Consider the following 46,297-nt stretch of genomic DNA (forward strand, 5'->3'; position numbering starts at 1 on the left):
ACCTTATCAGGCAAATTATAAGGCATGAATCCTTAAATAATTTGCTTGACAGTTAAGACGGTATCTTTTCATCTCTGAAAAGTGAGGCATCGCCTACACAAAGGTATTTAAACTTTGAACATAAAGTGTCGCATTGCAAGCTTTTTTATAATCAAACAATTTATTTTTCCATGAAATTGATTTAATTATAAATATTAATTTCTTGTGTATGAATTTTTTGACAAGTTAACTATATAAATGTCTAAATTAGAATTCAGTAAGAAGACCTCTTTGATATGCTTTCAATTCCTCAAATAGAAATAAAACCTCTACAATAGTTTAAAACCGATGCTCCAGCTTTAAACTAACAGTATGTTTATCATAAGAATATAGCCACTCTACATTGCTGTTATTTTGATTATATTGATAAGTGAGATTAGGTGTTAAACCATAAAAAACCCAGCGTGGTGCACTTAGAATTAAAGTATAATTTTGTTCAAAATCATGTCGTCTAGCCTCCAACACTGGAGTAAATTTATCAAATTGACGCCAACGAAAAGAACTAAATAAATTTGCGTTAAAACCTGACTCAAAGTTCTTGGAAAGCCCTAAACGTACACCTTGTTGTTGATAAGCCGTAAAATATTGTTCTTGGGTATTATGGTCAACAAAATCCAGTCCGCCAAATAGCGTCCAGTTTTTTGGTAAAATTTTCCAAAAGGTTGAATAGACTGAATATTCCATGCCATCTTGGCCTTTATACTGGGAATAATTTATATCTTTCATTTCGGCTTCTAACTTGACAGCTTTGTCGTTAGAGATAAAACGCATCCACTCACCCCTTAGCCCATAGGCACTATACAGCGAGTCGTGGGCATAGTATTTATGTTCAAATACGGGGGCAATCAAGACTTGATTACGTTCATTGTAATAACTATAACCCGCATTTAAGTTAAAAGTTAATTCATTATAATCAGTCTGCTCTGGATAAACTTGACCATAGAATAATCCACGCAATGCAATGCCATGTTGTCCAGAAAGCGACCATCGTTTAGTTAAGGTGGCTTCATAATCCAAACCTTGCGCACTGATCGCGTCAGGTGTGCCACGCTTTACTTGTTCAATAGGAACGACCTTCTTAGTCTCAGGGTCAATGCCATAATATGTAATGATGTCGTATTTATCGGAAGCATTATTAACATTACTGGCATAACGTGAACCAAAAGCCAATGAACCATGCCATTCATCTCGTTGTTTAAGCCCTTTGATATACATCTCTACGGTTTGACGAACACCTTGGGCAGCGGGATCTGTAGACAGATCCAATTGAGATTGAATCTGCTGAAATAACTGTTGACCTTGCTGATTTTTTTGTTGTTCCGTGTAAACACGAGCCAGTTCAAGTTGAGTCATTAAATTATTAGATTGAATCTCTAAACTGTGTTTTAGTTTACTTTCAGCTAAACTTAAATTTCCCTGCGTGCGTGCCATGACACCCTCAGCAAATTCCGTCAATGCCTGATCATAATTTGGAAAATTTTTATATTTTTCAAGATAACGTAAAGCGACTTGCCATTGTTTTTGCATCACTGCCAAGTAAAGCGCATAAGCAACTTCTGCGGGTTCATCCTTCACCATATATTCCTGACCTTGTATGATCAGATTCGGCAATGCTTGTGTGTTTTTAGGGTCTTCTGATTTGAGTAGTTTCTTATCATTTTGATATTGCTGTTGGCTAATTTCCTGATTTAACCTGATACTGGTATCATCCGCTGCATAAACGCATTGTCCACACTGCAATACGGCACCAAGCAATACTATTTTTTTCATCTATAAACTCACCAAATAGAATAAAAAAGAAAGACTTACCGAAGTAAGCCTTTCTCATTCAAATCATTATTTCTTACCACCAAAAGCTACATCATATGTTCTATTACCAGCAAATGTTGCAATACCTGCTAAGCTGGTTTGACTATTATAGAACTGACCTGAAACATCACCACCAGAAGGACCACCTGTCCAAGATGCATTTGAACCACTAATCGTTGCATCATTATTAATGGTTGCAGTACCTAAATTAAAGGTACGTGAACTATCGCTCAATGAACCCGTTAACTGTTTAGTTGCAAAGTTAGCAGTAAACGTACCTGACAATAAATTAGAGCCATTATAATTATTGACACCTTGAACGCTATAATTTGCAGTACCTGTAGATGGTACGCTGGTATCCGCATCTTTACCGTTGTAATAAACAGTATGTGTCGCTGGATCAGCTGTACCTAGACGCTTACCGCTGGCATCTTTGGCTTCTGCATTCCACTCACCAAACCAAACGTCTTGTGTAGGCACTTGTTTATAGTTGGCATAACCAATTCCAGCATGAGACGCTGGAAGCCCTGGTAAGTACGGACTTAGACGTACCACACCATTGCCATCTGCATAGCCGTTAAACCCTGAAAATGCAACTATTGCACCGTTATAAAGGGTTTTAACACCAAAACCAACACCTGAGTTTGGATGATTTGGCCCAAGTGAACCAGTCGAACCAACCAAAACTTTAGTGCCATCACTCGTCTCACCGACTACGGCCGCTTGTGCAACACCGACTAAACCAACAGATAGTAAAACAGCCAATGAGATAGATTGAAGTTTCATTTTAAGTTCCTCGATATGAGTTTAAGTTTTATCATTAAGAATAAAAATAAAAAACTTAATGATTATCATTTAAAATAAAACATGTGCTGCACTGATTTTAATTTTTCAATTCAAGTGTAAAATCAAGGAGTACAAGTCTTATTCTTACCACACATTTATTGCCCACTAAGTGACAATAAATTCAGTTCATTACCTATAAATTCCTTTAAAACTTATGGCTAATGCTTAGCTTAAATGTTCGACCTGGTGCTGCAATTGCCGAACGAGTTAATGGATCAATATAGAATTCATCAGTGAGATTAGTCCCCACCAATTCAAATAAGGTGTCTTGTTTCAACCGATAATTAATATAAGCATCTAAAATGGTCATTGAATTCCATGCCAAAGGCGTATTCGCGTAATAACTCATCTCTAAATCGTTATAGTTTTTCGTTTCAGGATTTTCATACTTATGGTGATAACTTGCACGCGTTCCGACTTCGAGTTTTTGATCAAAGAATCGCCCACCGAGTGTCAAATTTACTGAATATTTTGGGGTTGCCATACTGACCAAATATCCCCCTACAAATCCATCATCTACACAACGATTTAATAAAAACTGGTGATTCGCTCCTAAAAGCATTGCTGAATTTTCATCACACACTTTATTCTTAAAACGATAATTGGCACTTAAGTCAGTAAAGAAACGCCCATTGTCAAAACGACTTTGCAGTTCCAAGCCTTCTGTAGTAAGACTATCGATATTACTAAATGCTAAAGTTGGACTACGCTCAATCGCATTCTTGGTTTTGTTATAGTAATAAGCCAATTTAATATCTGCATAGCTGCTGTTTTTAAATAACTCTGATAAATTATGAACGTAGGCAAGTTCATAATTCGATGCATGCTCTGGTTCTAACTTATAACCACTTAAGGTTCCAGAAAACCCGAGCGTACTTTCAAACATACTTGGCATTCTATACGCTTCGCTATAGCGCAAATACATTCTACTATTGGGGCTAAAGTTTACCGTTGCTGAAGCTGTCGGTGTCCAACCATGATCTTTGCTTTTTTGCACACCTGTTTTGGTTAAATCAATATCTTCATAACCACTTGGAGTGCCATCCGTATAATATCCATAATCCCTACCCTCCACCAAAGTACCATTTAAAAATGGATTATTGGCAATGGTTAATTTTCCACGACTATCCTTTTTATATTCGATCGTATTCTGTTTAGCGTATAGACTTCTTTTTAATTCCTGTTGCTTATATTCTTCCGTCCACCCCTGAGCCAAAGCTTCTGCATCAAACATTTCTCTTAATTGTTGTTCTCGTGCAGGGGTCATATTTGCTCTTTTTGTATAATAAGTCATGTTTAATGCTGTGGCTTTTTTAATCAGGCTGAATTGAGGATCACCCGCATTGACTCGTTCATTGAGAAAATCATCAAATGCCCAATAATTTTGATATCTTGCACCTGCACTTAAATTCAGCCATGAGATAGGTTGGTAGTCAAAGTTAAAATTAAACTCTTTCTCTTCTCGTTTGCCTGCTCGCGGTAGCATCCTATAGCCCAAATTTGTTCCGTTAATATTCGGATCTTTATAAATATCATCTGAACTGAGTTTTTCTTTTTGAAAACTTCCCCCTACTGTTAAGCCCAGATTAGACAGCAATTTAAACTTATTACTCAAGGTCACTCCTTGGCGGGTGTTGTCTGAGTTTGCAGTAGCACTGTTCACAAAAACACCTAAGTTTGTATTGGTATCATTGGGAAATCCACCTGAACTATAGGTATGACTCTTGGTATCTGTTCGCCAAATATTGCCGTAGAAATCGACTAAATTATTATTTTGAGGTTGATATTTGTATTCCATATTATAGGCTTTGGAGTCGATATGACTTAAAGGCCATTGTGGTACCCCTGCTTTATTTTTGACGACTTCACCCCAAGCAATTCGTGAAGGTAAAATTTCTCCATTGATGATTGAACTGTCCCGATAACCGAACTCTAAACGCTGTTCATCTGTAGGTTTCCACGCCGCTTTTAACAAATAAGATTCTGTTTCAAGGGATGTATTGGGAACTTCTGTACCTCCTGGGTAAACTTTGGCAAGGTATGGAATGTAATTAAATCGTCCTGTGGCAGGTTTATCATAAAAATCACTGCCATTTTTCCCTGCAAAATGATTGCCTTTATTACGATAAGCATAAGCAGCCAAAACTTCAAAATTATCACTACGTCCTGCCAAAGCAATACGTGTTGCAACATCATCGCCTGAATAAATATTATTTTCTTTATTTTGTCGTGCTAATTTAAATAAGGATGGATCATAATAAGGCTCGAAAACTGGATTGCCTTGCCAGTCCGTTCCTGTAGCTGGATAATTTGGATTATCGTAAATGCTTTGACCGGTGAGTAATTGCGGTTCTCGAGGTTTCACCGCATTGCTGCTGGTCTCTATTTTTATTTCCCCACCAAAATTTTTGCCCTCTTTTAAAACATCATCTACAGCTAGAGTATGAATAACGACAGCGCCACCGACACCTGTATTTACATTGCGTGTGATGGAAGGCCCTTTAATCACTTGTAGCCCACCAATTAAATTAGGGTCAATATAGCTACGATTGTTTGCACCGTTATAGCCACGCCATACAGTGAGTGCCTGTTCTGTGCCATCAATAAGGACAGGAACGCGGCCCGGTCCTTGAACACCACGGATACTTGGATCTAAAGCACCACTATTTCGGGCATCACCACTGTATACTCCGACCATTCCCTTAAATAAGTCTGCTGGCTGAGCACCTTTATATCGTTCTATTTGCTCTTTGCTGGCATAGACGCTAGAAATATCTTGATCATAAACATCATTCTGCCCTTTTGTATCGCGACTGACTGTGCCAAAAACAGTCATTGGGCTAAGTTGTACGACATTTTCTTGATCTGATGTCATAGACTGAGATTGTACTGGTATGGGTCTAATTTCAGCTTTATCCACATGCCTCAATATATAGCCATTTCCAACTTTCACCACAGTAAACTCGGTTGCTGCTAAAATATGTTGAAAGCCGTTTTCTAAATTATACTGCCCGCTTAAACCTAGACTACGTTTACCTTTGAGCTGATTTGCATCAATTGCAATCGAGGTACCCGCTTGCTCAGCAAAGGTATTTAAAACACTGGCAAGTGAACCCGCTGGAATATGATATGACTGCGTTTCTGTACTGAGCGCATAAGTGCTTTGTGTCGCGAATGTTGTTGCCACACCAACACAAACGAGATGAACCGCCAATGCCAATGATGTCACTTTGAAAGAATATTTTGGATGCTTTTGACCGCAAACAGCTTCACTCATTTTACGCCCCAGTAAATGTAAATAAGAATCATTCAATATATTAAATTAAATGTATTCCTAATATTTGCTTCTACTTACTATGACGTACAAGAAATGAAAAAGTGGAACCGTTTATTCAAAATAAATTTAAATTATCTATCTTTTATTTTCACAAAATTATTATTTGTCATATTTATCAATCATTTTTAAAAACGATATGAATTTTATCCTAAAATTTTAGGTCTAATTTAAAGCTAAACAACATGATTCAAACCAAGTGCTTAAATCATGCTGTTTATTGCAAAGTCACAACTGTGAAATATGGGGTGATTTGATAGACATTTAACTGAGGGAACACACTGCTTAATAGTTGCAAGGCACTTTCGGTATGATCTAAAGGCAATACAGCATTGACCTTAATTTGCTCTAACTTGGTAGCGTTAAATATAATTTTTTCTTTACTATTTCGATTCAACTCATTTAGCACTTTTGACAAAGACATATTTTCAACAATCAAATGCCGTTGATTCCATTTCTGCTGTTCATTGTATAAATTAAAAGTATGTATAGGTTGTATACCATTTCGATCAAGTATGACTTCTTGCCCTGCTGTCACAATCACAGAAGATGCTTTGGTTTGATCTTCGTCTTGCTTCGAGGACTGCACTTTCACTTTGGAATGTAGCATTTTAAGCCCAGTCGCATCTGGCTGATATTGAACACTAAATGCAGTTCCCAATGCTTCAATTTGACCATGTTGGGTTTTGACAATAAAAGGACGGGTTTTGTCTTTGGCCACATCTACAAATATTTCCCCTTGAACCAACTCCACAACACGCTGATTTGCTGAGAAGTCTAGATTAACCGCACTCTGACCACTGAGTTTAAGTTGCGAACCATCTGCTAAAGTTTGGGTTGCCCATTCTCCCGCATGATTTTTAATATCAGCGGTTATATATGACACTGGATGATAAATAAAATAACTATAAATACCCCCTACACAACACAATATCACCGTTAAAATTCCACCATAGCGCATATTTTTTTGCTTACGGGCACTATGTAAACCTGTTTTTAAGACAGATTGGGTCATTTTCTGTTGTTGTGGATTCTGTACCAATTTTTGAATCGAAGTAATATATTGCTCGATATCTTGAGCAATTTTTTGGCGTTGTGGACTCTTGCTTTTCCAAGCATCAAAATCTGATTGCGCTGTTCTTTTGAGTAAATCATCATCGCTACTCAGCAGCACAATCCATTCCGCTGCTTCTTCGATTAATTTTTGCTTACTCTTCTCTTCTTCAATCATTTACTCAAACAAATCCTTCTCTTGTTTCAGTGCGTAGCATTGCACAAGGCAAGTTGCTAGATATTTTTGAATCATCTTGGTTGAAACACCAATGATTTCTGCAATTTCTTTATGGGTTAAACCTTCAAAATAATGGAGCACAAAAGCTTGTTGTGCTTTTTCAGAGACGCGTATCAAAGCCTGACAAATCTGGTCAATCGCTTGAACAACTTGAAGCTGATCTTCTGGTGAAGGAATTGTATCCAGCATATACTCCATCTGACTTAATTCATTCAGATAGGCTTGCTCTATGCGCTTACGACGCACCTGATCAATCATTAAATTTCTGGCAATAGTCACCAGATATGCACGAGGTTCTATTACTCCAAAAAGTTCATCACGCGTTTGCAGAATTTTAATAAAGGTATCTTGTACCAAATCTGCGGCTTGCTCACTATTGCCTACTTTTTTTCTAAGCCATTGATGCAACCAAGATTGGTGGTTACGGTACAATTGATCTACAAATGCAGGATTTTTGTTCACAATAGGATCAACTCTTTGATGGTCTTTTAAATGATAATAATTATCATTTAAAAGTCAAGACACCCTGAGAGAAAATCCCCGTATATATGATTATTTTTTAGTTTATGTACATCCTTATGTTCTATTTGATCATTTAATATACTTAAAAAATAAAGCTAAATTATCAATCGTTAATACACATTGAACCTCAATATCTTGGTTATCATTCAGTGTAAATTCCGATTTATTATTTAATTTTATGGATATTTTAATCATAAAATAATCTTCCCCTTTGACATGTTGTTTTAATGACTACAATAAGGACAAGAGGGTTTTTCTATAACCAGATGATATGAACTTGCACCATGTTCTAAAATAAGTCCTCGAATTTGCTGCTCTAAAGCCTCATCATTAATTTGTTGCAACTGACTACACTTTTTACAATATATTCTCATATTGGTTTGACTTCCCTTGAATGAATATAATGCTTGTTCACTGCCCAGCTTAAATTTAACCAACAATCCTGCTTTAACAAGCTGTTTCAGGGTTTGATAGACACCAGCAAAAGATAATTTTTTCACTTTTAAATCTGGACTATACAAAATTTCGGCTGCTGTCAGCTCTCGTTGTGCATTTCTTAAAATATTCAGTACAGTTAATCGTGTTGTGGTTACTTTTAAGTTTGCTTGCAACAGCAAGCGTTTAAGTTCTTCAGTATTTTTATAATATTCAAAGATTTCCATCCTGAGATTATCCTCATTTATGCTTTTAACCACATCCACAATTGCACACAAACCATCATCAAAACAATGGTCCCTACTGCCCATGGATGAGGCACAGTCCAAATTAAAATGCCAGCAGCCACACTCATACTGGCCAAAGAAAATAGTTTTACTTTTACGGGCAAAGTTCGTTTGAGTTGCCATTGCTGTAAAATCGGAGCAATGACTTTATTATTAACAATCCACTGATGCATTCGTTGCGAACCCTTTGCAGCAAACAACGTTGCCAAAAAATAAAAATCAAACGTAGGCAAACCAGGAACCACCAAACCGATCGTCCCTAAGACCAGACATAACCCCGCCAGTGCAATACAGATCCAGCGAACCAACCATGACTTCGCAAGTCTCGGCTCCGACATAGAAATACTGGTATTTAGATTGGTCTCTGACCCCGTTTGCTTCATTGCTTGATTTCCTTTATCCATCATCAATTATTTATTTCAGTGTTTTTAATTGTGCTAAAAGTTCACCAAAACGATGAAAGCCTTGCATAGCCCCCTCAATAATCAATTGCTGTTCCTCTAAACTAAAATTTGCATCATCTAGGGTTTGCTTGAAACGCTTCCACACTAAACCACGCCCCTCTGGATATGCTGCTAAGTTACGTGCAGCAAAATCAGCATTAAAGCCAAATCTAGCCTGAGCCTCTTTGAGTAAAAATGCTGCGCCTAAGGTTGAACCTTCTGAAACATAAATCCAGCCCAAAGATTGTGGAAAACTAATTTCATCGGTTGCAATACCCTGCTGCTGAGGCGTTAAACCTAAATCAGCCAAGTCTTGTAAAGCTGCATCGGAACGCCCACGCACATCTAAATCGGGAATCAATTGTTCAACCTGTGAATCTTGATAAAGATGTTCAACATCTTTCTGAAAATAATATTGCGACAGGGTGAATTGCGCATAATTTTCTTTACTCTCAAACGCGCCTGATTGCTGCATCAAGATTTCCATACGTTCATGCTCTGCCAGTGTTTCTTGTTTCAAGCGTTGCATTAAACTACTGCTGATCACTTTTTCTGTTGATGCGTTCATAAAAACTCCTAAATAAACCTTTTCATTGTTTAATGATCCAATCAGCGATTACGACCAAGCTTAAGCTGAATGGGAAAATCCACCACGATTGCCAATGCTTCACCATTGACAATATGTGGTTTAAATTTTGCTTTTTGTGCAGCTTGTATAGCTCTTTCGTCCAAACTACTCATGCCTGAGCTTTGCTTTACTCTGACATCTATCGGCTGCCCTTGTGAATTGATTTTGATGGTGAGAACCAACAAGCGCTGCTGGTTTTGCAATTCGCGATCATCGTAATTAAGCTTGCCAAAGCTGAGTACATCGACCCGACTCACGGGAAGCGGTTGCTGTGGTTGAGAAGTAGAGGCAGCGTTTTGTTCTTTTTTATTGTCTTTGCCTGCTTCACCGCCTGCACGTTTGGCTATCTCATTTGACTGACCTGTAACAGTCTGTTCACTATTCGTAGATGATTTCGTTTCCGTGAATGTTTGCGTTGACTGACGATTTGATTCAGATTTACTTTCCGTCTGTTGATCGGTTGGTTTTTTTTCTTGTGCTTTTGTTGTCTGTTGTGTTGTTTGATCCATCTTCAACTTTTTTGACTCAGTACTGTGTATCACTTTTACCTGTTGTTGATGTTGTACCGCTGTTGCTACTGTAGATTGAGGCTGTGCTTTTGATTGCGTTGCAGCTTGCTCTGATGCCTTCTGCAGCTTGGTACTGCTCTGTTGTACAACATCGGTTTTGTTCAAGCTGATAAAACGAATTTGAATCGCATTTTCAACTGAATGTGATTCAATACGAACATCTGTTTTTAAATAAGACAAATACCATAACAACAATATATGACTGATCACTACCCCACAAAGCGTAGAGTATTTTTGCTTATCATTTGAAGCGAGAATTACAGCAGACATAGGCTTAGATACAGCGCAAATAAATGTAGCGCATTTGCTGAGTGCTGAATAAGACCCTATGCTTTTCTTGTCTGCTCAATCTATTGTATTGCGTTGTACTGTTCATGAGTCCTTCCTGCTTCGTCTATCAGATCAATTGCTGTGAATTAAAAAACACTGCCTTTATCTATATAGACGAATGAGAAGGCAAAAATGCCTAATGAGAAATGTAATTAAATGTAAATAAGAATGGTTTAGAAGAGGCAATTTGACGATAAAACAGTGGGCCACTGAACGTATTTATTTAAATGAAAAAAATAAACTTATATAAATAATGCAGTTAAAACAACTGAACCGTATATCTAAAAAAAACTATAAGAGATAAAAATAATAGGAAGAAAAATTAGGTCATCTAAATAAATGCATATCATAAATGCAATGGATGGCTTAGAAATATTGTAGAGGACAAATACTTCATCCTCTACAAAACACAAAACTACAAGCTTAACGCAGAGCGCTTAAGGCAGTTTTCCTACAGATAAAACTTTACCACGTAATTTCTCAACTGCGCTGAGAATAAACACAAAAAATACTGGGACAAAAAAGATTGCAAGTATCGTCGCACTGACCATACCACCAAAAACCCCTGTACCAATCGCATGCTGAGTTTCAGAACTTGCACCTGTAGCAATCACCAATGGAATCACGCCAGCGGTAAAAGCCAAGGATGTCATCAAGATCGGTCTTAAACGAAGTTTAGCAGCTGCGACAGTGGCTTCGATCAAAGTCATTCCCTCTTCTTTGAGCATTTTGGCAAATTCAACAATCAAAATGGCATTTTTTGCAGATAATCCAATGATGGTAATTAAACCCACTTTAAAGAAAATATCATTGGGAATCCCTCGAATCCATACTGCAACCACTGCACCAATCATACCTAAAGGTACAACCAGCATCACCGACAATGGAATCGACCAGCTTTCATAGAGTGCAGCAAGGACGAGAAAGACCACTAACATTGACAAAGCCAATAAGAAATTGGTTTGCGCTTCTGACTGTTTTTCCTCCAAGGATTGCCCGGTCCACTCATAACCAATGCCTTGTGGTAATTGCTCAATCAGTCGCTCCATTTCCTTCATCACTTCCCCTGAAGAAATCCCTTCTGCGCCTGCCCCTGCAATACTCAATGATGGTCGTCCATTATAGCGATTGTATTGCTGCGGAGACTGTGTCCACACAGGTGTTACAATCTCAGACAGTTTAACCAGTGCTCCAGTTTTATTAATCACATTCAAATTTAAAATATCAGTGACTTTCATCCGTGAATCGGCATCAACTTGAACAATCACTTGCTGCATTCTTCCTTGATTTGGAAAATCATTGACATACATCGAGCCCATTGAAGATGAAATGGTATCTGTCACATCAGCAAAATTCACACCTAAAGCTTCTGCCTTATTGCGATCAATTTTTAAATCGACATTACTACCTGGTGGTAAACCCTCTGGATAAACATAAGCCAGTTTTTTACTGGTTGCTGCAAGACTGATCAACTGCGCTTGTGCCTCATTCAAAGCTTGCATTCCAAGGTTACCGCGATCTTGTAAACGTAAAGTAAAGCCCGAAGTTGTTCCCATTTCTTCAATTGCAGGCGGTAAAACAGACATAATCGTACCTTCTGTACTTTCTGCCATGGCCGCATTTACAGCGTTAACCTCATCTGCAGCGGAGGTATTTCTGTCTTTGAAATCTTTTAAATTTGTAAAGGCTATGGCAGTGTTATTGCCAGAACCACTAAAGCCAAACCCGAGTACAGAGACATTTTCTTTAATACTTTCTCTGCTTTTTAAATGTTCCTCAAACGATTTTACAATGGTCAATGTACGCTCTTGACTGGCATCTGCAGGCAATTGAAATGAGGTAATAAATGAGCCTTGGTCTTCTTCAGGTAAAAAAGCGGTTGGGATCGATTTAAATGCAAATAATAAGAAACCTGTCAGGACAAAAAATACAATCATCACAGTAAAAATGTGTTTCAACAATTTCACTAAAATTGCTTCATACTTTTTATTGACGCGGTCAAAAAAGCGATCAAACCACGCAAAGAAGCCCTTTTTCTGATGATTTACTTCAATCGGTTTTAACAAGGTTGCACAAAGTGCAGGGGTTAAAGTCAGTGCTAAAAATGCTGAGAAAGCAATGGATACCGCCATCGTCACTGTAAATTGTCTATAGATAATCCCGACCGAACCACTGGCAAAGGCCATCGGTAAAAATACCGCCACCAGTACCAAGGTTATCCCGATGATTGGACTGGTTATTTCTTGCATTGCTTTAGAGGTAGCATCAACAGGAGATAAGCCTTCCGTTGCCATGATGCGTTCCACATTTTCAATCACCACAATCGCATCATCGACAATAATACCGATAGCTAAAACCATACCAAACATGGTTAAAACATTGACCGAAAAACCACTGATCAGCATCACCGCAAATGTACCTAAAAGTGCAATCGGTGCAACAATTGAAGGAATCAAGGTGTAACGAATGTTATGTAAAAATAAATACATAACAAGGAAAACTAACACCATTGCTTCTAGCAAAGTCATGATTACTTTTTCAATCGAAATCTTAACAAACGGTGCAGTATCATAAGGAATTGAATATTGCATTCCCTTTGGTAAAACCTTGCTCAACTCCTCAACTTTTGCTTTGACCGCTTCAGATGTCTTGACTGCATTCCCCCCTGGGCTCATTTGAATCGCCAAAGCGGTTGCTGGCTTTCCATTTTCTAAAATAGAAAAACTATAGGTTTGCGCCCCAAGCTCCACCCGTGCAACATCTTTCAGTGTGACTTGTGCGCCACTCTGATTGGCACGCAAAGTAATATTTTGAAATTCTTCGACTGTACTTAATTGTCCTTCAGCCGTTAATGGCAGTGTAATCATCTGTCCTTGGACCGCAGGCAAACTCCCGACACTTCCCGGAGATATCGGCGTATTTTGTGCTTGAATGGCATTTGTGACATCTTTTATCGACAACTGATAAGACACCAGTTTGTTTGGATCTATCCAAATACGCATGGCTTTTTCAGATCCAAAGGATTGGATACGACCGACTCCTTCAACTCGTTTTAATTCTTCAACCACATTTCGAACCAAATAATCACTTAAATCAATTTCTTTAAATTGATCATTTGGTGAGTTGATTCCGACCATCATCAGAAATCCAGAGGATGCCGCTTCAACAATTAGGCCTTGCTGTCTAACAGATTGTGGCAATCTCGGTTCGATAGACTTTAATTTATTTTGCACATCCACCTGAGCCAACTCTGGATCAGTCCCCGGTTTAAATGTGGCAGTGATACTCGCTTGACCACTGGCATCAGAGGTGGCGCTGTAATAAAGTAAATTCTTTACTCCCGATAACTCTCTCTCAATCAAGGTGACAACACTATCATTCAAGGTTTCTGGTGTTGCTCCGGGATAAGTTGCATAGATGCTAATCGAAGGTGGTGCAACTGAAGGAAAACGTGAAATCGGCAACTTTGGAATACTTAAGACACCAAACAGAATAATAAAGAGTGCAATCACCCAAGCAAAGATTGGCCGTTTAATAAAGAACTGCGATATCATAATTTTTCTCCTGTATTCGGAGAAGACTGACCTGCCGTGCTTTGATCACTGCCCTTATTTTGCGTTTGTAAAGTCCCAACATCGGTTGTGTATTGCGACTTCCACTGGGTTATTTTTAAAGGCTGTTCTGGCTGTTGAATTCGATCATGTCCTTCAACAATGACTTTTTCACCTGCTTTAATTCCACTATTCACCACATAGAAACCTTTGTATAACTGTCCTAAACTCACTGGACGTGTTTCTGCAGTCTGATTTGCTTTTACAATCATCAGTTGTGCTTGACCTGAAATATCTCTTTGCACGGCTTGTTCTGGGACAAGTAAGGCATTGGGTTGTGATGCTCTGTTTAAACCAACTCTGACATACATCCCTGGCAATAATTTCCGTTGAGGGTTATTTACTTCAACACGGATGGTGACATCACCCGTATTAGGATCTACGCTGGTATCTGAGAATAAAATCTTTCCAGTCACTGGATATAATTTACCCTGACTATTGGATATGCTGACCTCAGCACCGCCACGTTGTAACAACGAACCATCACTCAAACGATCTTGCAATTGCTCATATTCAGAGATTGATTGTTTAACATCAACATAGACTTTATCTAACTGATGCACCAAAGCCATTGGATTGGTATCGCTGCTGCTGACCAATGCACCTTCGGTTACCAGCAACTTACCAATTTGACCTGAAATCGGGGCGCGTACAGTCGCATAGCGTAAGTTTAAATTTTGTCGTGCCAATGCCGCCTTGGTTTGAGCAACTTCGGCCAAAGCCTGTTGATAAGCAGCTTCCGTATTATTAAATTCCTGTTTACTAATTGCGTTGGAAGGAAGCAGTTGTCGATATCGCTCTTGTTGCATTTTTAGACGCACCACTTCGGCCTGTGCTTTTGCCAATAAAGCCTGATTACTATTGACATCTGCTTGAAGAATTTCCGAATTGATTTTAAATAAGGGTTGTCCAGCCTTAACTTCACTGCCTTGGGTAAACAACACCTTTTCAATAATTCCACCAACTTGTGGGCGAATTTCTGAAATTCGAAAGGCTTGTACACGTGCAGGTAAATTTTCAATCAAATGAATATTTTGCTGTTGAACGGTATAAATACTGACTTTGGCTGGCGCTACCTGCTGTGCTTGTTCTGCTTCAGTATTTCCTGAGCGATTACATCCAGTTAACGCACTCCCACTTAAAACAAACAATAAAATAATAAAAAAATAAGGCTTAGGCATCATCTGCACCCAGAGTTCTAGATATGACGATTATTGGCAATATTTGTGTACTTAGCGTCACTAAAGTGTGGAGATTGTGTGGATATAGCCACTAAAAATAAATTATGATGGTTCTATATCCATTTTAAAGTATCCAGCAATGGGCAATATTTCTTTTGCGTCTGATCCAGCCAGTAAACAAATTTTAGTCGTTGAAGATGATTATGATATCGGTGATATTGTGGAGCATTATCTGAAAAAAAACGGCTTTAATGTGCTTAGAGCGCTTAATGGACAGCAAGCCATCGAAATACATGCGCAGCAGCAGATTGATCTGGTGATTCTTGACGTGAAATTGCCAATCTTAAATGGTTGGGAAGTTTTAAATCATATTCGTCAATCCAAACAAACCCCTGTGATTATGCTGACCGCATTAGATCAAGAAGTGGATAAAGTCACAGCACTTAGAATCGGCGCAGATGACTTTGTGGTAAAACCATTCAATCCAAATGAAATTATTGCCAGAGTTGAAGCAGTATTGAGAAGAAGTGCGATGTCATCTCAGACGAAAGCCCAAATCATTAGCTTTAAATCAATTGAAATTAATACAGAAACACTTTGTGTATACATTATCAACGAACATTCGAAAGCACTGTTAAACCTTACCTTAACGGAATTTAAAATCCTTGCGTTGATGTCGCAAGCACCCTACAAAGTTTTTACCCGATCAGAATTAATGAACCATTGCTTGCCTGATGGTGATGCCTTAGAGCGTACTGTAGACAGTCATATCAGTAAATTACGTAAAAAACTGGAAGATCATCATCAAACCGACTTATTGATCAATGTCCGTGGTGTTGGCTATCGTTTAAGGCAAAATGATGAAACATAACATTGGAATTAGCCGCCAGCTGATTATCACCATGGCCAAAGTGAGCTTATTGACCACATGTTTTTCCTTGATTTTTGGCTATTTGACTTATTTTGTTGCCATCGAGTTTAAATTGGTCTCGCTAGAACAGTTAAATTCTGAAGATTGGTCATTTAATTTGATTGATCTGATCTGGATTTTACTGGTGACTTTATGCGGTTCATTAACCTCTGTTTATTTAGGATTAAAATTAGCGCAACGCTTTATCGCCCCGCTAAATTCTTTAGCCATTGCAGCAAGAGAAATTAGTTTGGGTAATCTTTCTGTAAGAGCGCAATTGGACAATCCCTCTTCTGTCGCTGAAATCACAAAGATGATCAATGATTTTAATCGTATGGCGGAAAAACTGGAAATCTCAGTCAACAATGCATCTATTTGGAATGCCGCAATTGCACATGAATTAAGAACTCCTGTGACTATCTTACAAGGTCGCTTACAAGGCGTGCTTGACGATATATTTACCCCAGATAAGGCCTTATTAAAAAATTTGCTCAATCAAGTTGAGCAGTTGTCATTTTTAATCGAAGATCTAAGAACCCTAAGTCTGGCGGATAATCAACAACTTCGACTTAACCTAGAATCAGTTTGTCTATCTGACGTCATTACACAATCTGTGAACTTACTTCAAGACCGTTTTGATCAAGCAAAATTAATCATTGAAACCAATTTATCGGATCAAGCCTGCTTTTTTGACCGACAACGGCTTGAACAGATCTTAATTGCATTATTTGAAAATGAAATTCGTTATGCACAGGCAGGAATTTTACGGATTAGCACCCAAAAAAAATCAGAAGGATTGGTTTTAACCATTGAAGATCAAGGACCCGGTATCGCAGATCAGCATATTCCCTTTATTTTTGATGCATTTTATCGACTTGAAGAATCCAGAGGCAAAAAGAATGGTGGTAGTGGTTTAGGTCTATCTGTTGTCAATGCAATTATGATCGCGCATGAAGGTCGCATTGAATATTCCAAGTCACAAGCTTTAGGGGGAAGTTGTTTTAGTATTTTATTTAAGCCCGACGATTTAAATAAAATATGAGATCAACATCCAAGTATAAAATCGACTTCATTTAAACAAACATTCAGCTAATCTATTTTAAATTGACAACTATAGACAGATCACATAGTGGCCAAATGCTGATCAAAAAGCAATCTAAGCACATTTCTATGGCTATTGGTCTATAGTTATTGGGAGCAAATTCGATTTTAGCCTAGCGTAATTTTCTTTAAACGGTAATCCAATGTTGCCCGACTAATTCCAAGCATACGTGCAGCTTCTGATACATTCTGCTGGCTTTTATCCATTGCACTACGAATAATATTTTGTTCAAGTTGATCTAAAGAGAAATTCTCGCTAAATAAATCCTCTACATTGATCGCCGATTGTGCAGTTTCACCTACTGCATCTAAATCTTTATGTTGTGGAAACAAACTTTCCAATTTAATTTCCTGTTGATGATCGGTCAGTAATGTGGCTCTTTCCAACAAGTTTTCCAGCTCACGAATATTGCCAGGCCAATCATATTTCATCATAAAATTTTTCGCTTTATCACTGAGCCCTTTTAGGGTTTTGCTATACATATTTTCAAAGCGTGCTAAAAAATGATTAATCAGCAAGGGAATATCTTCTCTTCGCTGACGTAAAGGCGGAATAATCACAGGAAAAATATTTAAGCGATAATATAAATCTGCACGGAATTTACCATCTTTAACGGCTTGCTCTAAATCCTCGTTGGTCGCAGCAACCAGTCTGACATCGACTTGGCGGGTGCGACTATCTCCTACCCGTTCAAATTCACCTTCTTGCAGCATACGTAATAACGCAGCTTGCGCACGTGGTGAAAGCTCGACCACTTCATCTAGAAAAATTGTTCCGCCATCGGCACGTTCAAATTTTCCCATTCGGGATTGCACCGCACCAGTAAATGCGCCTTTTTCCACCCCAAACAGTTCTGACTCAATCAAATCTGGAGGAATACAAGCACAATTCACTGCCACAAATGGCTGCGCTTGGCGCTGACTGCCATTATGAATACCACGTGCAAATGCTTCTTTGCCAACGCCTGTTTCACCCTGTAATAAAACTGCGACTTTACTCCCTGCTGCTTTTTTAAGTAGATCACAGACTTTGCGATAGGCAACCGACTCGCCTACCGCATTAAACATGGTGTAATCACTTTCAGCATCGGTATAAATATTTTTCTTTAATTGATTGAGTTCCGCCTGTAAGGCAATGATTTCGTCCGAGACAGCATCGGGTGACATAAAGCGAATCAACTCATCGGCATTTTCCCATTCACTCAACGGCTTTCCAATGATTCGACAATGTTCATCACCTTGAGCAACGCAATGTGTTTCCTGATAGATAATGGTCTGCCCCATGACAAAGCTGCTATAGCCACAGGCATACCCCAATAACATCCAGCAAGCAGGTTGATCCGAAGCACCAAATTCACTTAAATGCACTTCTGCTTCAAATGAATTAAGCCAATTAAAATCAGCATAAAATTGTTTTAAATCATGGCTCAAATGCAGTTCATTGACTTCAACCTGCACCATGCCACGGATGCCATGCATTTGCGGTCCAGCCATAAAAGCTTCTGCTTCATTTAAATTTGGTCGTAGTTTTGAGGTTACTTCTGCATCGCGCATGCCAGCTTGATAACCACAACGAATAAAAAAGCGTTTGGTGCGTTCAAGCCCCAACATCTGATAAAGATCTTTTCTTAAAAAGCCCAGAATACTGGTATGCATCAACAACATCCGATTTTCATCAAACCAGATTTGTCCGTGTTGAGCATCAAAAACGATTTTATCGAGTAAATCTTGAATATCTTTGTTCTGTTCCAGTATTTTTTTATATACCTTCACATCTTTGGCTGGGGGCATGCTATATCCATCCTTGGCTATATTTCGTTGTAAATACGATCTTGATATTACCTAATTTTGATCCAAAAGCTTCACTACCTATTCTTATATTTTCATACCTTTAAGGTATATTGTTTTAATTTTAATCGATATCAAGTCTTTATTGGTTTTTTATAAGCATTAACTCGACCTTACCTATCAAAATCACTGTTTCATCTTTTGATGAAATCAGCATCTCTTTATGTTCATTATTTGATGAAAATAATGCTGCCATTGTTCATAAAATTATCATCAATAAATATTAAGCATTTGAATTTTAATTAAATTTTAATATTGGCACGACTTTTGAAATATCTAGAGCAAACCTAGCACATGAGCATGAAGCTCTACATCGAAATCTTTTTGATGTTGATAAAAGGATAAGCACATGATTGACGCTAAACAACCTACCGCATTGGTTAAATATATCCGTATTACAGGTGAGCGGAATGCCAAATTTGTAGAGTTCGATTTTGCCATTCAAGACCCGACGCTTTTTGTGGAACTAATTCTCCCCCAACAGGCTTTCCAGCATTTTTGTGAAATTAATCACGTCATTGAAATGACCGCAGAACAACAAGCTTGGAACGATGCGCAGGAAGATAAATGGCGTTATGGCATTGAACCGACTGTTTTAAATCATGTTCGCCAACATTCTGATCAAGAAGATCAGGCTTAATTCTACAAGGAGAAGCTAATGACTTTAGAAATTAAAACATCCAATTTGGAACCGATTCGTCAGACTTATGCGTATATCGAACGCCGATTTGGAGCCAAGCCCGCAACACGCTATCAAGAAGTCAGCTTTGATATTCAAGCTTCAACAAACTTTCACTATCGCCCATTATGGAAGCCAGACAAAACTTTAAATGATAAAACCCATACGGCTTTGCAGATGCAAGATTGGTATGCATTTAAAGACCCTCGCCAGTTTTATTATGGCGCTTATGTACAACATCGTGCACGTCTGCAAGATACAGCTGAAAGTCATTATGCTTTTTTTGAAAAACGTCAGTTGGTCAATAATCTCAGTGATGAAGTAAAACAAAAAATCATCCAGTGTTTACTACCTTTTCGCTATGTCGAACAAACGGCCAACTTACATATGATGTCAGGCAGTGCCTATGGTTATGGCACAGTCATCACCCAGGCATGTATTTTTGCAGCAATGGATCGCCTCGGTATGGCGCAATATATTTCACGTATTGGCTTAATCCTCGATGGCAATACAGGTGAATCCTTACTGCAAGCCAAACACGCTTGGCTAAATAATGAAACTTGGCAACCCTTACGTAAAATTTGTGAACAAAGTCTAACCGAACAAGACTGGTTCAAACTTTATATTCTGCAAAATCTGTTGATTGACAGCATGTTACAAGAGCTGGTTTTTGGACAGCTGGATGAATGGCTGGTTGAAAATGGTGGGCGTGATATTGCCATTCTTACTGAATTTATGAAGGACTGTTTAACTGATTTAGCGAAGTGGTCAGACAGTGTTTTAAAAACTGCGATTTTAGAATCTGAAGACAATAAAACCCTGATTCAATCATGGATCACGGAATTACTACCCCAAGTTAAACAAGCCTTTAGTGCTTGGGCACAAACCGCACTCACGGATTCTGGGATTGATTCCGGTCTAAATAAGATCTCTGAACGTAGCAAAAAAGCCGGCAACATTTTACTCGATTTAGCAGCATAAGGATTTGCCATCATGACCTCTAAAGTTTATTTAGCATTGCAAGACAATGACACCTCACGCTACATCATTGAAGCGATTGAACAGGACAATCCTGAAGCAACAATTCAATATCTTCCCGCCATGATTCGGGTAGAAAGCACTGGCGAACTGGTGGTACGTGCAGAAACAGTATCAGAAAAACTTGGGCAAAACTGGGATATCCAAGAACTACAACTCAACATGATTACCTTGGGTGGCAATGTTGATGAAGATGATGACAGTTTGACCTTGAAGTGGAACTAAGCTGCACTTCCCCTAGATTTAAAGCATAAATAGCAGGCAGCTGCATGTAAGTTAAAGGATGATCAAAATGAATAGCCAAGCCAAAGTAAACAATAAAAAACTCAATGCCAAAGAACGATATCGGATACTCACCCGTGATCTAGATTGGGACTTTTCCTATGCAGATCGTAAAGATGCCTTTCCGTATGAAGAGTTTGAAGGCATCAAAATTACCGACTGGTCGAAATGGGAAGATCCTTTCCGTTTAACCATGGATAACTATTGGAAATACCAAGCAGAAAAAGAAAAGAAGCTATATGCCATTTTTGATGCTTTTGCACAAAACAATGGACAAATGAATGTTTCAAATGAACGTTATGTCAACGCGATTAAACTGTTTTTAACCGCGGTAACCCCGCTTGAGTATCAAGCGTACCAAGGCTATGCCCATGTTGGGCGTCAGTTCAGTGGCATCGGTGCACGTATCGCCTCGCAAATGCAATCGATTGATGAATTACGTCATGTACAAACCCAGATTCATGCCATGAGCCATTACAACAAGTTCTTTGATGGCTTCCAAGACTGGGCGCATATGCATGACCGTGTCTGGTACTTGTCTGTACCTAAATCATTCTTTGAAGATGCACGTTCAGCGGGACCTTTTGAGTTTTTATTGGCAATCAGCTTTGCCTTTGAATATGTCCTCACTAACTTATTGTTCGTTCCATTCATGTCGGGAGCAGCTTACAACGGTGATATGGCAACCGTAACATTTGGCTTTAGTGCACAATCAGACGAAGCACGCCACATGACGCTAGGACTGGAAATTGTAAAATTCTTACTGGAACAGCACGAAGATAATGTGCCAATCGTACAAGAATGGATTGATAAATGGTTCTGGCGAGGAACTCGCCTGCTGTCCATCGTCGGCATGATGATGGATTACATGTTGCCAAATAAAGTCATGTCATGGAAAGAAGCTTGGGAAACTTATTTTGAAGAAGCAGGTGGCGCTTTATTTAAAGACTTAAGTCGCTACGGGATTCGTATGCCGAAATATAGTGAAGTGATTAGCAAAGAGAAAGAACATGTTTCGCATCAAGCATGGTGGATTTTCTATAACTTCGGTCATGCAGCAGGCTTCCATACGTGGATCCCAACAGATGAGGAAATGGATTGGCTCTCAGAAAAATACCCTGACACGTTTGATAAATACTACCGCCCACGTTGGGAACTTGCTCGAAAAATGGAAGCTGAAGGTAAACGCTTCTATAGCGCAGGTTTACCTCAATTGTGCCAAGTGTGCCAAATTCCAATGACCTTTACTGAAATGGATGGTGACCCAACACTATTTAGCTATCGTGATTCAATTTACAAAGATGAGCGTTATCACACTTGCTCTGATGGTTGTCATGACATTTTTGAACGCGAACCTGAGAAATACATCCAAGCGTGGTTGCCTGTACATCAAATTTTGCAGGGTAACTGTGGTGGTCCAGATTTAGAAAGTATTTTAAGGGATTACTACAACTTTAATGTCGGTGCAGACAATCTCGATATTGAAGGTTCACCTGACCAACAGCGCTGGAAAAAGTGGAAAGGCAACGCAGCTTAAACCCTCATCCAAAAATTAAAAAATAAGCAATGGATGTTGTCTAACTCGACAGCATCCGCTCAAGGATTTATTCAAAAGTTTAAGGAAATACACCATGACTGTACAAGCGATTGTTGAAAAATATCAATTTGAACCACTAGATCTACAACAAAATTACGGCGAAAACATGTTGTTGTTTATTGGTTGGGATCATCACACCTTATTTTGTTCGGCACATGCTTTTGTGGTTTCACCAAAACAAAGCTTACAAGCCTTGATTGATGGGCAAATTCAGGCGGGTTTTGAGCAACATCCCGATTTTAAACATATTGATTGGTCTAAAGTTGAATTCCGTTTAAACCGCAATCTTTTACAGGCTGATTTTTCTAAGTCCCTAGAAGATTTGGGTTTTGATCATAAATCTCTCCTGCGCTTTGTAACGCCTGATTTAGCAGGTTACCAAGGCACACATGTTTAAGGAGAACACAGATGAGCTATCAAGTCACGATTGAACCAGCAGGAACCATCATTCAAGTTGAAGAGGATCAAACCATTTTAGATGCAGCATTGCGTCAAGGTGTTTGGTTGCCCTTTGCTTGCGGACATGGCACTTGTGGTACATGTAAAGTTCAAGTCACAGACGGTTTTTATGATGTAGGTGAAGCCTCGCCTTTTGCACTTATGGACATTGAACGTGAAGAAAATAAAGTGTTGGCTTGTTGTTGCAAGCCCGAATCTGACATGGTCATCGAAGCGGACGTGGATGAAGACGAGGATTTCTTAGGCTATTTAGTCCAAGACTACCAAGCCAAGGTCATTGAAATAACGGATTTATCACCAACGATTAAAGGTGTTCGACTTCAACTTGATCGCCCAATGGAATTTCAAGCAGGTCAATACATCAATATCCAACTCCCCAATATTGAAGGAACTCGGGCATTTTCAATCGCCAATACACCAAGTGAAGCAAATCTGATCGAATTACATATTCGTAAAGTACAAGGTGGGGCCGCAACACGCTATGTGCATGAGAAATTGGGTATTGGTGATGAAATGATGCTTTCAGGACCTTATGGACAATTTTTTGTGCGTAAGTCTGATCAGCAAAATGTCATTTTCATTGCCGGTGGTTCAGGTCTTTCAAGCCCTCAATCGATGATTCTGGATCTTTTAGAACAAGCTGACACCCGTATCATTTATTTGTTCCAAGGTGCACGGGATGTTGCTGAATTATATAACCGTGAAAAATTCGAACAGCTTGTCAAAGAATATCCAAATTTCAGATACATCCCTGCCTTAAATGCGCCTAAGCCAGAAGACCAATGGACAGGGTTTACAGGTTATGTACATGAAGCGGTTGCCAATTATTTTGAAAATAAATGCAGTGGGCACAAGGCATATTTATGTGGCCCGCCACCGATGATTGATGCCGCCATCTCCACCTTGATGCAAAGCCGTTTATTTGAAAAAGACATCCATACTGAACGCTTTTTAAGTGCGGCAGATGGTGCAAATGGGCAATCACGTTCGGCACTTTTTAGACACATCTAAAGTTGAGTGGGTGAACCCTTAAATTATCCAATATAGCAACACCAGCGTGAGTGATCTGCACTGATTCCAGATCGCTCTCAAGATACTCATGCCAAATACTCATATCAGTCAAAGGACGCTGATCAAGTCCCCTCTACAGAGGTTGATCGTCGTCGAGTAGCCGCTTAGTCAATAATGTAGTGATGCTTAACCCGTTTAACTACACCTAGCTGCAATAAAAATATCATTGAAAAGGATTTTCTATGAAACAATTGATGTTCAAACTTTCAATTCCATTGATGCTCGGTTTAACCAGTAGCATTGCATGTGCCACAGAAAATGGGGCTGACTCATTTGCCCTCGGTGCAGAAGGTATGATGGCAGGCGCACTACCACCCGCTGGCGTGTATCTATTAAGCTATTATCAAAATTACCATGCTGGAAGTTTTGACAATGGCCCAGCGAATTTTCATTTAGATGTAAATGCCTTTATCCCCCGTTTGGTCTGGATGACAGAACAAAACTATCTCGGCGGTCAACTGGGTTTCTATGCCATACAGCCTATGGTTGATCTCAGATTATCTGCAGCGGGGATGTCAGACCATAACACTGCCTTAGGTGATTTAATGTTGGGGTCAATGTTAGGTTGGCATCAAGGAGATCACCACTGGATTGCTGCGGTAGAAACAGTACTCGCCACAGGTAAGTATGATAAGGCCACAGCACAACAGCCTTTGGTCGCCAATATTGGCAAAAACTACAATACTGTTCGACCGATTTTTGCTTACAGCTATGCGCCAAAAAATGGTTTAGATATTTCAACTAAAATTTCTTATAGCTTTAATACTGAAAATGATGATACCCAATACAAATCTGGGGAATATTTTGCTGGTGATTATAGTCTTGGATATAAACTTACTGATCAGATTAAAGTGGCTGTTGAAGGCTATGCTTTTAAGCAAACCAAGTTAGATAAGCAACAGGGTGAAAATATTGCGATGCGAGGACAAGTTTTGGCAATTGGTCCTGCCATACAATATCAAGATAAAAACTGGTCAATTGAAGCAAAGTATTTAAAAGAAACTCATGTTGAAAATCGCCCTGAAGGCCATACGAGGGTATTAAAATTTGTTTGGGCTTTTTAGTGGCTATGCTTTGCGTTCAACAGTATTTGTTTTTTTGTGCTGATGCTCAAATGTAGATGTTAAATCATACTCTTAACCAGTCATTAACGCCGAATGAAAATCATTCGGCGTTAATTTAGAAACCGTCAATTCAGGTTAAAGTAAAGCTGCAATATATCAACATAAATCACTTCGGTTTACACCAATGATTATTTATAAATCTAATACCAATCTTTTGCCTTTAGCACGAGATACACAGATCATCATCGATTGCTGTGATGCCTTTTCATCATCACTCAAATACTGATCAAAGTGCTCTGCTTCACCCTCTAGAATTGCAGTTTCACAGGTACCACACACCCCTTCACGACATAAACACTCAACATCAATATTCAATGCTTCAATTGCCTGTAAAATAGTCTGGTTGCCTTGAACTTCGACTTGCTGATTGGATTTCGCCAAAACCACAGTAAATGCTTCACCATCTTCAGGTACGGTTGAAGCAAATTGTTCCCAATGAATATATTCATCTCGATAACGATGAAAATTACAACGATCAATCACAGCATCAATCATTGGCTTTGGCCCACAGACATAAACATGTGTGCCCTTTGGCTGTGCAGAAATTAATTGATCGAGGTCAAGGCATTTCCCATCTGAATCGACATAACTAAAAATATGTTCAGCATGTTTTTGTTTGAGCTCTTGCAACAGCGCAGCATGCTCCAGCGAACGATAAGCATAATGCAATTCGTAATCTGCCCCACGTGCTGCCAATTCATCCATTTGCGGCACAAAAGGCGTAATCCCAATCCCACCCGCAATTAAAATATGTTTTGCGCCATTTTCAGCCAGTGGAAATAAATTTTTAGGTTCTGAAATCAGAATTTCACAACCTTCATTGCATTGCTCATGCATATAGACCGAACCACCTTTACCTTCTACATCTTTACGTACGCATACTTGGTAAGCGCTAAGATCCTGAGCACAGCTCATCAGTGAATAGGCATTGGAAAGCTGATCATTCATTTTAACAATGATATGACTGCCCCCATTAAACTGAGGAAAATTTTGTCCATCCTGACGTTTAAATGTAAACCGTTTGATCAATGGTGTAAGTTGCTCTACCCCTGTGACCACTGATGCAAACATTTCATAATGACTTGCCATGTCTAAATCCTCTTTACCACATATTGCTTTGTTAAGTACTTATTCAAGCGCTTTCTCATTGGGGGGCAGCGTGTTGAATGATCATCAATGAATGTCCAACACGCCTTTATCCTATAGCCCTAAACACATATATTTAATGGTCATGAATTCTTCTAAGCCATACTTAGAACCTTCACGGCCTACCCCTGATTGCTTCACGCCACCAAAGGGAACCACTTCATTTGAAATTGCAGTTGAGTTCATCCCCACCATGCCATATTCAAGTTGTTCTGCGACACGCCAGATCCGTGAAATGCTTTCGCTATACACATAGGCGGCCAAACCAAAAATGGTGTCATTGGCCTGAGCAACCACATCTGCTTCATCACTAAATCGAATCAGTGGTGCAACTGGCCCAAAGATTTCTTCTTTGACAATTTCCATGCTTTGATCCACATCTGTAAGCACAGTCGGTTCAAAAAAGGTCTGTCCAAGTGCATGCTGTTTACCACCACAAGCCACTTGTGCACCTTTTTTACGTGCATCATCGATCAACTGTTGTGCTTTAAGGACGGCTTTTTCATTGATTAAAGGGCCTATCTGTACATTTTCCTCAAGACCATTGCCAATCTTAAATTTTTCAACTTCTTGCACAAATTTCTCAGTAAATGCCTGATAAACCTTGTCATGTACATAAATACGGTTGGCACAAACACAGGTTTGCCCTGCATTACGGAATTTGGCAAAAATTGCACCTTGTACTGCTTTATCTAAATCTGCATCATCAAAAATAATCAATGGCGCATTTCCACCGAGTTCGAGCGCAAGTTTTTTAATCGTGTCTGAACATTGCTGCATCAATAAACGACCAACAGGCGTTGAACCAGTAAAAGTTAGTTTTTTGACTTTTTCATGACTGGTAAATACCGCACCGATTTCTTGTGACTGACCTGTTACAACATTGATCACCCCAGCAGGAATCCCTGCCATTTCTGCAAGTTTGGCAATGGCCAAGGCGCAATAAGGCGTTTCATTGGCAGGTTTAATCACAATCGTACAACCCGCAGCTAAAGCTGGCGCAGCTTTACGGGTAATCATAGCGATTGGGAAATTCCAAGGCGTGATCGCTGCAACCACACCTACAGGTTCCTTGGTAATGATAAAACGCTGTTGATTATTGGTGGTAGGAATCACATCACCATAAACTCGCTTGCCCTCTTCTGCGAACCATTGAATAAATGAAGCAGCATATTTCACTTCACCTAAGGCTTCAGCCAAAGGCTTGCCTTGTTCAATGGTCATGATACGAGCCAGTTCGTCAGCATGTGCCAATACCAACTGATACCAAGCCAATAATAAATCTGCGCGTTTTTGTGCAGTTAAGGCTTTCCACGTTGCTAAGGCTTGATATGCAGCATCAACCGCGAGGCTTGCTTCTGCTGCCCCCATATTGGGAATACGCCCAATCTCTTCACCTGTTGCTGGGTTGGTGACGGGTACAGTGGCATTGGATTGTGCATTGATCCATTGACCATCTACCCATCCGCGTTGTTGAAATAGCGGACTACCTTGCAAACTTGACATGTCATGATCCTATGGTTTGAAAGCAAGGTACGGCTTCATTTGCCGTACCTTTAACTTGAGAGCTTCTCTAAAAATCACATGATTGAGCTGTTCGCCCCAGTGATGTTTTGAGAGGCTCCTTTAAATGATTACTTGTGATATTGCGCAACGAGGTTTTGGAAATAAGCAATACCGTGTTCACTAATCCCCGAACGTTGCTTATCCGTCATGATTCGCCCTTGACCGCGATAACCACGTGACTTTAAGCCACGTTGCACACTTTCAACCAGATTTAAATCTTCTGGGCGGAAGACATTACGATACCATTCAATCAAATCTTTTTGGTCTTGAGTCAGTTCTTCATTGGTAAAGTAAATATCATAATGTTGTAATGTCGTTTCAGCATCTACAGGAAATTCATAGATCACAGTCATGAAGTTACCGCCTGGTGGTACATTAAACATAGTGCAAGGCCATGTCCAAAAGCCACTAAAGGTTGGATCTTTCACAGATGGATCAAGCTTGAACGATTTTTCCGAAGAGCGTGCATAACCGTACTGCAAAGTCCAGTTTTGATGTGTGGTATGCCAATATTTATCCACTTGAACAGAATCTGCAAAGCCTGGATGTGCAGGTCCACAGTGATAACACTCCATATAGTTATCTACAATCACTTTCCAATTTGCAGGTGTCTCTGTCACAAAGCGTGCTGCAAGTTTTAAATCTTTGATGACAGCACAAGTTTCATTAAGTTTTTGGGCAAATTCAGGCAATTGATCTTCAACACAAGTGGCATTTTCATCCATGTTAATAAAAATAAAACCTGCGTATTCTTCAACTTTTACCGGTACCATCGTTGAGTTTTGTTTATCAAATGATTCAACATGATCACAGTTACGTGCCAACGCCAAACTCCCGTCTAGCTTGAATGTCCATGCATGATAAGGACAGGTAATTACGTTCTTCGCTTTACCACTTCCGCTTAACAATTCATGACCACGATGTGGACAGACATTATAAAAAGCCCGTAATACACTATCTTTACCTCGAATCACGATAATGTTTTCACCAATCACCTTACGAGTAATATAGTCATTGGCTTGCGCCACCTCACTGCCGTGTGCAACGCAAATCCAGCTTTTTGCAAAAATTGCTTCTTTTTCACGCTCAAAAACCTGAGAAGATGTATAGAAGACTTTTGGAAAGGTCCAAGCTACGTCCGGGTTTGAACAGAAATCTTCTGGTAATTTTTCAACTGCATTCATGTCTTTTACTCCATTAAACTCTTTTTTGTCCTAACGACCTTTTGATTAAAATTGGCTGATGTTCAAATCAATTAAACATTGGCTTTAACGAACTCAGCATGCGCTGATATAAATCTTGCACCACAGGACAGTCACGTACTAAACGCAAACTGCCATGTAGTAATCCTTTACCGAGATAAAATTCGGTTGCAATATTGGCCTGTTTTAACTTGTCAGCAAAAATACGCCCATCATCACTGAGAGGGTCATACTCAGCGACGGCAATAAAACTACGGGGCATATCGGAAAAATCCTGTGCCAACAGTGGTGATAAACGTAAGTCCTGCCAATCGCTTGCATTTGGCGCATAGGCTTTCAAGTAATCATGCATATCTGTTACTGACAGTAACGGTGCATCCGCTTTCTGCTGACAGGATGCCGTATCAAAACGACTACTCAAACATGGATAAACCATTGCAAGACCACAGGCTTGAGCCCCTGTATGTTGTAATTGCACTGCAAGTGCAGCCGCTAAATTACCGCCCGCACTGTCCCCCATCAAAACAATTTTATTTGGGTTTATCTTCCATTGCAGACCATGTTGATAGAGCCAGTGATATACTGTTTCACAGTCTTCATATGCAGCTGGAAAATGATGTTCTGGTGTTAAGCGATAATCCACACTCAACACAGCAACATTTAAATCACGACATAAATAGCGAGTGATAAACTCATGTGAATCAAGATTCCCCACCATCCAACCACCACCATGAAGATATAAAATACATGGCCAACCTGTTGCTGGTGCTTCACCCAGTGGTGAATACAACCGAACATTCACTGGATGATTGAGCTGCGGCACAGTTTTATCTTCAATATTAACCGTACCATCACGCGGTAAGGTGTAATGTAAGCACATCGCATCATACGCAGCCCGAATAGAATCGATATCATCATCCGCAGGCGAATAAATGCTGCTCCAGTACACCAGACTTTGCATTTCTTCACTCAATCTATAGCGCATGCTCGGTTGTTGTGTCATGACAATTCCTTTTGACTGGTTTTATCCGCAGTGGGTTCAATTGCAACATCAATGTGCATATGTTTATTTGCATCTGTTTGATCTAAAGATTCCAACTCGCTAAAACTCATTTGCTCAATCAGATGGGATGGAACCTTTGAATAATCCTCAATCAACCATTTCACCAAGCCATAGGTCTGTATCAAAATAATCACAATGAATGGCAAGGCAGTCACAATGGTCGCAGTTTTCATGGTGTCCAAAGGCGCTTTAGAGAAAATCATCGCAATCGGAACAAGGGTTAGCATCACACACCAGAACAACCGCGCATTTGGTGATGGGTCTTGCCCCTCACGTAAACCGCGGGTACACGTTGCTGACACCGCATAACCCACAGCATCCATATGTGCTGCAAGAAAAATCACCATAATTCCAAGGAAGATCCACATCATCAGTTTGCCAGCAGGCAATAAACCAAGCAGTTGGCTAATCGCAACTTCACCGCCTTGTTGGCTTAAAACTTGTGGCACATTGACCATACCGTGAATAAAGTTATAGACACTGTAGTTTTCAAACACCCCAAAGATGAACCATAAACCAACGCTACCGCCGATGACCATGGCAAGAATCACTTCTTTGATGGTACGTCCCTTTGAAACACGCGTTACAAATAACGCCACACCCGGTGCATAAGAAATCCACCATAACCAATAAAATACGGTCCATTCACGGGTGAACTTTCCATCGCCCATTGGGTCGGTAAATAAACTCATATCGACAAAATTGGTTGCCATTAAGCCAAAGCTCATCAGCGAGTTATTCATAATGAATTGGGTCGGCCCAAAGCACAGCACATAAATCGCAAACAACACCACACCTAAACACACCATATGGCTGAGACGTTGCATGCCCTTATCCATTCCCACATAAGAACTTAGGGCGAATAAAATCGATACTGCAAAAATAATCACCACTTTGGTCATAAAAGTATTGGGAATACCTGTCAACTGCGACAAAATATTGGTAAAGGTCACCGCAGTCAGCACCAAAGAAATCGTTAAAGCACCGAACATACACAACAAGAACATCAGATCGACAAGACGCCCAACAGGTCCGGTTGCCTTAAAGCCAGTGACCGCTTCAATCATTGAAGCCAAACTCAAGCCTTTATTCTTTCTGACATGGTAGCTATAACACAGTGAAATTGAAGCTAGCGCATAGATCGACCAAGCACTCAATCCCGAATGAAAGAATGAGTAAGCAACGCTATATTTCAATGCTTCCGCTGATTCAGGGGTTAAATTTAAACCCGGTGTTTGATAATAATAAGCCCAGTCTAAGAAGCCCCAATATAAGGTCGAAGAACCAATACCCGATAAAATGAACATGAAAATCCATGACATGGTAGTGTATTGCGGCTTACCTTCACCTAACTTGATTTTTCCATATTTACTAAACGCCAAAGCAAAGGTAAAAATAATTGACAAAAATGTAAATAACAGCACGGGTGTGGTAAAAACAGATGTTGTCCACTTCATCCATTGAGCAGCAAGCTGTATAGATTCAGTTGAGTAAATTGCCAAACCAGCCACCGAAATAAACACTACGGCAAGACTGGTTATTGCAAGTGTCTTATCTGTATAAAGTTTTGTATTTTGATTATCCATATCCATTCAATCCATCTTGGATCCTGATTGTTTATTCCCTAAGGGCGATTACTCCATCGCGAATAAGTTCATTTTTTGATGTGTTACAAATGCTGCAATCGCATCTCCAACTTCGCCCGTTTTGGCTGTTCCACCCACATCTGGTGTTTTCGGGCCATGTAACAATACATGTTCAATCGCCTGCATAATCTCTTGGCCTGCTTGAACCACCTGTTCGTCGCCATCTGCCAAGAAATCCAACATCATTGCACCAGACCAGATTGCAGCAATTGGATTGGCAATTTTTTGACCATAAATATCGGGTGCAGAACCATGTACAGGTTCAAATAACGATGGGAAATTACGTTCTGGATTTAAGTTTGCAGAAGCGGCTAAACCAATCGTTCCTGTACATGCAGGTCCCAAATCCGACAAAATATCACCAAATAAGTTTGAAGCAACCACCACATCAAAACGTTCAGGCTGTAATACAAAACGAGCGGCCAAAATATCGACATGCTGTTTGTCTGCCTTGATTTGCGGATACTGTTTTGCCATCGCATCAACACGTTCATCCCAGTACGGCATACTGACTGCAATACCATTTGATTTGGTTGCAGCGGTAACTTTTTTAGCATCGCGTTGATTGGCAAACTCAAAAGCATATTTCAAAATGCGATCTACACCATGACGGGTAAACACAGCTTCTTGTAAAACAAACTCACGCTCAGTACCTTCAAAAGCCTTACCACCAATCGCAGAGTATTCACCTTCGCTATTTTCACGGACCACATAGAAATCAATATCTCCTGGTTTTTTACCTGCAAGTGGGCATTTCACCCCAGGCATTAAACGTACTGGACGTAAATTCACATATTGGTCAAAACGACGACGGAACTGTAGCAAAGACCCCCAAAGAGAAATATGATCTGGTACTTTTTCTGGCCAGCCCACAGCACCAAAGAAAATTGCATCGTATTGCTGTAAAATTTCAAACCAGTTGTCTGGCATCATTTTGCCGTGTTCAAGATAATAATCACAACTTGCCCACTCAAATGCATCGAACTGTAGCGCTATGCCATATTTGTCTGCAGCAGCCTTTACAACCTTAATCCCTTCTGGTAGAACTTCTAACCCGATTCCATCGCCTGCAATCGTCGCAACTTTATACTTTTTTGCCATAACGCTCCCTTACACCTTTGGTTAATATCCTTAGAAGTAAACATGCTATTTTCAGCAAAAATGATCAATAATAAAACTATCACCCCAATGGACACGGATCGTGAACAATCTACCTAACCTATCGGATTTAAAGGTTTTTTGCACAGTAACGAAACGCAAAAGTTTTGTTGCATCTGCGGAAGAACTGGGTGTTTCACCTGCATTTATTAGTAAGCGCATCAATATTTTAGAAAACAATTTAAACTGTAAATTGTTTCATCGCAGTACCCGTCATGTCAGTTTGACTGAAGATGGCAAACTGATTTTGGAGAGAGTTGTTCATATTTTGAATGAGTTCGATGAAATCAGTGAGTTAGTCAATAACCCATTGAGTACCCCTACTGGACATCTGGATATTGTCAGTAGCTTTGGTTTTGGACGCAAACACGTCGCACCGATCCTATCGAAGCTAATGACCATGTATCCAAAATTAGAAATTCAGTTTGATACGATTGATAATACGAAAGATTTAATTCAACACAGTATTGATCTAGATATTCGGATTGGTAATGAAATTGCACCCAATATGATTGCCAAAAAAATGGTTTCAAACTTCCGAATTTTTTGTGCTGCACCAAGCTATTTAGTCAAAAATGGTATGCCTAAAAGCTTAGATGATTTGCGCAATCATGATTGCTTAACCATCAGTGAGCGTGATCAATCCTCGGTGTTGTGGAAATTACGACATGCTTCGGAAGATATGTCCGTACATGTTACTCCTCGCTTTATATCCAATAATGGTGAAATTATTCATCAATTGGCAGTTGAAGGTCATGGCATTATCTTACGTTCAATTTGGGATGTTGCTGATGAGCTGATTAGTGGTCAGTTACAGCATATTTTGCCTGAGTACTGGCAAGATGCCGATGTATGGGCAGTCTATCCTTCACGGCTAAAAAGCTCGTCTAAATTACAGACTTGTATCCTGTTTATACAAAATGAACTGCTCCATCGATTGCAGCATGTTCAGAACCTATCGCGTGGACAACAGGTTCAAGCGGTTGAACTGACTCAACCGAATACAGAAAAAGTATTTCTATAATTACGATAAGCTGCCTGCTTTCTTTTTCCATCAACATCATGCACATTAACCCGATCATGAAAAAGCAGGTAGCATATGAGTACGGCAATATTTGGCCTTATTTTAATCGCAGCGGCATTTCACGCCACTTGGAATGCTATTGTAAAAGCAGGCTCAAATAAATTTTTAACCACTGTATTGGTGACTGCATCAGCAGCAGTTTTAGCAGCGCTACTACTGCCCTTTTTCCCGCTACCACATCGCGCTAGCTGGCCTTATATTTTAGCCTCAACGGGAATACAAATTCTCTATTTTGGCATGGTTGCCAAAATCTATCGTGTCGCTGACATGGGACTAAGCTATCCACTGATGCGCGGTACTGCTCCGCTTATTGTGGCAGTTTTGGGGACATTTTTGCTACATGAAACACTGGAATTCAATGCGTGGGTTGGGATCATTACCATTTCGATTGGCATTTTATCCATGATCTTAGCAAGCTCTCAAACGGGACGAAAAGGGATTGGTTTAGCCTTACTCAATGCGGTCTTGATTGCTGGCTATACCTTGGTGGATGGTCATGGGATTCGTCTCTCAGGATCACCCATTTCTTATATCTTATGGAGCTTTGTGCTCTCAGGTCTGATCTTTTTTATATTTGCCTTGAAAATGCAGTATCGCCAGATGGGTGATTATTTTCGTCATAATTGGCATTTCGGTTTAATCGGTGGGATTGGCTCATTTTTCTCTTATGGACTCGCATTGTGGGCGATGACACTTGCACCAGTTGCGATTGTTGCCGCACTGCGTGAAACCTCAATTTTATTTGCTACGCTAATTTCGATCTTTATTCTCAAAGAGCAAGTTAATACGATACGTATTATCTCGTCATGTATTATTTTAATCGGGGCATTGGTCCTAAGAGTTGCCTAATACTAAAAGCCGTTTATTCCTAAGTACCAACTATTCCTAAGAGTAGCTGGCGTAGGCAGAACCGAAAGAACCAGCCTTTTTAAATAGACTGGTTGATCTTCAATGTTAATTTTAGAAGTAATAACCAAGTGATAAGTAAAATAATTTATTCCACTGATTACTGTCGCCTTGTGCTAGACCATTGGCACTCCCGCCTGTCATTGGATCATTACGACTCCAAATATATTCACCCTGAATTCCTACGGCCTTGTAATTAAAATACACCCCCGCAATTAAACGATCTGAATCTTGATAGCTCTTCTGATCTTTAAAGAAACGGCTATAGGACAGATAAGGTTTAATATTTTCTAACTGATAAAAAGGCTGTGCCAAGGTGTAATTAATTTCATTGGCCATAAATTTACCTTTATTGGCCACTTGGTAGGGATAATCAAATGCCCCGATGGTTGAGCTATTTGGCAGTAGATTATCGGCATTTTTAATGTTCTGTTCACCTGCAAGGAAAAGCCATTGCCATGCTTGATAATTGGTTGTACTAAATACACTCCATGTACTTCGATGACCGTCTTGCTGCGTGCGATTATTTTCCAGATCTGAGTACCAGAATGAACCACCAATCTCAGTTGAAAACTTTTGCGCTGGGTCCAACTCAAATTTTTTAGATAAGCGAGTCACCCACATATTTTTTTCATCGATATCTGTGCCTTGGCTTAAATCATCGGCTTGAACAAAGTTGCCACTATAGCGACTTGCGTCTTTGGATGTCCCTGTATAGTTACCACCATCTGTTGGGTAAAAACCTAAAATAAAATTGTATTGATCATTTTTAAACTGATACTTCGCACCTAGATTTTGAATATCTTCTAAACCAACCGTATTTAACAAGGTTTCATAATAACTGTTACCCCACAGTCGACCAAATCCAAAATCAACTGATTGAAAACCCACGGTAAAGCGTTGTTGGTCTGAAATTTTATATCCAGCCCAAGCATCTTTTAAAAATAATCCATCACATAAACGGCTGTATTGGTAACAGCGTAGATCTAATGAGGCAATCCAATTTGGATTTTCATAACTCAATACTGTTTTAATATCTGCAAGCTGCCAATCCTTGTTTTTAGAACCTTCATTTGCCTCAACGATATAATCTTTGTACATATATCGGGTACGGATTGCGCCAGAAAGTTTAAGTTCACCTGATTCTGTTTTAGGGTCACCTATACTTAAATCTGCTGCAAAACTGGGCATGCTGACCAAAAGTCCCATTGAACCTATAAATAGAAATAACTTCTTCATTGTTGTACATCCTTGTTTAACCTCATATAAAAATGAAGAGTTTATGTACAACAAACAATGGGCAAACTATAAAGTCGGAATTTACAGACTGTGTTTAATGCGGATTGATTAAATGATAGTAAGGGAGTAAAAAATCTGTGATTTTTAGGTTTTATTGAAAAACCAAACTTATGACAACGATTCAAATCAAAGCGTCTTAAAATCAATAAAATCGTTTTAATTTTGATTACATGCAGCTAACTTTAATGTACTTTTATAAACAGAAATCAGCCAGACATTAATGTCATCATAGCTTAATGGAATACCTGCCGGAGTCTTTGCGAATTTTCCTAATGGATATAAAATAATTAGAGAAAAATCTTCTCTAAAAAACCTAACTATAGGTATTTTTTAATTCTATTTGGCACTTTGCTTAAAAGACCTAATTTTTTCATCTCTGCATAATATAGAGCGTAGTTTTTTCTAGCGATCGGTTCATTTTTTTGTGCGACATAAATATCGGCTATATTTAAGTAAGCTACTGCTCTACTTGGATCTAGCTTTATAACATGGTTTAAAATGCTTAAAGATTCATTATAATAACCTAATTTATATAAATAAAATGCAGAATCATTGAGCTCTTGAATATCATTTTTGCTATATACAGGCAATTGACAATTTATACTTTTAATTATTTCATCTATTTCTAATTTCTCAGACTTTTTCAATTTCTTTAAATTTTGGCTTGTTGAATAATTCATATAAACAACTGTGCCTCTTCCCCCACCTACATCAGCCTCCCAAATAGGTAGATCCTTTTGCTTATCCCACTTTCCAGCACACATACCGCTTAACATTGTTGGAATAGCATCCACAATCACTTTATTTTTATTATTGATAATTAAACAGTAGCGTTGATCATGATCTGAAATCGGTAAGGTCAAAAAGTTATATTTTTTAGTGATGTATGAATATTCAGGAAAGACATCTTTCAATGAAAGACTAAAATTTTCATCACTTAAATTTAGCGGACTACAATTTTTATAGCTTAAAAAATCAGGAGTTGCATATACTGTAAAAATTGTACTACTTAACAATATAAAGAACGTTTTCTTTAGCATTATGGTTGTCCTAGTGTTTATAACTTTATTATAAGTTCAGGTTCATTGATTGGCTCATAGAATTTGTTACTTTATAAAGTAATTTAGAGGCTACATGCTGTTTAAATTTTCTTGAGCTTATAAAGTATAGTCATGGGTTTAAATTGAGATATTTTAATTTTGTTTTAAAATAAAAAAAATGATTGTTGAAATTAGCAAACAAAATGATGAAATAGTGATATTTCTTGTAACAGACTTATACCATTTACCATGATCTCTGAATAATAAATTAAGGTTTTTATCATTGAGATTAGGAGATAAAGGCAAGTATCCTTTAGAAAAAACTGAGTTTCTTTTAAGTATTTTTAACTCCCTAAATCTTAAAGCAGCAATAGCTCCTACAGCCATTTCTATTTGTAAGTGATTCGCCCAATCTAATTTTTTATAATATTTGGGATCTCCAAAAAATAGATTAGAGAGAGAATGAAGATTTTTTTTAACATATTTATAGCTTTTAAATACAGCAATTGGATAGCTAACAAACAAAAGTAAGGTTGTGATAGTTAGTATTATTTTTAAAGTATTTTCCAGCATTTTATTTAGTCATCCATTCTATACTTCGATCAGCACCAGATCCAACCATTTCACCTAGCCAATCTCCGGCTATTCCTCCAGTAACAGCGTAAGCACCAATAACGACTAGCTCAATATCATCTCTATAAATGGGCTACGACAAAGTTGAAGTCTTGGTTTTTGATATAAGTTAATTTTCAATATTATTTTGGCACGAAGAGTAATATCGTTAATATTGATAAGCAAATAGACGAAAAAATTATATTTTGTACAACAGACTTATACCAATCTCCATGATTCTGTAATAATAGATTAAGGTTTTTATCATTGAGGCTAGGTGCTAATGGTAATAACCCTTTAGAAAAAACTGTATCTCTTTTTAATACTTTTAGTTCTCTGAATCTAGCTGCCGCAATAATTCCTATTGTTGTCTCGATCAAAAAAAAATTAGTTAAAGCTAACTTTTAAAATATTTAGGATTTTCGAAAAGTAATTTAGATATAGCACTAAGATTTTTTTTAACATATACATAACTTTTGAAACTAGAAATCAATGCACAAGAGATCCAAAGAGACCCAACTACTGCAAAAATTATTTCCAAATACTTTTCTAACATTCTAATTAATCACTCTTTCTATATTTTTATCTACGCCATTTCCCATAATTTAACCAACCTTACCTCCCCCTATTCAAACAGCAACAATGCAGCATCTCTATAACGATTAATCCAATACCACCTGTTCCGACACTTATAACTATTGCGGTGCAAAGCTATTTGGTTCATAAACATAGAGCTTAGTATAATCAGTTTGAACTTTCGATGATTTCACTGATTCCCATACAATCAGATCACCATCCCGACCAAACAAGTTTAGACTGTAGGCTGATTGGTAATTCTAAAATAATCGGCGACCAAACACATCATAACCATAATCAGTAATTATTTACAAAGATCATCACCCCATTTATTGTAAGAATACAAAACACCATCGACATTATTTTTTGGTAATTTTCCACCTTTAAAATCATAAAGTTCCCCATTCCCAACAATTACTACATTGATACGATTATTCAAACCTAAACAATATGTATTAACGCCTACTCCTTTTCCTTTAAGCATCCATCCATCTTTTTCTAATAAATTTGTTATTTCTAATATTTTCTGACTATTATTAGAACCCTTTAGATCAAAATATGAAACTTGTACTTCTGCTCTTCGTAATGAATCAATAACGTCCAAATTTTCACCTAAAACAGTTTTCATTTTTTCATCAAAATGGTATTTATCTGAAGGTTCATTATAAATTTTATTACTACTGCATCCTATTAAAGTGATCATAGAACATATTAAAAAACTTAAACTGCAAAATTTCATATTTAATCCCTAATTTTTTCTGTAAGAGAGCGGCCTTGACCTTCAACACCATATCCAACATTAAAATCAGCACCTGGAGTACCAACCCCAATTTCAAAACCTTTCATCGTTTTAGAGGCAAAATAAGCTTTAACTTTTTCACTAACCGATGTAGAACTTGTATCAATAGGTAATACTAAACCTGCACGTACTCCCCATATACCACCACTTGCACTTCCTGCTAAACCAGTTAAAAATGCATCTGTATTATTTACTTCACAATCCTTTACTGGTTTATTAAAAATATAACCTGCCACAACTAGCCGAAAACTTACCTTTTAATTTTGTAAGATCAGAAGCACCTAGTTTTTTACTTCCATCAAGCACCATCACAGCATTCTTACCTACGCCGAAGTAAACCATTTTTAGCACTTATTAAATTTCCTTGTAAATAATACAAATAACCTAGTGAATAGTGGGCTGGTGAAAAACAATAATTAGCGGATTTATTTAAATAAAACTCAGCAAGCTCATAATTTTTCAATCTATCTTTTCCAATCAAATATGAATATCCATCATAATAATCCACATAATAACTACCTTTCATTTTTTTAATATCTTCATCAATTTTATTTTGATTTCCCTGCAAAGAGTATAAACTCATTATCATTATTTCCTTTTCATTAAAATCATCAACTTTAATACATTTAGCATATAAAATATCAGACCAAGTTAAAAAAACAAAATAACATATAATCTCATAAATCAACTCAGCATTAAAAAAATAAAAAAAACAAAAATTAATAAAAAACAAATCTGTATAAAATATAAAAATTTTAGTCTTTTTGCATAAAAATTATGATTATCAAAATTTTTAAAAACTATTTTATAAAGATATTTAGTATGTTGAAAACTTTTCAAGTTGAAACCCAAATAATCTTTTGCAATATTTTTACTAATAAAATATTTAAACAAATAAAATCGAACTATACAAAATAAAATAACATACAGAAGCAGTGACGATAAAAATAAAAATAAAATAAATCCATCTGACATTTATCTTAATCCCCCAAAATTTAAAGGAGCCCGTGGAAGCATTTGTTGATTTCTTTTTAATTGCTCATGATCGATTACTGTTTTCGGGGCTAAAGGGTCATATGATCTTTTTTCTCCGCTAACTCCACTTAAAGATGCTCCTAACCCAACACCCAAGGCAATATTTCCATAAAAACCACCATTCATTGAGTAACCTCCACATACACTCACTGCCAATCCTGCGCCTGCACTTGCACACGCTTCATAATATTTCCCATCTTTTAAATTACCAGCATTTAATACTTCTCTAGTGGTTGTTGCTTCCAACGCTATCCCATATGTATTCCCACCTTTCACACTATATTTTCCATTTCCATCATATGATGCAGAAGCACTAACTCCAACTAAAGCAGCAGCAGTGACATTTGCATTCATACCAGTTAAAACTCGATCTGTCATTTGAACTGCAGCCGGTTTATTTTTTAATCTACTTGGTACTTGTGAACCAGGTATTCTATCTACAAAAGCCTCTTTCATCGCACTTCCGAGTGATTCATTTAACCCCATCGGATCAATCCATTGATTTGGATCACTTACATAAGTAGAATTGTTTAAACCACCTTTTAATCCAATTGGATCTTTACTCACATACCTTGCACTATACGGTTCATAATAACGATAGCGGTTATAGTGTAACCCTGTTTCCTTATCCTTGCGCTTCAGACCGAGCAGTGCTCGATCTTTGCTCATGCACCCTGAAATCGGATCAACCCACTGATTCGGATCACTTACATAAGCTAAATTATTAAAACCTCCTTCCAATCCAATAGGATCTTTACTCATGTATCTTGCACTATACGGTTCATAATAACGATAACGGTTATAGTATAAGTCTGTTTCCTTATCCTTGCGCTTCAGACCGAGCAGTGCTCGATCTTTGCTCATGCACCCTGAAAACGAATATTACTTTGTTGCAATGGATTGTCTTGGTTTGTTGTATTAATTTCTAAAGCAGTGCCCCATGTATCCTGTTTAATTTCCCAAACACATTCCCCTAACTCATTACTTAAAGTTTGTGGTGTACCGACTTGGTCACAGTGGTAAAAAGCAACACGTTCTAATTCAGCTTTGTTCTTTCTGGTTTCAGTTTTTCATACAGGGTCTTTATAAATCGAATAAGGTACGTTTTGGAATTGGCGATAGTCAGGTGTTTCTATCAGTTGAATAAAACCTCTATAACCAGTCTGTAATAACGGTACAAAGCTATTCGGTTCATAGACATAGTGTTTGGTATAATTTTGCTGTTTTGATTGAGTTTGGTTTGCTTGATATGACTCCCATATCATTAAATCACCATCCCAACCAAATAAGGTTAGGCTGTGGTCTTGATGATTATTCTTAAATAATCGCCTGCCAAAAACATCATAACCATAATCATTAATTATTAATTATTAATTATTAATTATTCACAAAGTTCTTCTCCCCACTTGTTATAGCTATAAGAAATTATGTCCACATCCGTTTTTGTAACTCTAACCTTATTTCCTTTAAAATCTGTCGCATTAAATGATATTGGACTAGCTATATTGATGCTATTTTTTGAACCTAAACAATATGTATCGACACTTATTCCTCGCCCTTTAAGTTTCCAGCCATCTTTTTCCAATAAGTCTATTATTTTCTTAGTTTTTATAGAGTTTGCAGGTAACTCGACATACGCTAACTGAACTTCTGCTCTATTCAATGAATTAACAACTTCTAATTTTTCACCTAAAACAGTTTTCATTTTTTCATCAAACGGGTATTTATCTGATGGTTCATCATAAATCTTATTACTATTGCATCCCATTAAAGCGATCATAGAACATATTAAAAAACTTAAACTGCTAAATTTCATATTTAATCCCTAATTTTCTCTGTAAGTGAACGACCTTGAGCTTCAACACCATATCCAACATTAAAATCAGCTCCTGGTGTACCAACCCCAATTTCAAAACCTTTCATCGTTTTAGAGGTAAAATAAGCTTTAACTTTTTCACTAACCGATGTAGAACTTGTATCAATAGGTAATACTAAACCTGCACGTACTCCCCATATACCACCACTCGCACTTCCTGCTAGCCCTGAAAGGAAACTATCTGTACTTTGATCTTCCCCCCTAGCTACTGGTTTATTAAAAATATAGACTGCCATACAACTAGCCGAAAACTTACCTTTTAATTTTGTAAGATCAGAAGCACCTAGTTTTTTACTTCCATCAAGCACCATCACAGCATTCTTACCTATCGCTTTAGCACCTTTTACATCTGGCCTAGATGATGCACCTACTTGAAATACCTTACCATTATGTAGGTTAGTAATCTCTGCATAAGCAAAGGGGCCTACCCCTCCCGAACAATAAACATAATCGAATAACGGAGGACCTTGCAACCGACAAATATCACCTGTCTTCATCCAACAGTCATAATTTCGATAACCTTCGTATTCTAAATTTGCTGAAGCTTGACGACTTAAACCGATAAATTCTCCACCATAGGTTACTTGCAATCCCAAAGCATCTACCCACAAAGTTGGATTAATTACATAACTGTAGTGATTCAATCCTGCGTATAAATCTATAGGGTCTTTACTCACATACCTTGCACTATACGGTTCGTAATAACGATAACGGTTATAGTGTAAGCCTGTTTCCTTATCCTTGCGCTTCAGACCGAGCAGTGCTCGATCTTTGCTCATGCACCCTGAAAACGGATATTACTTTGTTCCAATGGATTGTCTTGGTTTGTTGTATTAATTTCTAAAGCTGTGCCCCATGTATCCTGTTTGATTTCCCAAACACACTCCCCTAACTCATTACTCAAGGTTTGTGGTGTACCGACTTGGTCGCAGTGATAAAACGCAACACGTTCTAATTCAGCTTTGTTTTTTCTGGTTTCTGTTTTCCATACAGGATCTTTATAAATCGAATAAGGTACATTTTGGAATTGACGATAGTCAGGTGTTTCAATCAGCTGAATAAAGCCTGTATAACCAGTCTGTAATAACGGTACAAAGCTATTCGGTTCATAAACATAGTGTTTGGTATAGTCTTGCTGTTTTGATTGATTTTGGTTTGCTTGATATGACTCCCATATCATTAAATCACCATCCCAACCAAATAATGTCAGACTATTTTCATTCGCATTATTCTTAAATAATCGGCGACCAAACACATCATAACCATAGTCTGTAATTTGACCATTGTTGTCACTTTGAATCAGACGATTTAAGTTATCCCAAGTGAGTTTTAAGGTCTGATCTGCTTGAGTGGTTTCAATCACATTGCCCTGTGCATCATATTTATAATGTTTGCCTTGATACTGGCTAATCAAGTTATTTTTCACTTGCGCAGCTTGTGTAGCAATTGGATCAATTATGCGTAAAATCCTAATTAAAAAAACCTTTGTTTGCCTATCATTCCGATATAATTTTAAAATATAGTTTTTACTTAACTACACCTAATTCCTTTAATTTATCTTGAGCTTCTGTATTCCCCTGTTTCTCAGCTTTTTTTAACCAAAATATAGCTTCTTTTAAATTCTTATTTTTATCTTTATTTAATAATATTAAAGCTAATTGAAGCTGTGCATTCTCATGATCTTGATTAGCGGCTAATCTATAATAATATTCAGATTTATTTAAGTTTTTCTCTCCACCAATTCCTCTCAAATACATAATACCTAAACCATTTTGGGAAGGGGCATCTCCCTTTTTTGCTGCTTTTTCTAACCATTCCTTAGCTACATTTGCATCTTTAGGGAATCCACTATCACCATTTAAAAAATTCATTGCGACATTGTATTGTGCATCAATATTCCCTGATCTAGCTAATTCTAATTCATAACTTTTTTCATATGAGGCGCTATTAGCACATGCACTACAAATAAATAAAATACTCAAAATAACCAAAATTTTCATAACTAATAAACCTATAATCCGTTAATATTAATATTAATAGGGGGTTGCTGTTTTAATGCTTCTGGCGCTACTTCTTTAACCGTTGGCCGATTTAATTGCGCTGGGCTAAATCCAGGTGCAGCAATTGCCCTTTTTTTATCAAAACAACCACCAGGTCCGCAAGCAGGTTTTTCAGAAACTCCACAAAAACTCCATTTTTCTTTGACTCTTACAACTTTACCTAAAAATGTTCCTATAGCTGCATTTGTTGTTGCATCACCATTATCACTTTGTATATCTGTTGTCGCTACTCCTAAAGCTTTTCCTCCCCAAGATACCCCCTTACCTACTACGGATCCTTCTACAGCAGCTCCCCCCCAAGCACCATTTAAATTATTAGGATAAATTGTTGAATTGTTATCAAAGAATGTTATTCCTCCTGATGTTCTACCTGCTGGCACGACACTAGCTCCCCCAACGCCCATTGCCACTGCATCAATTTCCAAATTAACTTGATATTTATCAATACATTGTGATGTTAAGTTGTAATTACCATAAATTACTGGCCCTAATGTCCAAGTAACTTCTTTTCCTGAAAAACCAACTAAACCTAAAGGGTCTATCCATTTATTAGGATCACTAACATACTTAGTGCTATGTAAACCACCAAATAACCCAATTGGGTCTTTACTCACATACCTTGCACTATACGGTTCGTAATAACGATAACGATTATAGTGTAGCCCTGTTTCTTTATCGTAATATTGTCCCTGAAATCTTAAGTTGGTTTGCTCAAGCAGATTATCACTTGTATTTATTTCTAAAGCTGTGCCCCATGTATCCTGTTTAATTTCCCAGACACATTCCCCTAGCTCATTACTTAAAGTTTGTGGAGTACCGACTTGGTCACAGTGGTAAAAGGCAACACGTTCTAATTCAGCTTTGTTCTTTCTGGTTTCAGTTTTCCATACTGGATCTTTATAAATCGAATAAGGTACGTTTTGGAATTGGCGATAGTCAGGTGTTTCAATTAGTTTGATAAAGCCTGTATAACCAGTCTGTAATAACGGTACAAAGCTATTCGGTTCATAGACATAGTGTTTGGTATAATCAGTTTGCACTTTTGATGATTTCACTGATTCCCAAACCATCTGATCACCATCCCAACCAAATAAGGTTAAACTCTGGTCTTGATGATTATTCTTAAATAATCGGCGACCAAATACATCATAACCATAATCTGTGATTTGACCATTGTTGTCACTTTGAATCAGGCGGTTTAAGTTATCCCAAGTTAACTTTAAGGGCTGACCTGCTTGAGTGGTTTCAATCACATTGCCCTGCGCATCATATTTATAATGTTTGCCTTGATACTGGCTAATCAAGTTATTTTTCACTTGCGCAGCTTGTGTGGCAATCGGATCAATCAAGTTCCCCGCAGGATCAAAACTAAAGCTTTCAGATTTATATGGGTTTTGGCTTTTGATTAAACGCCCGATTGGATCATATTGGTAATTTAACTTACCTAAACGACTATCATCAACTTGAGTCAGCAAATAGTTGTTATCATAGTGATAATGACGTTCTGCTTGAAATTGTACCCTGTTCGTTGTTTCTTGTTCTGGGCGAATGACTTGTGAGCTGAGTAAGCCCACATCATTATAATTCTTGGTTTGCACTAAACCATTGGCCAGCAGTCGCGTGGTTTCACGATGTAAATCATCACGTTGGAATGCCACCATATCTTGTTTGTTAAAAGCAATACCATAAATATGCCCTGATCCATAACTTAGATTGGCTTGTACTTGTCCATCAGGACGAATGGTTTGAGTCAAATTCCCCAATTCATCGTACTCATAACGTAATACTGCTGTGA

General features: G+C 38.2%; 38 protein-coding genes and 3 pseudogenes. 11 read left to right on the forward strand and 30 right to left on the reverse strand.

Translation table 11 applies throughout. From position 1 onward, the window contains the following. Positions 1-318: 318 nt before the first annotated feature. The 11 genes from ACG9ZL_RS18920 to ACG9ZL_RS18970 form a co-directional block, all read right to left on the reverse strand. Entirely contained in the window at positions 319-1,809 is a 1,491-nt protein-coding gene (locus ACG9ZL_RS18920; protein WP_419361216.1) for a surface lipoprotein assembly modifier, read from the reverse strand. A 66-nt stretch (positions 1,810-1,875) separates the two neighbouring features. Then, positions 1,876-2,634, reverse strand: a complete 759-nt coding sequence (locus ACG9ZL_RS18925) for a Slam-dependent surface lipoprotein (RefSeq protein ID WP_336953251.1) — start codon at positions 2,632-2,634, stop codon at positions 1,876-1,878. Between the two features lie 205 nt (positions 2,635-2,839). Then, the gene (locus tag ACG9ZL_RS18930; RefSeq protein WP_419361219.1) at positions 2,840-5,971 is read right to left on the reverse strand and encodes a TonB-dependent receptor; all 3,132 of its coding nucleotides are present in this window, start codon (positions 5,969-5,971) and stop codon (positions 2,840-2,842) included. A 274-nt stretch (positions 5,972-6,245) separates the two neighbouring features. Further along, positions 6,246-7,259 carry a FecR family protein gene (locus ACG9ZL_RS18935; RefSeq protein ID WP_419361221.1) on the reverse strand — a complete coding sequence of 338 codons (1,014 nt, stop codon included), beginning with the start codon at positions 7,257-7,259 and terminating at the stop codon, positions 6,246-6,248. After that, a complete protein-coding gene (locus ACG9ZL_RS18940; protein WP_419361224.1) occupies positions 7,260-7,781 on the reverse strand; it encodes a sigma-70 family RNA polymerase sigma factor in 522 nt (173 codons plus the stop codon). Between the two features lie 284 nt (positions 7,782-8,065). Next, positions 8,066-8,503: a Fur family transcriptional regulator gene (locus ACG9ZL_RS18945; RefSeq protein ID WP_004820653.1), complete on the reverse strand. Its 438-nt coding sequence runs from the start codon at positions 8,501-8,503 to the stop codon at positions 8,066-8,068. A 17-nt stretch (positions 8,504-8,520) separates the two neighbouring features. Continuing rightward, complete coding sequence (locus tag ACG9ZL_RS18950) at positions 8,521-8,946, reverse strand: YbaN family protein (RefSeq protein ID WP_004721341.1); 426 nt, start codon at positions 8,944-8,946, stop codon at positions 8,521-8,523. A 31-nt stretch (positions 8,947-8,977) separates the two neighbouring features. Next, a complete protein-coding gene (locus ACG9ZL_RS18955) occupies positions 8,978-9,574 on the reverse strand; it encodes a biliverdin-producing heme oxygenase (RefSeq protein ID WP_004721344.1) in 597 nt (198 codons plus the stop codon). 41 nt (positions 9,575-9,615) lie between these two features. Beyond that, positions 9,616-10,473, reverse strand: coding sequence for an energy transducer TonB (locus tag ACG9ZL_RS18960; protein WP_419361227.1), 858 nt, complete (start codon positions 10,471-10,473; stop codon positions 9,616-9,618). 497 nt (positions 10,474-10,970) lie between these two features. After that, positions 10,971-14,087 (reverse strand): multidrug efflux RND transporter permease subunit, encoded by a 3,117-nt coding sequence (locus ACG9ZL_RS18965; RefSeq protein WP_419330215.1) that lies wholly within the window; start codon positions 14,085-14,087, stop codon positions 10,971-10,973. Next, positions 14,084-15,328: an efflux RND transporter periplasmic adaptor subunit gene (locus ACG9ZL_RS18970; RefSeq protein ID WP_419361230.1), complete on the reverse strand. Its 1,245-nt coding sequence runs from the start codon at positions 15,326-15,328 to the stop codon at positions 14,084-14,086. Before ACG9ZL_RS18970 ends, ACG9ZL_RS18965 begins: the two co-directional genes overlap by 4 nt. 136 nt (positions 15,329-15,464) lie before the next feature. Here ACG9ZL_RS18970 and adeR point away from each other — a divergent pair, with 136 nt between their 5' ends. Together adeR and adeS are read left to right on the forward strand one after the other, a co-directional pair. Beyond that, positions 15,465-16,196 carry an efflux system response regulator transcription factor AdeR gene (adeR, locus tag ACG9ZL_RS18975; RefSeq protein ID WP_419328268.1) on the forward strand — a complete coding sequence of 244 codons (732 nt, stop codon included), beginning with the start codon at positions 15,465-15,467 and terminating at the stop codon, positions 16,194-16,196. After that, positions 16,186-17,277 (forward strand): two-component sensor histidine kinase AdeS, encoded by a 1,092-nt coding sequence (gene adeS, locus ACG9ZL_RS18980; protein WP_336954768.1) that lies wholly within the window; start codon positions 16,186-16,188, stop codon positions 17,275-17,277. The genes adeR and adeS overlap by 11 nt, the downstream gene beginning before the upstream one ends. Positions 17,278-17,444: 167 nt before the next feature. Here the strand turns inward: adeS and mobR are convergent, their stop codons facing one another. Further along, complete coding sequence (gene mobR, locus ACG9ZL_RS18985) at positions 17,445-19,127, reverse strand: phenol degradation transcriptional regulator MobR (RefSeq protein WP_336954769.1); 1,683 nt, start codon at positions 19,125-19,127, stop codon at positions 17,445-17,447. 406 nt (positions 19,128-19,533) lie between these two features. On the opposite strand from mobR, the gene ACG9ZL_RS18990 reads away from it, so the two are divergent. From ACG9ZL_RS18990 to ACG9ZL_RS19020, 7 genes are all read left to right on the forward strand, one after another. Next, on the forward strand, positions 19,534-19,824 hold the full coding sequence (locus ACG9ZL_RS18990; RefSeq protein WP_336954770.1) for a phenol hydroxylase subunit: 291 nt from the start codon (positions 19,534-19,536) through the stop codon (positions 19,822-19,824). Positions 19,825-19,842: 18 nt separating this feature from the next. Next, positions 19,843-20,844, forward strand: a complete 1,002-nt coding sequence (locus ACG9ZL_RS18995) for an aromatic/alkene monooxygenase hydroxylase subunit beta (RefSeq protein WP_419361233.1) — start codon at positions 19,843-19,845, stop codon at positions 20,842-20,844. A gap of 12 nt (positions 20,845-20,856) precedes the next feature. Then, positions 20,857-21,126, forward strand: a complete 270-nt coding sequence (locus ACG9ZL_RS19000; protein WP_419361236.1) for an MmoB/DmpM family protein — start codon at positions 20,857-20,859, stop codon at positions 21,124-21,126. Positions 21,127-21,193: 67 nt separating this feature from the next. Then, positions 21,194-22,720 carry an aromatic/alkene/methane monooxygenase hydroxylase/oxygenase subunit alpha gene (locus tag ACG9ZL_RS19005; RefSeq protein ID WP_004820631.1) on the forward strand — a complete coding sequence of 509 codons (1,527 nt, stop codon included), beginning with the start codon at positions 21,194-21,196 and terminating at the stop codon, positions 22,718-22,720. 94 nt (positions 22,721-22,814) lie between these two features. Continuing rightward, a complete protein-coding gene (locus ACG9ZL_RS19010; RefSeq protein WP_004721365.1) occupies positions 22,815-23,177 on the forward strand; it encodes a phenol hydroxylase subunit P4 in 363 nt (120 codons plus the stop codon). A gap of 11 nt (positions 23,178-23,188) precedes the next feature. Beyond that, complete coding sequence (locus ACG9ZL_RS19015; RefSeq protein WP_419361239.1) at positions 23,189-24,250, forward strand: NADH:ubiquinone reductase (Na(+)-transporting) subunit F; 1,062 nt, start codon at positions 23,189-23,191, stop codon at positions 24,248-24,250. 242 nt (positions 24,251-24,492) lie between these two features. Further along, the gene (locus ACG9ZL_RS19020) at positions 24,493-25,374 is read left to right on the forward strand and encodes a SphA family protein (RefSeq protein ID WP_419361242.1); all 882 of its coding nucleotides are present in this window, start codon (positions 24,493-24,495) and stop codon (positions 25,372-25,374) included. A gap of 192 nt (positions 25,375-25,566) precedes the next feature. On the opposite strand, the gene cntB is transcribed toward ACG9ZL_RS19020, so the two are convergent. The 6 genes from cntB to ACG9ZL_RS19050 all read right to left on the reverse strand — a co-directional run bounded on the left by cntB (position 25,567) and on the right by ACG9ZL_RS19050 (position 33,158). Further along, on the reverse strand, positions 25,567-26,523 hold the full coding sequence (cntB, locus tag ACG9ZL_RS19025; RefSeq protein ID WP_419361244.1) for a carnitine monooxygenase, reductase subunit CntB: 957 nt from the start codon (positions 26,521-26,523) through the stop codon (positions 25,567-25,569). Between the two features lie 111 nt (positions 26,524-26,634). After that, positions 26,635-28,086 carry an NAD-dependent succinate-semialdehyde dehydrogenase gene (locus ACG9ZL_RS19030; protein ID WP_419361247.1) on the reverse strand — a complete coding sequence of 484 codons (1,452 nt, stop codon included), beginning with the start codon at positions 28,084-28,086 and terminating at the stop codon, positions 26,635-26,637. Positions 28,087-28,214: 128 nt separating this feature from the next. Beyond that, the gene (gene cntA / locus ACG9ZL_RS19035) at positions 28,215-29,330 is read right to left on the reverse strand and encodes a carnitine monooxygenase subunit alpha (protein ID WP_336954777.1); all 1,116 of its coding nucleotides are present in this window, start codon (positions 29,328-29,330) and stop codon (positions 28,215-28,217) included. 67 nt (positions 29,331-29,397) lie between these two features. Next, a complete protein-coding gene (locus tag ACG9ZL_RS19040) occupies positions 29,398-30,351 on the reverse strand; it encodes an alpha/beta hydrolase (protein WP_419361250.1) in 954 nt (317 codons plus the stop codon). Further along, positions 30,348-32,003 carry a BCCT family transporter gene (locus ACG9ZL_RS19045; protein ID WP_419361253.1) on the reverse strand — a complete coding sequence of 552 codons (1,656 nt, stop codon included), beginning with the start codon at positions 32,001-32,003 and terminating at the stop codon, positions 30,348-30,350. The genes ACG9ZL_RS19040 and ACG9ZL_RS19045 overlap by 4 nt, the downstream gene beginning before the upstream one ends. 42 nt (positions 32,004-32,045) lie before the next feature. Next, the gene (locus ACG9ZL_RS19050) at positions 32,046-33,158 is read right to left on the reverse strand and encodes a tartrate dehydrogenase (protein WP_419361256.1); all 1,113 of its coding nucleotides are present in this window, start codon (positions 33,156-33,158) and stop codon (positions 32,046-32,048) included. A gap of 100 nt (positions 33,159-33,258) precedes the next feature. On the opposite strand from ACG9ZL_RS19050, the gene ACG9ZL_RS19055 reads away from it, so the two are divergent. Next, positions 33,259-34,239 carry a LysR family transcriptional regulator gene (locus ACG9ZL_RS19055; protein ID WP_419361258.1) on the forward strand — a complete coding sequence of 327 codons (981 nt, stop codon included), beginning with the start codon at positions 33,259-33,261 and terminating at the stop codon, positions 34,237-34,239. A 75-nt stretch (positions 34,240-34,314) separates the two neighbouring features. After that, positions 34,315-35,148: a DMT family transporter gene (locus ACG9ZL_RS19060; protein ID WP_419328257.1), complete on the forward strand. Its 834-nt coding sequence runs from the start codon at positions 34,315-34,317 to the stop codon at positions 35,146-35,148. Positions 35,149-35,259: 111 nt separating this feature from the next. Here the strand turns inward: ACG9ZL_RS19060 and ACG9ZL_RS19065 are convergent, their stop codons facing one another. From ACG9ZL_RS19065 to ACG9ZL_RS19120, 12 genes and pseudogenes are all read right to left on the reverse strand, one after another. Beyond that, positions 35,260-36,444 (reverse strand): TonB-dependent receptor, encoded by a 1,185-nt coding sequence (locus ACG9ZL_RS19065; RefSeq protein WP_303577324.1) that lies wholly within the window; start codon positions 36,442-36,444, stop codon positions 35,260-35,262. 377 nt (positions 36,445-36,821) lie between these two features. After that, positions 36,822-37,544 (reverse strand): tetratricopeptide repeat protein, encoded by a 723-nt coding sequence (locus ACG9ZL_RS19070; protein WP_419361262.1) that lies wholly within the window; start codon positions 37,542-37,544, stop codon positions 36,822-36,824. A gap of 153 nt (positions 37,545-37,697) precedes the next feature. Continuing rightward, positions 37,698-38,117: a hypothetical protein gene (locus ACG9ZL_RS19075; protein ID WP_419361265.1), complete on the reverse strand. Its 420-nt coding sequence runs from the start codon at positions 38,115-38,117 to the stop codon at positions 37,698-37,700. 734 nt (positions 38,118-38,851) lie between these two features. Then, a pseudogene (locus ACG9ZL_RS19080) lies at positions 38,852-39,040 on the reverse strand (hypothetical protein); the annotation flags it as partial. After that, positions 39,037-39,471: a hypothetical protein gene (locus ACG9ZL_RS19085; RefSeq protein ID WP_419361268.1), complete on the reverse strand. Its 435-nt coding sequence runs from the start codon at positions 39,469-39,471 to the stop codon at positions 39,037-39,039. The gene ACG9ZL_RS19085 and the pseudogene ACG9ZL_RS19080, both read right to left, overlap by 4 nt. Positions 39,472-39,473: 2 nt before the next feature. After that, on the reverse strand, positions 39,474-39,767 hold the full coding sequence (locus tag ACG9ZL_RS19090; RefSeq protein WP_419328251.1) for a hypothetical protein: 294 nt from the start codon (positions 39,765-39,767) through the stop codon (positions 39,474-39,476). A gap of 83 nt (positions 39,768-39,850) precedes the next feature. After that, a complete protein-coding gene (locus ACG9ZL_RS19095; protein WP_419361271.1) occupies positions 39,851-40,114 on the reverse strand; it encodes a hypothetical protein in 264 nt (87 codons plus the stop codon). A 929-nt stretch (positions 40,115-41,043) separates the two neighbouring features. Further along, a pseudogene (locus ACG9ZL_RS21325) lies at positions 41,044-41,930 on the reverse strand (RHS repeat-associated core domain-containing protein); the annotation flags it as partial. Between the two features lie 17 nt (positions 41,931-41,947). Continuing rightward, positions 41,948-42,382 (reverse strand): hypothetical protein, encoded by a 435-nt coding sequence (locus ACG9ZL_RS19105; protein ID WP_419361273.1) that lies wholly within the window; start codon positions 42,380-42,382, stop codon positions 41,948-41,950. 2 nt (positions 42,383-42,384) lie between these two features. Beyond that, positions 42,385-43,901, reverse strand: a pseudogene (locus ACG9ZL_RS19110) (RHS repeat-associated core domain-containing protein); the annotation flags it as partial. Between the two features lie 67 nt (positions 43,902-43,968). Beyond that, positions 43,969-44,442, reverse strand: coding sequence for a tetratricopeptide repeat protein (locus tag ACG9ZL_RS19115; RefSeq protein ID WP_056512575.1), 474 nt, complete (start codon positions 44,440-44,442; stop codon positions 43,969-43,971). An 11-nt stretch (positions 44,443-44,453) separates the two neighbouring features. After that, positions 44,454-46,297, reverse strand: a 1,844-nt coding sequence (locus ACG9ZL_RS19120; RefSeq protein WP_419361277.1) for an RHS repeat-associated core domain-containing protein, incomplete at its 5' end; no start/stop codon positions are given.

Origin of the sequence: Acinetobacter legionensis, assembly GCF_048551735.1 — a bacterium.
GTDB lineage: Bacteria > Pseudomonadota > Gammaproteobacteria > Pseudomonadales > Moraxellaceae > Acinetobacter.

Excerpts from the sequence above, each read along its gene's own strand:
- ACG9ZL_RS18920 (WP_419361216.1), bottom strand. The coding sequence starts at position 1,809 with ATGAAAAAAATAGTATTGCTTGGTGCCGTATTGCAGTGTGGACAATGC.
- ACG9ZL_RS18925 (WP_336953251.1), bottom strand. The coding sequence starts at position 2,634 with ATGAAACTTCAATCTATCTCATTGGCTGTTTTACTATCTGTTGGTTTA.
- ACG9ZL_RS18930 (WP_419361219.1), bottom strand. The coding sequence starts at position 5,971 with ATGAGTGAAGCTGTTTGCGGTCAAAAGCATCCAAAATATTCTTTCAAA.
- ACG9ZL_RS18935 (WP_419361221.1), bottom strand. The coding sequence starts at position 7,259 with ATGATTGAAGAAGAGAAGAGTAAGCAAAAATTAATCGAAGAAGCAGCG.
- ACG9ZL_RS18945 (WP_004820653.1), bottom strand. The coding sequence starts at position 8,503 with ATGGAAATCTTTGAATATTATAAAAATACTGAAGAACTTAAACGCTTG.
- ACG9ZL_RS18950 (WP_004721341.1), bottom strand. The coding sequence starts at position 8,946 with ATGAAGCAAACGGGGTCAGAGACCAATCTAAATACCAGTATTTCTATG.
- ACG9ZL_RS18955 (WP_004721344.1), bottom strand. The coding sequence starts at position 9,574 with ATGAACGCATCAACAGAAAAAGTGATCAGCAGTAGTTTAATGCAACGC.
- ACG9ZL_RS18960 (WP_419361227.1), bottom strand. The coding sequence starts at position 10,473 with ATGTCTGCTGTAATTCTCGCTTCAAATGATAAGCAAAAATACTCTACG.
- ACG9ZL_RS18965 (WP_419330215.1), bottom strand. The coding sequence starts at position 14,087 with ATGATATCGCAGTTCTTTATTAAACGGCCAATCTTTGCTTGGGTGATT.
- ACG9ZL_RS18970 (WP_419361230.1), bottom strand. The coding sequence starts at position 15,328 with ATGATGCCTAAGCCTTATTTTTTTATTATTTTATTGTTTGTTTTAAGT.
- adeR (WP_419328268.1), top strand. The coding sequence starts at position 15,465 with ATGGGCAATATTTCTTTTGCGTCTGATCCAGCCAGTAAACAAATTTTA.
- adeS (WP_336954768.1), top strand. The coding sequence starts at position 16,186 with ATGAAACATAACATTGGAATTAGCCGCCAGCTGATTATCACCATGGCC.
- mobR (WP_336954769.1), bottom strand. The coding sequence starts at position 19,127 with ATGCCCCCAGCCAAAGATGTGAAGGTATATAAAAAAATACTGGAACAG.
- ACG9ZL_RS18990 (WP_336954770.1), top strand. The coding sequence starts at position 19,534 with ATGATTGACGCTAAACAACCTACCGCATTGGTTAAATATATCCGTATT.
- ACG9ZL_RS18995 (WP_419361233.1), top strand. The coding sequence starts at position 19,843 with ATGACTTTAGAAATTAAAACATCCAATTTGGAACCGATTCGTCAGACT.
- ACG9ZL_RS19000 (WP_419361236.1), top strand. The coding sequence starts at position 20,857 with ATGACCTCTAAAGTTTATTTAGCATTGCAAGACAATGACACCTCACGC.
- ACG9ZL_RS19005 (WP_004820631.1), top strand. The coding sequence starts at position 21,194 with ATGAATAGCCAAGCCAAAGTAAACAATAAAAAACTCAATGCCAAAGAA.
- ACG9ZL_RS19010 (WP_004721365.1), top strand. The coding sequence starts at position 22,815 with ATGACTGTACAAGCGATTGTTGAAAAATATCAATTTGAACCACTAGAT.
- ACG9ZL_RS19015 (WP_419361239.1), top strand. The coding sequence starts at position 23,189 with ATGAGCTATCAAGTCACGATTGAACCAGCAGGAACCATCATTCAAGTT.
- ACG9ZL_RS19020 (WP_419361242.1), top strand. The coding sequence starts at position 24,493 with ATGAAACAATTGATGTTCAAACTTTCAATTCCATTGATGCTCGGTTTA.
- cntB (WP_419361244.1), bottom strand. The coding sequence starts at position 26,523 with ATGGCAAGTCATTATGAAATGTTTGCATCAGTGGTCACAGGGGTAGAG.
- ACG9ZL_RS19030 (WP_419361247.1), bottom strand. The coding sequence starts at position 28,086 with ATGTCAAGTTTGCAAGGTAGTCCGCTATTTCAACAACGCGGATGGGTA.
- cntA (WP_336954777.1), bottom strand. The coding sequence starts at position 29,330 with ATGAATGCAGTTGAAAAATTACCAGAAGATTTCTGTTCAAACCCGGAC.
- ACG9ZL_RS19040 (WP_419361250.1), bottom strand. The coding sequence starts at position 30,351 with ATGACACAACAACCGAGCATGCGCTATAGATTGAGTGAAGAAATGCAA.
- ACG9ZL_RS19045 (WP_419361253.1), bottom strand. The coding sequence starts at position 32,003 with ATGGATATGGATAATCAAAATACAAAACTTTATACAGATAAGACACTT.
- ACG9ZL_RS19050 (WP_419361256.1), bottom strand. The coding sequence starts at position 33,158 with ATGGCAAAAAAGTATAAAGTTGCGACGATTGCAGGCGATGGAATCGGG.
- ACG9ZL_RS19060 (WP_419328257.1), top strand. The coding sequence starts at position 34,315 with ATGAGTACGGCAATATTTGGCCTTATTTTAATCGCAGCGGCATTTCAC.
- ACG9ZL_RS19065 (WP_303577324.1), bottom strand. The coding sequence starts at position 36,444 with ATGAAGAAGTTATTTCTATTTATAGGTTCAATGGGACTTTTGGTCAGC.
- ACG9ZL_RS19070 (WP_419361262.1), bottom strand. The coding sequence starts at position 37,544 with ATGCTAAAGAAAACGTTCTTTATATTGTTAAGTAGTACAATTTTTACA.
- ACG9ZL_RS19075 (WP_419361265.1), bottom strand. The coding sequence starts at position 38,117 with ATGCTGGAAAATACTTTAAAAATAATACTAACTATCACAACCTTACTT.
- ACG9ZL_RS19085 (WP_419361268.1), bottom strand. The coding sequence starts at position 39,471 with ATGAAATTTTGCAGTTTAAGTTTTTTAATATGTTCTATGATCACTTTA.
- ACG9ZL_RS19095 (WP_419361271.1), bottom strand. The coding sequence starts at position 40,114 with ATGAGTTTATACTCTTTGCAGGGAAATCAAAATAAAATTGATGAAGAT.
- ACG9ZL_RS19105 (WP_419361273.1), bottom strand. The coding sequence starts at position 42,382 with ATGAAATTTAGCAGTTTAAGTTTTTTAATATGTTCTATGATCGCTTTA.
- ACG9ZL_RS19115 (WP_056512575.1), bottom strand. The coding sequence starts at position 44,442 with ATGAAAATTTTGGTTATTTTGAGTATTTTATTTATTTGTAGTGCATGT.